Raw genomic sequence first — 57,671 nt, forward strand, 5'->3', positions numbered from 1 at the left:
ATGCCCGCCCGGTACAGTCCGCGCCAGCCCATCGCCGGGTTGGCCTCGTGCAGTTCCCAGACGGCGGACGTCTGGGTCACGGTGACGTCGTCGAGGACGCCGAGGGAGCCGATGATGACGCCTGCGAGCAGCAGTCCGCTCATGTCGATCTTCGGGTACAGGCCGTGGATCAGGCCGGTGCTGTCGTCGGTGTTGCCGGTGAGGGCGGCCCAGCCGATGAACTGCGAGCCGAGCACGCCGATCAGCATCAGCGAGGCGAGTGTGCCGAGCACCGCCACCGAGGTGCGGGCCGACAGGCCGTGGCACATGTACAGGGCGATCAGCATGATGGCGCTCGATCCGACCACGGCGACGAGCAGCGGGTTCGAGCCCTGCAGGATCGCAGGCAGGATGAACAGAGTCAGCACCAGGAAGCTGACGGCCAGCGCGACCAGTGCCATCACGCCCCGCAGCCTGCCGACCACCACGACGGCGAACGCGAAGATCCCCGCGAGCAGCGCCATCGGGAACTTCCGGTTCACGTCGGTCACCGAATACTGCAGGTCCTTCGGCGCCGAGGGTTCGTAGGCGGCCACCACCTTCTCGCCCTGGTGCAGTTGCCGGGGCTGGTCCGGCTGCACGATCTCGGTGAACGTGCGCCCCTTGTCCTTGCCGGTGTCGACCCGGACTGTCGCCTTCTTGCAGCTTCCCTTCGCCCCCTGCTCCGCCGGCGTGGTCTGGGCGGTGGAGGTGTCACCGGACGGGGCGCCACCGGAGGCGTTCACCGACGTGCAGCTCACCTCGATGACCCTGGTGACCGTGGCCTGCTGCGTCTCCCGGTCGAAGCCGACGCCACTGCGCTTGTGGGACGGGGCACCACCGGGCCAGAGCACCACCAGGCCGACGACCACCGCCACAGTGAACGGGACCAGGATCGCGGCGATGACCTTGCGCAGGTGCTTGGAGACGGGGGCGGCGGGTCCATGGCTGTGACTGTGTCCGTGCCCGTGGCCGCTCCCACGCCCGTGTCTGTGGCTGTGACCGTGTGCGTGACCGCCTGCCTGTCCGTGGTCCTCACCGTGGCCCTCAGCGCGGCTGTCGTCGCGGACGCTTTCCGGTCCGGGGGCCTGGCCGTCGCCTTGTCCCGAGCGCGGTCGGCGACGCGGCTCGGGCGGCCGATACGGGTGCTGCTGCATTCGGGTCACCGCCTGATCATTGCAACAGCGGCAGGGGGCCCACTGTTCACCGCGCCACAAATGACGCTAGCGTGGAGGCACCTTTGCACACGCGGGAGCTCGGAGCACCGGGCTGAGAGGGCGCTGACCTCCGTACGCGCAATGTTTCACGTGGAACAAGCGATGTTCCGCGCGAAATGTCGCCAGACGGAAACCGCTGCGTCGACCGCCGAACCTGTTACCGGGTAATGCCGGCGTAGGGAGTAGGTCTCATGACCAACAAGGACGCACGCACGCCTGCCTCCGTCCAGGACGAGAAGTCCCAGGAGGCCGGGAAGTCCATCGGATGGCACAAGGCGTACGTCGAGGGTTCGCGCCCCGACCTGCGCGTGCCGGTCCGTCAGGTGCACCTCACCAACGGGCAGTCGGTCACGCTGTACGACACGTCGGGCCCGTACACCGATCCGCTCGTCGACACCGACGTCCGCAGGGGCCTGCCGCCGTTGCGGGAGAACTGGATCATCGCCCGCGGTGACACCGAGGAGTACGCGGGCCGTCCCGTCCGTCCCGAGGACGACGGGATCAAGCACACCTCGCCGCGCGGTGGGTTGCGCAACCTGGACGCGGTCTTCCCCGGACGGCCGCGCCAGCCACGGCGGGGCCGGGGCGGCGAGGCGGTGACCCAGCTCGCGTACGCCCGCCGGGGCGAGATCACCCCGGAGATGGAGTACGTGGCCATCCGGGAGAACGTCTCTCCCGAAGTGGTCCGCGAGGAGATCGCGGCGGGCCGGGCGGTGCTGCCGGCCAACGTCAACCACCCGGAGATCGAGCCGATGATCATCGGCAAGCGGTTCCTGGTGAAGGTCAACGCCAACATCGGCAACTCCGCGGTGACCTCCTCCATCGAGGAGGAGGTGGAGAAGATGACCTGGGCGACCCGTTGGGGTGCTGACACGGTCATGGACCTGTCCACCGGTCGCAACATCCACACGACCCGCGAGTGGGTGCTGCGCAACTCCCCCGTCCCCATCGGCACGGTGCCGCTGTACCAGGCCCTGGAGAAGGTCGACGGCAGGGCCGAGGAACTGACCTGGGAGATCTACAAGGACACGGTCATCGAGCAGGCTGAGCAGGGCGTGGACTACATGACCGTCCACGCGGGCGTCCGGCTGCCGTACGTGCCGCTCACCGCCAACCGCAAGACTGGCATCGTCTCGCGCGGTGGCTCGATCATGGCCGCCTGGTGCCTGGCGCACCACAAGGAGTCTTTCCTGTACGAGAACTTCGAGGAGCTCTGCGAGATCCTCGCCGCCTACGACGTCACGTACTCGCTGGGCGACGGTCTCCGGCCGGGCTCGATCGCGGACGCCAACGACGAGGCACAGTTCGCGGAGTTGAAGACGCTCGGGGAACTCAACCGGATCGCCAGGCGTTTCCACGTACAGACGATGATCGAGGGCCCGGGACATGTCCCGATGCACAAGATCAAGGAGAACATCGACCTTCAGCAGGAGATCTGCGATGAAGCTCCGTTCTATACGCTCGGCCCGCTGACCACGGACATCGCCCCGGCGTACGACCACATCACCTCCGGTATCGGCGCCGCGATGATCGCCTGGTGGGGCACGGCGATGCTCTGCTACGTCACGCCCAAGGAGCACCTGGGCCTGCCCAACCGTGACGACGTCAAGACCGGCGTCATCACCTACAAGATCGCCGCGCACGCGGCCGATCTCGCCAAGGGGCACCCGGGCGCCCAGGAGTGGGACGACGCACTGTCCGACGCCCGCTTCGAGTTCCGGTGGGAGGACCAGTTCAACCTCGCCCTGGACCCGGACACGGCCAGGGAGTTCCACGACGAGACCCTGCCGGCCGAGCCTGCCAAGACCGCCCACTTCTGCTCCATGTGCGGGCCGAAGTTCTGCTCGATGAAGATCTCGCAGGACATCCGCCGTGAACACGGTGGCAGCCGGGCCGAGATCGAGGAGGGCATGGCGCAGAAGTCGAAGGAGTTCGCGGCGAGCGGGAACAGGGTGTACCTGCCGATCGCCGACTGACGGCTTCTCTCTGGGCGGTGCTCGCCCGTGGTGCGCCATGAGCACCGCCCAGGGCCGCCGGCGTTGCGGTTCGCTGCGGCGCGGCAACTGCTGAGGCTGAGCCGGTCGCCGACTGGATGGCTGAGCCGGCCGGGGCGGGGCGCACCGGCGGGCCGCCCGGTCGGGCCCATGTCGGCCGGGGCGCGGTCCATGTCCGGGCTGCCGTGGGGTCACTCGGGCTGGTGCTCCGGGCCGCCGAAGTCCGGGCTCGTGTAGTCGGGGCTGGTGAAGCTCGGCCGGCCGGACTGGGTGCCGTCGTCGGGGCTGCTGAAACCGGGGCGGTCGTACCCCAGCCGGGGCATCCGCCCGCGCGGGGCGGGCGGGGTCGTACGGCGCGCGGGGGTCGGTGCGGGCTCGGCGAGCGCCTCCGTGAGGAACGGCACGATGCCGCGCTCCAGCAGGGCGTCCCGCCAGGCCTCTCTCGCGCTGTCCAGTTCCCGGTGTGCTGCGTCCAGTGCCTGGGCCTGTGGCGAACTGCCGTTGCGCAGGGCGGTGAGGAGCAGTCCGACGGCGGCGACGAGGATCGTGGCCGCGGTCACCGCGCCGAACACCCACCCGGCGGTGAGCATGGTCTGGGCGAAGGCCTGTCCGGGGCTGAGGGTTTTCAGGATGTAGCCGACGAGCAGGAAGATCGCCGCGGCGGTTCCGGAGAGGACGGGTGCCAGTACGGCGATGACCGCGACGGCGCCCGCGCCGGTGCTCTCGGCCGCGTCGCCGAAGGTGGTGACGAGCCCCGTCGTGGCCGAACTCCGGTCCGCGGGAGCGGCGCCACCGGAGGCCGAGGGGGCCATCGCCGGCTGACGCAGTTCCTGGCGGACCTTCACATAGTGCTGGTATTCGGCCGCGGCAGCGGCCGTTATCAGTGCGGTGGCGTTGAGCGCCATGGTGCGCAGTTGTTCGGGATTGAGCCGCTGTCCGACAGCGGCCAGTTCCGGCCGCTGTGGTGCGGAGCGCAGCGCCTCATCGAGGAGCCGCTCGAATTCCTGGCGGTCCTCGTTCTGCAGGTGCTGCGGAACGCTGTTCATGTGCATCCCCCGATGCTCCGTAGGGCTTGGGGCTCGCACGCCGGCGAGCCGTCGGGCAGAAACGGAGGGGAGCCTGCTACGGATAAGCCGATGGTAGAGCCGTGACGGCACACGGTGACAGGGGGTTGCCGGAAATTGCCCTTCGGCTCGCGGGCACCCCGCCGGGGGCGGTCTGCCCGCAAAACGGTCAGGTGGCCAGGGGCAGTTGCCGGACCAGGAGCCTTCCGGCCATGGTCACCCCGCCGTCCATCGCGATGGCGAGCCCGTCGGCATAGACGTGCGGCCCCTCCACGACCGGGCCGGAGCCCTCCTCGCCGTCCTCGGAGCCGACCTCGCCGAGCAGGTAGGGGATCGGGCTGTGACCGTGAACGACGCGGGTGCCGCCGTACGTATCGAGGAGGGAGCGCACGGCGTCGGAGCCGCCCTCGTCGCGGAAGGAGAAGCGCTTGGTGAACTTGCGGAACAGATCCCAGCACTCGTCCGCGTCGTTGCGGGTGAGGGTCTCACGGACGGTGTCGTTGACCGCCTCGATGGAGTCGCCGTAGTCGAGGTAGGCGGTGGTGTCCGAGTGCACGAGCAGATAGCCGTCGACCTCCTCGACGGCGTCGAGGCGGGCCATCCACTGCAGATGGTGGTCCTGGAGGCGGTCCATGTCGGTCTTCTGACCGCCGTTGAGCAGCCAGGCGGCCTGGAAGGTGGCGGTGCCCGCACCGGAGTTGACGGGGGTGTCGCCGAACCGCTTGGCGCCGAGCAGCAGCAGCTCGTGGTTGCCCATGAGGGCCTTGCAGTAGCCGCCGGCCGCCGCGGCCTCGGCGGACAGCCGCATCACGAGGTCGATGACGCCGATGCCGTCGGGTCCGCGGTCGGTGAAGTCGCCGAGGAACCACAGCCGGGTGGTGCCGGCGCACCACTGGCCGGAGGCGTCGATCAGCCCCTGCTCCTGCAGTGCGGCCACCAGTTCGTCGAGGTACCCGTGGACGTCCCCGACGACGAACAGCGGTCCGGGCCCGGTGGCGGGCTGCGGCGCCGGGGCCGAAGGTGCCGTCTCGACGGAGACCTGGAGCGTCTCCGTCCGGTTGATGACGGGCAGGTCGCGCTGGGTGGGGGTGTAGCTCTCGGGGTACGCCTCGTCGGCGGGCGGCGCGGTGTCGCCCGGGTGGGCGGTGCGGACGTACGGACCGGTCTCGTGGACGTACGCGGGTACCCGGAAGTCGCGCAGTGTCGCCGTCCGCTCCACTTCGGGTCCCTGACCGGCCCCCTGAGTCATCAGACCCCTCCACCATCGCGCCGCATCTGCACCCCTTCGGACTGCCTGGTCGCAGCGGTCCGCGGTGTCGTGGGCCCATCATAGGAATGCGCATCGCGCCGTGTGATGACCCAGGGGTGGTGAATCGGAACAAGACTCCAGTTCACCGCGGCTTTCGCCCCGTTTGGGCAGGTGTTCGGCCGGCTCTGCACCGACCGAACACCCGGCCCGCCGGCCGCCGGCCCGCCGAGCCCCCTCCCCCGGCCGGCGCGCGCACGGGGCGAGCGCCCCGCTTTCCGGCGTTATTTCTCGTCGGGCGTCCGCGGCGGGCTGACCGTGGTGCGCGGCGAGCGCCGCTGTGAGGAGGTGCGCACGATCAGCTCGGTCGGTATCACCTGCTCGACCGGCTGGTCCGACTCCACCCCCTCGATGGCGTCGATGAGGAGCTGGACCACCGCCGTGCCGATGCGGCGGGGCTTGAGGGAGAGCGTGGTGATGGGCGGCTCGGTGCTGGCGTACACCATGGACTCGCTGCAGCACACAAGCAGCAGGTCGTCGGGGACACGGAGCCCGTAGCGACGGGCGGCGGCCAGCAGGTCGGTGCCGTTGGGGTCGAACAGGCCGTAGACCGCGTCGGGCCGGTCGGGGCGGGCGAGCAGCCGGTCGGCTGCGACGGCGCCCGCGCACGGGTCGTGCGCCGGGTAGGCCTCGTAGACCGGGTCCTGGCCGACCCGCTCGCACCAGCGCAGGTAGGCGGTGGTGGACAGGTGGGTGTACGTGTCCGTCGTCGTGCCCGTGAGCAGGCCGATGCGGCGGGCGCCGGCGTCGGCGAGGTGGTCGAGGATGCCGAGGACGGCGGCCTCGTGGTCGTTGTCGACCCAGGCGGTGACCGGCAGCGAGCCGGCCGGGCGGCCGTCGGAGACGACCGGCAGTCCCTGCCGGACGAGCTCGCTGACCACCGGGTCCTGGTCGGAGGGGTCGATGACGACCGTGCCGTCCAGGGCGACGTTGGACCACACGTCGTGGCGGGAGGTCGCGGGCAGGATCACGAGGGCGTAGCCGCGGGCGAGCGCGGCCGAGGTGGCGGCTCGTGCCATCTCGGCGAAGTACGCGAACTCCGTGAAGGTGAAAGGTTCATCCCCGTACGTCGTCACGGTCAGGCCGATCAGACCCGACTTGCCGGTACGGAGGGTGCGGGCGGCGGCGGAGGGGCGGTATCCCAGCCGGTCGGCGACCTCGCGGACGTGGCGCCGGGTGGCATCCGGGAGCCGGCCCTTGCCGTTGAGGGCGTCGGAGACGGTCGTGATGGAGACTCCGGCGGCGGCGGCCACGTCTCTGATGCCCGCCCGGCCCGGCCGGCTGCCTCGACGTGAGGTTTCCGCGCGGCTCACCTGGTGCTTCCCTGCTGCTGTCATGGCGAGCCGATAGTAGGGCTCATGTGGTGGGGTAGTGCGGACGCATATGCACGCGTTGACAGGCACGTTTCTGCATGGTCACCCGGGGTCAACTGGCTTAGAAAACAAGGTAGTTGAACGATTCTTCGGTAGGACGTGGCGTAGTGACGCGTATGAACCTGCCAACTGCCCGATGTCTCGAAGAGGTCTCAACTCACCTGCACGGGGGATGCGCGCTACGGCGTGAGCCACCGGCGCGTAGATATATGTACGGCGCGCCCCCTGGAACGTACGCCTTCGTACGGTGATGCCCCGGGATGGCGCCGGGCCGGACGCGCTTCACGTTTTGCCGGGCCGCCACCTGTACGCACCGGGGCCGAATCCTCATAAGGTGAGGAGTATTGGAAGCCGGCGGCGTCGACGGTCCGCCGGTGGTCGCGAGGAGGACTGCGGTGAGCGAGACGAGCCCCAAGCTGCGCGCCGAGCTGGAGGGTATCCCCACCTACAAACCGGGCAAGCCCGCCGCGGCCGGAGGGCCGGTCGCCTACAAGCTGTCCTCCAACGAGAACCCTTACCCCCCGCTGCCCGGCGTGATGGAGAGCGTGACGGCGGCCGCCTGCGACTTCAACCGCTACCCGGACATGGCGTGCACCGGGCTGATGGCCGAGCTGTCGGAGCGCTTCGGCGTCCCGATCTCCCACCTGGCCACCGGCACCGGCTCGGTGGGCGTCGCCCAGCAGCTCATCCAGGCCACCAGCGGTCCCGGCGACGAGGTGATCTACGCCTGGAGGTCCTTCGAGGCGTACCCGATCATCACGCAGATCAGCGGCGCGCGGTCGGTGCGGGTGCCGCTCACGCCCGGCGATGTGCACGACCTGGACGCGATGGCGGACGCGATCACCGACCGGACGCGTCTGATTTTCGTCTGCAACCCCAACAACCCGACCGGCACGGTGGTGCGGCGGGCCGAGCTGGAGCGGTTCCTCGACCGGGTGCCCGGCGATGTCCTGGTGGTGCTGGATGAGGCCTACCGCGAGTTCATCCGCGATCCTGAGGTGCCCGACGGCGTCGAGCTGTACCGGAACCGGCCCAACGTCTGCGTCCTGCGTACCTTCTCCAAGGCCTACGGGCTCGCCGGGCTGCGCGTCGGTTTCGCGATCGCCCATGAGCCGGTCGCGGCGGCGCTGCGCAAGACAGCGGTGCCCTTTGGTGTCAGCCAGCTCGCGCAGGAAGCGGCGATCGCCTCGCTGCGGGCCGAGGACGAGTTGCTCGGCCGGGTCGGTTCGCTGGTGTGCGAGCGCACGCGGGTGGTCGATGCGCTGCGCGGGCAGGGCTGGACGGTGCCGGAGACGCAGGCGAACTTCGTGTGGCTGCGGCTGGGGGAGCGCACGGTCGCGTTCGCTCAGGCCTGTGAGCAGCACGGTGTGGTGGTCCGGCCGTTCCCGGGCGAGGGTGTGCGGGTGACGGTCGGAGAGAACGAGGCGAACGACATCTTCCTGAAGGTGGCGGAGGCGTTCCGCAAGGAGCTGTAGCGCCGCGAGGGCTCTACTCGTCGATCAGTTCCACACGGATGGGGTCGCCGTCTCGTACGGTCGCCAGCACCCTGGCGTCCCCGTCCAGACTTCCCAGGATGTTGCACGGGCTCGCGAGGCGGCACTCGTCGCCTCGCGAGATCGGAGTGGGGCCGTAGGGGAGGGCGAGCGCGTCGCCGTCCGTCCAGAAGGCCACCGTGCCCGGCTCCACGACCTGCCGGGCATCCGTTTCACGTGAAACAGAGACACCTGTGTCGAAATAGACCTCCTCGCCCCATGTGCAGGCGCTGGAGGTGAGCGGCAGTGCCTTGGCGAGGGCCTGTGCGGTCGCTGTGTCTGCGTCGAAGGTCGCGGTGATGTTGCCCGCGGGCCAGGAAATACGTATCTGCATGACGCGCAATTCAACAAGATGTTGAAGTCGCTGCCAAGGTCTTGACTCCGTGGCGATAGGACCACCCCGCCCTACCGGGCCGAAAATCGGTACGTCATAATGGCTTGTGAATGTGAACGCGTTCACAAGCGCGTCCCGTTTGCCCTGTATGTGTGCAACAGACGGGGCGAATCGCCGCTGTACCACGGCGCAGTAAGGAGAGTGACGACGTGGACCTGGCTCTGGCGCCGGAGACGCTGGCGCGCTGGCAGTTCGGCATCACCACCGTCTACCACTTCCTGTTCGTCCCGCTGACCATCTCCCTGGCCGCCCTCACGGCCGGGCTGCAGACGGCCTGGGTGCGCACGGAGAAGGAGAAGTACCTCAGAGCGACGAAGTTCTGGGGCAAGCTCTTCCTGATCAACATCGCGATGGGCGTGGTCACGGGCATCGTGCAGGAGTTCCAGTTCGGCATGAACTGGTCGGACTACTCCCGCTTCGTCGGTGACATCTTCGGCGCCCCGCTCGCCTTCGAGGCGCTGATCGCGTTCTTCTTCGAGTCCACCTTCATCGGCCTGTGGATCTTCGGCTGGGACAAGCTCCCCAAGAAGATCCACCTGGCCTGCATCTGGATGGTCTCGATCGGCACGATCCTGTCGGCGTACTTCATCCTCGCGGCCAACTCCTGGATGCAGCACCCGGTTGGCTACAAGATCGACAAGGTGAAGGGGCGCGCGGAACTGACCGACTTCTGGGCCGTGCTGACCCAGAACACCGCCCTCAGTCAGGCCTTCCACACCCTCTCCGCAGCCTTCCTGACCGGCGGCGCCTTCATGGTGGGCATCGCCGCCTACCACCTGGCCCGCAAGAAGCACATCCGCGAGATGAAGACCTCGCTGCGGCTCGGACTGATCACCGTCGTCATCGCCGGTCTGCTCACCGCGATCAGCGGCGACACGCTCGGCAAGGTCATGTTCAAGCAGCAGCCGATGAAGATGGCCGCGGCCGAGGCGCTGTGGGACGGCCAGAAGCCGGCACCGTTCTCGATCTTCGCCTACGGCGATGTGGAGAAGGGCCACAACACGGTGGCCATCGAGATCCCGGGGCTGCTGTCCTTCCTCGCCGACGACTCCTTCAACTCGTACGTCCCCGGCATCAATGACATCAACAAGGCCGAGCAGCAGAAGTTCGGACCGGGCGACTACCGGCCCAACATCCCCGTCGCCTTCTGGGGCTTCCGCTGGATGATCGGCTTCGGAATGGCCTCCTTCGCCATCGGCTTGGCCGGACTGTGGCTGACCCGCAAGAAGTTCATGCTGCCGCAGCATCTGCGGGTCGGCGAGGACGAGGTGCCACATCTGGTGCTGTTCAAGAACAAGGCGCTCAGCCCGAAGCTCACGCCCTGGTACTGGCGCATCGCGACCTGGACCCTGGCCTTCCCGCTGATCGCCAACTCCTGGGGCTGGATCTTCACCGAGATGGGCCGCCAGCCGTGGGTCGTCTACGGCGTCCTGCAGACCCGGCACGCGGTCTCCCCCAGTGTCTCCCAGGGCGAGGTCCTCACCTCGATGATCGTCTTCACCACGCTGTACGCGATCCTCGCCGTGGTCGAGGTCAAGCTGCTCGCGAAGTACGTCAAGGCCGGCCCCCCGGAGCTGACCGAGGCCGACCTCAACCCGCCCACGAAGATCGGCGGCGAAACCCGTGACGCCGACAAGCCGATGGCCTTCTCGTACTAGGCCGGGGGAACAGTCATGCAACTTCACGACGTCTGGTTCGTCCTGATCGCCGTTCTGTGGACCGGCTACTTCTTCCTGGAGGGCTTCGACTTCGGGGTCGGCATCCTCACCAAGCTGCTGGCCCGCAACCGGCCGGAGCGGCGGGTGCTGATCAACACCATCGGGCCCGTCTGGGACGGAAACGAGGTGTGGCTGCTCACGGCCGGCGGTGCGACCTTCGCGGCGTTCCCCGAGTGGTACGCCACCCTCTTCTCCGGCTTCTACCTGCCGCTGCTGATCATCCTGGTGTGCCTGATCGTCCGGGGCGTCGCCTTCGAGTACCGGGCCAAGCGGCCCGAGGAGAACTGGCAGCGCAATTGGGAGACAGCGATCTTCTGGACCTCGCTGATCCCGGCGTTCCTGTGGGGCGTGGCTTTCGGGAACATCGTGCGAGGTGTGAAGATCGACCAACACTTCGAGTACGTCGGCAGCTTCGGGGATCTGCTCAATCCCTATGCCCTGCTCGGCGGTCTGGTCACGCTGACGCTGTTCACCTTCCACGGAGCGGTCTTCACCGCGCTGAAGACGGTGGGGGACATCCGGGTGCGGGCACGGAAGCTGGCTCTGTGGGTCGGTCTCGTCACGGCCGTGGTGGCGGCCGGCTTCCTCCTGTGGACGCAGGCCGACAGCGGTGACGGCAAGAGCCTGGTGGCGCTCGTCGTGGCGGTCGCCGCCTTGGTGGCCGCGTTGGTGGCCAACCAGTTGGGCCGTGAGGGATGGGCGTTCGCGCTCTCCGGCGTCACCATCGTGGCCGCCGTGGCCATGCTCTTCCTGTCGCTCTTCCCGAACGTCATGCCGTCCACGCTCAACGGGGACTGGAGCCTGACGGTCAGCAACGCCTCGTCGAGCCCCTACACCCTGAAGATCATGACGTGGCTGGCGGCCATCGCCACGCCTCTCGTGGTGCTGTACCAGGGCTGGACCTACTGGGTCTTCCGCAAGCGGATCGGCACGCAGCACCTCGCTCCCGATGCTGCGGCCGGCGCCGCACACTGAGTCCGGCGAGGGTGTGTTTCACGTGAAACACACCCTCTGGACCGAAGGGCACGTTTCACGTGAAACCAATCGATCCGCGTCTGCTGCGCTATGCCCGCGCCACACGCGTCTTCCTCGTGGCGGTCGTCGCTCTGGGAGCCGTTGGTGCGGGGCTGGTCGTCGCCCAGGCGATGCTCATCGCCGAGGTCGTCGTCGGTGCGTTCCAGCACGGGCAGTCCGTCGCTGAACTGCGCACTCCCCTGCTGCTGTTGGCCGCCGTGGCCGTGGGCCGGTCGGTTGTCGCGTGGCTCACCGAACTCGCCGCCCATCGGGCGAGTGCGGCGGTGAAGTCCGAACTGCGGGGGCGTCTCCTCGACCGGGCGGCGGCGCTGGGCCCGGGATGGCTGGCCGGGCAGCGCACCGGTTCACTGGTGACCTTGGCCACGCGTGGCGTCGACGCCCTTGACGACTACTTCTCGCGCTATCTGCCGCAGCTGGGGCTCGCGGTGGTCGTGCCGGTGGCTGTGCTGGCGCGGATCGTCACCGAGGACTGGGTGTCGGCGGCGATCATCGTCGGCACTCTGCCCCTCATTCCGCTCTTCATGATGGTGATCGGCTGGGCCACGCAGTCCCGGATGGACCGTCAGTGGAGGCTCCTCTCCCGGTTGTCGGGGCATTTCCTCGACGTGGTCGCCGGCCTGCCCACGCTGAAGGTGTTCGGTCGGGCAAAGGCACAGGCCGAGTCCATCCGCCGGATCACCGGCGAGTACCGGCAGGCCACCCTGCGCACCCTGCGAATCGCCTTCCTCTCCTCCTTCGCGCTGGAGTTGCTCGCCACGCTGTCGGTCGCCCTGGTCGCGGTGACGATCGGCATGCGGCTCGTGCACGGTGACATGGATCTGTACATCGGCCTGGTGATCCTCGTGCTGGCGCCCGAGGCGTACCTTCCGTTGCGGCAGGTCGGCGCGCAGTACCACGCGGCGGCGGAGGGGCTGGCCGCCGCGGAGGAGATCTTCAGCGTGCTGCAGACGCCGGTTCCGGCGTCCGGAACCGGTGCGGTGCCATCGGGCGCGGTTGCCTTCGAGGGGGTCACTGTTCGCTATCCCGGTCGGTCGGCGGACGCGGTGACGAGCGTGTCGTTCAGCGTCGAGCCCGGTGAGACGGTCGCGCTGGTGGGGCCGAGTGGGGTGGGCAAGTCGACGCTGCTCAATGTGCTGCTCGGGTTCGTCTCGCCCAGCGAGGGGCGGGTCCGGGCCGGGGGAGCCGATCTCGCGGAACTCGACCTGGAGGAGTGGCGGTCGCGGATCGCGTGGGTGCCGCAGCGGCCGCATCTGTACGCCGGGACCGTCGCGGAGAACGTGCGGCTGGCGCGGCCCGAGGCGGATGACGGTGCCGTACGGCGGGCGCTGCGGGACGCGGGTGCGCTGGAGTTCGTGGACGCGTTGCCCGAGGGGGCGGAGACCGTGCTCGGGGAGGACGGGGCCGGGCTGTCGGCGGGGCAGCGGCAGCGACTGGCTCTTGCCCGCGCCTTTCTCGCCGACCGGCCCGTGCTGTTGTTGGACGAACCGACAGCCTCGCTGGACGGGGGGACGGAGGCGGAGGTCGTCACGGCGGTAAGGAAGCTTGCGGTGGGTCGTACGGTGCTGTTGGTGGTGCACCGGCCGGCCTTGCTGGAGGTTGCGGATCGGGTGGTGCGGCTGGAGAACGGCGGGTTGTCGAGCGCCGAGCCGTTGAGCGCCGCGTTGCCGAGTGCCCGGAGCTGCGGCGGGCCTGCCAGGGAGCTCCGCCCCCTGGACCCCCGTCCTCACCCACCGGCCACCCGACTCGGTGGGCTGGACGATGGGCCGCAGGCCGGTCGCCTCGGTGGGCTGGACGGTGGTCCGCAGGGCTCCGGGTCCGGTCGGCTGGATGGTGGCTCGCAGGGCTCGGGGACCGGTGGTCTGCATGGTGGGCCGGAGCGGGCTCGGCCGGGGCAGGCGGAGATCGGCTCGTCGGCGTCTTTGCGCGGGCAGTGGGAAAGTGGCTCGGTCGTGCGGGCTTCGGCGCGGCCTCGGCGTGTGCTTGCGCGGGTTCGTGCACTGGCCGGGCCGCGGCGGGGGCGTCTGGTGTCGGCGTTGGTGCTCGGGGGTCTCGCGCTCGGTAGCGCCGTTGGGCTGATGGCGACCTCGGGATGGCTCATCTCGCGGGCGTCGCAGCAGCCTCCGGTGCTGTATCTGATGGTGGCCGTGACGGCCACGCGGGCGTTCGGCATCGGGCGGGCCGCGTTCCGGTACGCCGAGCGGCTGGTGTCGCACGACGCGGTGCTGCGGATGCTGGCCGACACCCGGGTCGCGGTCTACCGGCGACTGGAGCGACTCGCGCCGGCGGTGCTGCGGACCGCCCGGCGCGGCGATCTGCTGACCCGGCTCGTGGCGGACGTGGACGAGCTCCAGGACTACTGGCTGCGCTGGCTGCTGCCCGCGTCGGTCGCCGTCGCCGTCTCCGCCGCGACCGTCGGCTTCACGGCATGGCTGCTTCCCGAGGCCGGCGCTGTCCTCGCCGCGGGTCTCGTGGCGGCCGGCGTCGGCGTCCCGCTCGTCACCGCGACCGTGGCCCGGCGGACCGAGCGACGGCTGGCCCCGGCTCGGGGCGCCCTTGCCACCCGGGTCACCGACCTGCTCACCGGCACCGCGGAGCTGACCGTCGCCGGCGCGCTGCCCGCCCGTACGGACGCGGCCCGGCGAGCCGACGGCGCCCTCACCCGGATCGCCTCGCGTGCCGCCGCCGTGACCGCGCTCGGCGACGGGCTCACCGCGCTGATCTCCGGCCTGACCGTCACGGCGGCCGCGTTCTGCGGCGCCCAGGCGGTGGCCGCGGGCCGGCTCGGCGGCGTGGCGCTGGCCGTGGTCGTCCTCACTCCCCTGGCCGCCTTCGAGGCCGTACTGGGGCTGCCGCTCGCCGTGCGCCACCGGCAGCGGGTGCGGCGGAGCGCCGAGCGCGTCCACGAGGTGCTGGACGCTCCGGAGCCCGTCCGCGAACCCGAGCGGCCCCGGCAGGCGCCCGCCACGCCGTTCCCGGTGGTGGTCAAGGGGCTGGCCGCGCGGTACGACGGGCAGCGGCGTGAGGCGCTGGCCGGCTTCGATCTCACCCTGGAGGAGGGGCGACGCATCGCGGTGGTCGGGGCGTCCGGTGCCGGCAAGACGACTCTCGCCCAGGTACTGCTGCGCTTCCTCGACCCGCAGGAGGGTTCGTACACGCTCGCCGGTGTGGACGCGTATGCGCTGGCCGGTGACGACGTACGGCGTTTCGTCGGGCTGTGTGCCCAGGACGCGCACCTCTTCGACAGCTCGGTGCGCGAGAACCTGCTGCTGGCCAGGAAGGACGCCACCGAGGCCGATCTGCGCAGGGTGCTGGACCGGGCCCGCCTGCTGGACTGGGTGGACGGGCTGCCCGACGGCCTGGACACACTGGTCGGCGAGCACGGGGCCCGGCTGTCCGGCGGTCAGCGGCAGCGGCTGGCGCTGGCCCGCGCCCTGCTGGCCGACTTCCCCGTCCTGGTGCTCGACGAGCCTGCCGAGCATCTGGACCTGCCGACGGCCGACGCGCTGACCGCCGATCTGCTGGCCGCCACTCAGGGCCGTACAACGCTGCTGATCACGCACCGGCTGGCGGGACTGGAGGCGGTGGACGAGGTGATCGTGCTCGACGCGGGCCAGGTGGTGCAGCGGGGAAGCTACGCGGAGCTTCTCGCGGTGGACGGGCCGCTGCGGGCGCTCGCGCGGCGGGAGGCTGAGGTGGATTCGCTGGCCGGAGCGCGGTGACCGTCACTCCGGTCACCGGCTTCCACCAGGCCCAGGGGTGTTTCGGAAGCGATCGGCGAGCAGTTGCTCGATCACGACCGCGACGCCGTCCTCGTTGTTGGCGACCGTACGGCCCGACGCGGCGGCGACGACGTCCGGGTGGGCGTTGCCCATCGCGTACGACTGGCCGGCCCAGGTCAGCATCTCGACGTCGTTGGGCATGTCGCCGAACGCGACGACCTCCTCGTGCGAGATACCGCGCTCGGCGCAGCAGAGGGCGAGCGTGCTGGCCTTGGAGACGTCCGGGCCGCTCAGTTCCAGCAGGGCGCTGGGGCTGGAGCGGGTGACGTTGGCGCGGTCGCCGATCGCGAGCCGGGCGAGGGTGAGGAAGGCGTCCGGGTCGAGGTCGGGGTGGTAGGCCAGGATCTTGAGCACGGGCTGGTCGGCGTCCGGGCCGTGGGGGGCGAGGAGGCGCTCGGCGGGCAGGAGGTTGTCCGGTATCTCCATGTGCAGCTTGGGATAGTCCGGCTCCTGGTGGAAGCCGTACGTCTGCTCCACCGCGTACACCGTGCCGGGTGCCGCCTTGCGCAGCAGCCGTACGGCGTCCAGGGCGTTCTCGCGGGCCAGTTCGCGGACCTTCACGAAGCGGTGGGCGCCGGGGCCGCCGTGCAGGTCGACCACGGCGGCGCCGTTGCCGCAGATCGCCAGGCCGTGACCGTGGACGTGGTCGCTGACGACGTCCATCCAGCGGGCCGGACGGCCGGTGACGAAGAAGACCTCGATGCCCGCATCCTCGGCGGCGGCCAGCGCGGCCACGGTGCGCGGGGAGACCGACTTGTCGTCGCGCAGCAGGGTGCCGTCGAGGTCGGTGGCGATCAACCGCGGCCGTACGGCGGCGGACGGGGTCCCGGGCTGTCTGGTCGCTGAGGTCACCGGGTCATTCTCGCGCATATGCCAGCACGACCGTGCGGAACTCCGCACAGATGAGACACAGATGACGCCCGGCTCGCGCCACGGTGCCGGTCAGTCCAGCTGGGCGGCGGCCTCCATGGCGATCTGCTCGAAGACCTTCTCGTCCGTGGCGAAGTCGGAGTCCGGGATGGGCCAGTGGATCACGATCTCGGTGAAGCCCAGTTCCCGGTGCCGGCCTGCGAAGTCCACGAAGGCGTCCAGGGACTGAAGCGGCCGAGCGCGGTCCGGGGTGAAGCCCGTGAGCAGGATCTTGTCCAGGCCGGCCATGTCCCGCCCGGCGTCCGCGCAGGCCTCGGACAGCTTGGCGATCTGCCCGCGCAGGGCCTCGACGGACTGCTCCGGGGTGCCGTTCTCGTACAGCTTCGGGTCGCCGGTGGTCACCCACGCCTGGCCGTGCCGCGCGGCGAGCCTGAGGCCGCGCGGTCCGGTGGCCGCCACCGCGAACGGCAGCCGGGGCCGCTGCACGCAGCCCGGGATGTTGCGGGCCTCGTGCGCCGAGTAGAAGCGGCCCTCGTGCGTCACCGCGTCCTCGGTGAGGAGCCGGTCCAGCAGCGGTACGAACTCGGCGAACCGGTCGGCGCGCTCGCGCGGGCTCCACGGCTCCTGGCCCAGCGCGGTCGCGTCGAAGCCGGTGCCGCCGGCGCCGACGCCGAGGGTGATCCGGCCGCCGGAGATGTCGTCGAGGGAGATCAGCTCCTTGGCGAGGGTGACCGGGTGCCGGAAGTTCGGCGAGGTCACGAGCGTGCCGAGGCGCAGACGCTCGGTGGCGGCAGCGGCGGCGGTCAGCGTCGGGACCGCGCCGAACCACGGGCCGTCACGGAAGCTGCGCCAGGACAGGTGGTCGTAGGTGTACGCCGTGTGGAAGCCGAGCTGCTCGGCCCGCACCCAGGCCGAACGGCCGCCCTCGCTCCAGCGGCGGTACGGCAGGATCACGGTGCTCAGACGCAGACTCATGCGTCCGAGGGTAAGCGGACCGACTGACAGGGGACCAAACGGTCACCGAACGGGGTTGCTCCGCCACGGCCTGAACAGGATCAGCGCTTCGTGGTCGGCCGGGCAGCCGGGCAACGCCGGGATTCGCACCTTCAGTGCGGGTCCGGAAACCGCAGGTAGCGCGGGGGGACGGTCTTCGTCAGCCAGACGCCGTTGGCGCTCATGTGGAAGACGTGGCCGTCGCGGTGCATGGCTCCGGCGTCGACGGTGAGCACCACGGGACGGCCGCGCCGCGCGCCGACCCGGGTGGCGGTCTCGCGGTCGGCGGAGAGGTGGACGTCGTGCCGACGCATGGGCCTGAGGCCGTCCGCCCGGATCGCGTCGAGGTTGCGGGCCACGGTGCCGTGGTAGAGGTACGGCGGCGGGGTCGCCGGCGGCAGGCCGAGCTCGACCTCGATGCTGTGGCCCTGGCTGGCGCGGATGCGGCTGCCTTCGATCGCGAAGCGATGTTTGTCGTTGGCGGCCACCACGTGGTCCAGTTCCTCGCGTGTGAACGGGAAGCCGTGGGCGGCGGCCGCGGCGATCAGCGTGTCGATCTCGACCCAGCCGCCCTGATCGAGGGTGAGCCCGATGCGCTCCGGTTGGTGGCGCAGGTGTTTCGAGAGGTACTTCGACACCTTCACGGTGCGTCTTTCGTCCATGTGTCCAGGGTGCGGGAGAGACATGGATCACGCAGGTTATTTTCGTTCCCAGGTTTGGTCCACAAGCAAGTGGTGTTATCCACAGGGGAATTGACGAGTCTGTGGACAAGTAGTCTGTGGATCAGGGGGTTCGTGAAGCTCCTTGAGCCGACCGGCTCCTGAGGTCAGAGGATCCAACGCGGGTGTTCCGCACCTGCGTTCGGCTGCCAGTGCGATGAACTCGGAAACGTACTGTCGCCCAACAAGCCTTCACACAGCCCGGATCGGCCCAGCGGGAGAGGCGACGAAACCAAGTGTGCGAGGACTCTTGCGCAGGCTTCTCCACATCCAGGTGGGTGCGTAGAAGCAGCCACAACTCCCCACGGAGCGCGGGGAACTGCGCGGCCACCCACACAACGCACCCACACCCGGCGGCGGCCTCCCCCGCCACGGCGCGACCCCAGGTCCTCACACCTTCGGCTCCACCCGGGCCAGCCCCCTCAACGCCCCTGGAACAAAACGCGACAGGAGATGCGCCCCTCGCGCCTCCGGTGTCACCGGCACCACCGCCCTGTTGCGGGCCACGGCGTCCAGGATCGCCTCGGCTACCTTCTCCGGTGGGTAGTTGCGCAGGCCGTACAGGCGGGCCGAGCTCTTCTGGCGGCGGCGTTCCTCCGCCTCGTCCACACCGGCGAAGCGGGCCGTGGAGGTGATGTTCGTGTTGACGATGCCGGGACAGATGGCGCTCACCCCGATGCCCTGTCCGGCGAGTTCGGCGCGCAGGCACTCCGAGAGCATCAGCACCGCGGCCTTGGAGGTGCTGTAGGCGGGCAGGGCCCGGGAGGGCTGGAAGGCCGCCGCGGAGGCGGTGTTGACGATGTGGCCGCCCTGGCCGCGCTCGGCCATCCGCGCGCCGAAGAGCCGGCAACCGTGGATCACCCCCCAGAGATTGACGTCCAGGACCTTGCGCCAGTCCTCGGAGGTGGTGGCGAAGAAGGAGCCCGACAGCCCGATGCCCGCATTGTTGACCAGCACGTCCAGCACGCCGTACTCGCGGTGCACCTTCTCCGCGAGCTTCTCCATCGCCTGCTCGTCGGAGACGTCGGCCGTCTCCGCCCAGGCCTCGGGCGCGCCGATCAGCCGGGACAGCTCGGCGGTGCGGGCGGCGGCCTCGGCGTCGCGGTCGACGGCCACCACGCGCGCGCCGGCCTCCGCGAACGCGAACGCCGTGGCCCGGCCGATGCCGCTGCCGGCTCCGGTGATCAGGACCAACTGGCCGCCGAACCGGTCGGCGTGGCGGCCGGTGGCCTTCGGTTCGGGGCGGCCGCCGTCCACGGACATGATGAATTCCTCGATCCAGGAAGAGAGTTGATCAGGGCGGGTGCGCGGGACCCAGTGCTTGGCCGGGAGCGTGCGGCGGGTCAGCTGGGGCACCCACCGCTCCAGGTCGTCGTACAGACGCTCCGAGAGGAACGCGTCGCCCTGGGGCGTGATGAGTTGCACGGGCGCGTGCGCGTACGCGTCCGGGCGCGGCCTGAGCAGCCGGGCGCGGACGTTGTCCCGGTAGAGCCAGGCGCCGTGTGCCGCGTCGGAGGGCAGGGACGAGGTCGGGTAGTCGCCCCCCGGGACCTTCTCCACCCGCTGGAGGATCTTGGGCCAGCGTTTGCCGAGCGGTCCGCGCCAGGCCAGCTCCGGCAGGGCCGGTGTGTGCAGCAGGTACACGTACCAGGACTTGGCACCCTGGCCGAGGAGTTGGCCCACCCGGCGGGGCGTGGGACGCCGCACGCGCGCGTTGATCCAGTGTCCGAAGTGGTCCAGGGACGGGCCGGAGATCGAGGTGAAGGAGGCGATACGGCCCTCGGTGCGGCCGACCGTGGCGAACTCCCAGGACTGCACCGAGCCCCAGTCGTGCCCGACCAGGTGGACCGGCCGGCCCGGGCTGACCGCGTCCACGACGGCCAGGAAGTCGTCGGTGAGCTTGGGCAGCGTGAAGCCGCCGCGCAGCGGCCTGGGCGCCGTCGAACGGCCGTGGCCCCGGACGTCGTACAGGACCACGTGGAAGCGGTCGGCCAGGCGGACGGCGACCTCGGACCAGACCTCCTTGCTGTCCGGGTAGCCGTGCACCAGCACCACCGTGGGGTGCTCCGGATCGCCCAGCTCGGCCACGCACAGCTCGATCCCGCCGGTCGCCACCCGGCGCTCCCGCGCACCTTTCAGCGTCACGTCCGCCGTCGCTCCTCCCGACACGCCCGCCGTCACTTCTCCTCCGCCCAGCGCCGCACGTGCGGCAGATCGTCGTCCAGCCAGAACGCGCTCTGCTCGGGGTCCTTCGAGTCGGTGACCACCAGGATCTCCTCGAACTTCGCGCCCGTACCCCGGAAGCCGAGGTGCGGTTCGACCGCCCACAGGCCCGGCTGCGGCGGATGGTCGGAGAAGCGGTACGGCGACCACAGCGGGGACCAGCCCTCGCGGTGGCCGTGCAGCGCGTCGGCGGCCAGGCCCTTCAGGGACTGTGTACCGAAGCCGAACAGACGGGGGGAGAAGCGGCGCTGCTTCACGCGGTCCACCTTGTGGGCGATCACGCCGAAGGGGTACGCGCGATGCCGGTTGGCATAGCCCTGGCGGACCATGAGCCGGTCCACGTCCTCGTAGATCTCGCGCAGCGGGCGCCGCTCGCGCACCTCGCGCAGGATCAGCTCGCGGTGCGCCTCCAGGTCGGCCATCAGCCGGTCCTGGACCGGGTTGACGCCGAGCGAGCCCGAGTAGCCGATGTCCGCCGTGTATCCCTCGTAGACCGGGGCCATGTCCAGGATGAACGGCATCCCCGGCTCCAGGGCGCGGTCGGTGGGGAAGAACTGCAGGGGTATGCGGAAGTTCACGAACGCGGTGCGGTCGCCGAACCAGGCGAAGGGCAGGTGGAACCAGTCCCGCACCCCGCGCTCGCGCAGCCACTCCCGCTGCATGCGCGCCGCCCCGCGCTCGGTCACGCCCGGCTCCAGCCGCGCCGCGATCGCTTCCGCGCATTCGTAGGCGAGGCGCTGCACCCGCCTGAACCCCCGTAGCTGCACCGAGAGTTCGCTGCTCACTGCCGTCGTCATGCCGCCCCGTCCCGTCGCCGCGCCGACTCGTCCCGTCGATGCGCCGACTCGTCTGTGGACCGCTGTACTCGTCCGTAACTTGACACTGGTGAATGTGGCAGTTGTTAGAGGCGGCGTCAATAGGAGGGGTGACGGGCTGTGGAGAACCCGGGGTAACCCTGAGGCACGGCATCCCCTAGGGCCCCGTAATACCTGGGTCTGACGCGAAGACGGCTCTGAGGTCTGACGACCGGCGTGGCCTGAATCACTACCGTCGTAGGCGTGACTGTGATCGCGACCGAAAGCCTGAGCAAGCGGTTCCCCCGGGTGACCGCGCTCGACCGGCTGTCCGTGGACATCGGGCCCGGTGTGACCGGACTCGTCGGAGCCAACGGCGCCGGCAAGTCCACCCTGATCAAGATCCTGCTGGGTCTGTCCCCCGCCACGGAGGGCCGCGCCGAGGTGCTCGGCCTCGACGTCGCCACCAAGGGCGGCGCCATCCGCGAGCGCGTCGGCTACATGCCGGAACACGACTGCCTGCCACCGGACGTCTCGGCCACCGAGTTCGTCGTCCACATGGCGCGCATGTCCGGCCTGCCGCCCACCGCCGCGCGTGAGCGCACCGCGGACACCCTGCGCCACGTGGGTCTGTACGAGGAGCGCTACCGCCCCATCGGTGGCTACTCGACGGGCATGAAGCAGCGGGTCAAGCTGGCCCAGGCGCTGGTGCACGACCCGAAGCTGGTGTTCCTGGACGAGCCGACCAACGGCCTCGACCCGGTCGGCCGGGACGAGATGCTCGCACTGATCCGCCGCATCCACACCGAGTTCGGCATCTCGGTCCTGGTCACCTCCCACCTCCTCGGCGAACTGGAGCGCACCTGCGACCACGTCGTCGTCATCGACGGCGGCAAGCTCCTGCGCTCCAGCTCCACCACCGACTTCACCCAGACCACGACCACGCTCGCGATCGAGGTCACCGACAGCGACACCCACCCCGACGGCACCCGCGCGGTCCGCGACGCGCTCCACGCGCGCGGGGTGGAGACCGAGAACGAGGGCGCCGGACTCCCCGGCGCCGGACACATCCTGCTGCTGACCGCCCAGGGCGAGGAGACCTACGACGTGGTCCGGGACGTCGTCGCCGACCTCGGCCTCGGCCTGGTGCGCATGGAGCAGCGCCGGCACCACATCTCCGAGGTGTTCACCAGCAGCGCCGAGCACAGCGGCGACGAGCAGCGGAAGGAGGCCGTCCGCCATGGCGGTTGAGCGCCCTTTGCAGCCCCTGACCTCCCCCGCGGGCGACCAGACCCGCATCCACGACATCGGCTACCGCGGCTACGACGGCCCGCGCCTCGGCCGCGCCTACGCCCGCCGCTCGCTGTACTCGCAGTCCCTGCGCGGCGCCTACGGCCTCGGCCGCTCGGCCAAGTCCAAGGTGCTGCCGATGCTGCTCTTCGCGGTGATGTGCGTGCCCGCGGCCATCATGGTGGCCGTCGCGGTCGCCACCAAGGCGCACGAACTGCCGGTGGCCTACACCCGCTACGCGATCATGCTGCAGGCCGTGATCAGCCTGTACGTCGCCGCGCAGGCACCCCAGGCCGTGTCGCGTGACCTGCGTTTCAAGACCGTACCGCTGTACTTCTCGCGGCCCATCGAGACCGCCGACTACGTACGCGCCAAGTTCGCCTCGCTCGCCTCGGCGATCTTCATCCTGACCGCCGCTCCCCTGCTCGTGATGTACGTGGGCGCGCTGCTGTCCAAACTGGGTTTCGCCCACCAGACGAAGGAATTCGCCGAGGGACTGGTCTCCGTGGCCCTGCTCTCCCTGCTCTTCGCCGGCATCGGCCTGGTCATCGCCGCCGTCACCCCGCGCCGCGGCTTCGGTATCGCCGCCGTGATCGCGGTGATGGTCATCTCCTACGGAGCGGTCAGCACGCTCCAGGCCATCGCCAATGTGCAGAACCACACCTCCGCCATCCCCTGGATCGGCCTGTTCTCGCCCATCACGCTCATCGACGGCGTCCAGTCGGCCTTCCTGGGCGCGACCGCCCGCAACCCCGGAGCGGTCGACCCGTCGGCCGGTCAGGGCGTGGTCTACGTCCTGGTCGTGCTCGCCCTCATCGCCGGCAGCTACGGCCTGCTGATGCGCCGCTACAAGAAGGTGGGACTGTGACCACGCTCAGCATCGACCACGTCTCGCGTTGGTTCGGCAACGTGGTCGCCGTCAACGACATCACCATGACCATCGGCCCCGGCGTCACCGGCCTGCTCGGACCCAACGGCGCCGGAAAGTCCACACTGATCAACATGATGGCCGGCTTCCTCGCCCCCTCCACCGGCACGGTCACCCTCGACGGGCAGCCGGTGTGGCGCAACGAGCAGATCTACCGGCACATCGGCATCGTCCCCGAACGGGAGGCGATGTACGACTTCCTCACCGGCCGCGAGTTCGTCGTCGCCAACGCCGAGCTGCACGGTCTCGGCGAGAAAGCGGCCCAACGGGCGCTCGCCACGGTCGAGATGGAGTACGCGCAGGACCGGAAGATCTCCACGTACTCCAAGGGCATGCGGCAGCGCGTGAAGATGGCCAGCGCCCTGGTCCACGACCCGTCGCTGCTGCTGCTGGACGAGCCGTTCAACGGCATGGACCCGCGCCAGCGCATGCAACTGATGGACCTGCTGCGGAAGATGGGCGACGAGGGCCGCACGGTGCTGTTCTCCTCGCACATCCTCGAAGAGGTCGAACAGCTCGCCCGGCACATCGAGGTCGTCGTCGCGGGGAGGCACGCGGCCAGCGGCGACTTCCGCAAGATCCGCCGGCTGATGACCGACCGTCCGCACCGCTATCTGGTCCGCTCCAGCGACGACCGCGCCCTCGCGGCCGCGCTGATCGCCGACCCCTCGACGTCCGGCATCGAGGTCGACCTGACCGAGGGCGCGCTGCGCATCCAGGCCGTCGACTTCGGCCGCTTCACCGCCCTGCTGCCGCGGGTCGCCCGCGACCACGGCATCCGGCTGCTCACGGTCTCGCCGTCCGACGAGTCCCTGGAGTCCGTCTTCTCGTATCTGGTCGCGGCGTAGGAGGCCGAAGATGTACGACCCCACCGTCGCCCGGCTCACCTACCGGGCCCTGCTCGGCCGCCGCCGGGCCCTCATCCTCGGCGCACTGCCGCTGCTGCTGATCGTGATCTCCGTGGCCGTGCGCGGCCTGACCGGAGCCGACGACCAGACGGCCTCCGACGTGCTCGGCGGTTTCGCGATCGCCACGATGGTGCCGATCATCGGCGTCATCGCGGGCACGGGCGCGATCGGACCGGAGATAGACGACGGCTCCGTCGTCTATCTCCTGTCCAAGCCACTGAAGCGCCCGGCGATCATCTTCACCAAGCTGATCGTCGCCATCGCCGTGACCATGGTCTTCTCGGCCGTGCCGACCCTGATCGCGGGCCTGATCCTCAACGGCAACGGCCAGCAGGTCGCCGTCGCCTACATGATCGCCGCGCTGGTGTCCTCCATCGCCTACTCGGCGCTGTTCCTGCTGCTCGGCACGGTCTCCCGGCACGCGGTGGTCTTCGGGCTCGTCTACGCGCTGGTCTGGGAGGCGCTGTTCGGCTCACTGGTGCCCGGTGCGCGCACCCTCAGCGTCCAGCAGTGGTCGCTGGCCGTCGCCCACAAGGTCGTCGGCGGTGACCTGGTGACCTCGGACGTGAGCCTGCCCACGGCCACCGTGCTGCTGGTGGCGGTGACCGTGCTGGCCACCTGGTACGCCGGGCAGAAGCTGCGGACGCTGAAGCTGGCGGGCGAGGAGTAGGCACGACGGGGCTCCGGCCAGGCACAGCGGGGGCCCGCCCGGCTCCGGCGGCCTTGACGGCGACTTCACCTCGGTCCGGGCAGACTGGACAAAACCGGATGTACGGCTAGGAGGCCGGTGATGGCAGAGGAGACGCCGAGCGGCGACGGGCAGGGGCGGCCCGAGGGGTCCGGGGCTGACGTCTGGGACGGCCTGGTCCTGGACGAGGACTTCATACGGGGTGCCGAGACCTCCGAGCCGTCCGCCCGGGCCCGCATGCTCGCCGCCCGCTGGCGCGCCGAGGCCCCCGAGCCGCAGCCCTGGCGCTCGGACGAGCCGCCGGCGGGCTGGTTCTTCGGCAAGGCGCGCAGACGCAGGTGGCGTCGGCGGTAGCCGCGCGTCTTTTATTCGGTGGCAGCCAACTCGGCGGTGGGGCACAGTGGTTGTGCCCCATCCGCCGGGATCCTCCCGGCGTCGTGTACCGGGAGTGGAGGTGGGCGATGTCCATGCACGGCAGTACGCCCAGCTCCCGACAGGGCAGCCCGAGGCCGGCTCCGGAGTAGTCGCTACCCCTCCGTGGAGCCACGGGAGCTGCCCGGGGCGGCCGCTTCGAGCACGCGATGTCGCTCTCGCGTGGGCCGCCCACCCGGAGGATTGGCCGAGTGGTAAGGCACCGGTTTGCTAAACCGTGGTCGGGCCTGGAAAGCCCGCGCACGTTCGATCCGTGCATCCTCCGCGAGACGTTGTCACTGGGACGCCGCCCGGCCTGCCCGGGTCCGCGCCGCGGTTCCCGGCGGGAACCAGCTGCTAGGCCAGCAGTCGCTCCAGCACCACCGCTATGCCGTCCTCCTCGTTGGAGGAGGTCACCTCGTCGGCCACCGCGCGGAGTTCCTCGTGGGCGTTGGCCATGGCCACGCCGCGGGACGCCCAGGCGAACATCGGGATGTCGTTGGGCATGTCGCCGAAGGCGATCGTGTCCGCGGCCTTCAGGCCGAGGCGGCGGGCCGCCAGGGAGAGGCCCGTGGCCTTGGACAGACCCAGCGGTAGCAGCTCCACAATGCCCTCGCCCGCCATGGCCACGGTGACGAAACCGCCGGCGGCCTGCCGGGCGGCCTCCGCCAGCTCGTCGTCGCCCATCGTCGGATGCTGTATGTAGATCTTGTTGAGCGGAGCCGTCCAGAGGTCGGACGCGTCCGTGAAGGGGGTCGCCGGGAGCTTGCCGGTGACCGCGTAGCCCGGGCCGACCAGCACCTCGCCGTCGAGGCCGTCCCGGCTGGCCGCGAGGTACAGCGGCCCCACCTCGGCCTCGATCTTGGCCAGGGCCACACCCGCCAGCTGCCGGTCCAGGGTGACCGAGGTCAGCAGGCGGTGCGCCCCGGCGTCGTAGACCTGCGCGCCCTGGCCGCAGACGGCGAGGCCCCGGTAGCCGAGGTCGTCCAGGATGTGCCGGGTCCAGGGGACCGCGCGGCCGGTGACGACGATGTGGGCCGCGCCCGCCGCGGTGGCCGCGGCGAGCGCGTCTCGGGTGCGTTGCGAGACCGACTCGTCGGAGCGCAGGAGCGTTCCGTCGAGGTCGGTCGCGATCAGCCGGTAGGGCAAGCCGGTCACTTGGCGACCGGCTCCAGGACCTCCCGGCCGCCCAGGTACGGACGCAGCACTTCGGGGACGCGGACGGAGCCGTCGGCCTGCTGGTGGTTCTCCAGGATCGCCACGATCGTGCGCGGTACGGCGCACAGTGTGCCGTTGAGCGTGGCGAGCGGCTTGACCTGCTTGCCGTCGCGGACGCGGATCGACAGGCGGCGGGACTGGAACTCGGTGCAGTCCGAGGTCGAGGTCAGCTCGCGGTACTTGCCCTGGGTCGGGATCCACGCCTCGCAGTCGAACTTGCGGGCGGCCGAGGCACCGAGGTCACCGGAGGCGACGTCGATCACGCGGAAGGGCAGCTCCAGCGAGGTCAGCCACTGCTTCTCCCACTCCAGCAGCCGCTGGTGCTCGGCCTGGGAGTCCTCGGGGGCGACGTACGAGAACATCTCGACCTTGTCGAACTGGTGCACACGGAAGATGCCCCGCGTGTCCTTGCCGTGCGAGCCGGCCTCGCGGCGGAAGCAGGGCGAGAAGCCCGCGTACCGCAGGGGCAGCTTGTCGGCGTCGAGGATCTCGTCCATGTGGTACGCGGCCAGCGGGACCTCGGAGGTGCCGACCAGGTACAGGTCGTCCTTGTCGAGGTGGTAGACGTCCTGGGCCGCCTGGCCGAGGAAGCCGGTGCCCGCCATGGACTGCGGGCGCACCAGCGCAGGGGTGAGCATCGGCGTGAAGCCGGCCGCGGCGGCCTGCGCCATCGCCGCGTTCACCAGCGCCAGCTCCAGCAGGGCGCCGACACCGGTGAGGAAGTAGAAGCGGGAGCCGGAGACCTTGGCGCCGCGCTCGACGTCGATCGCGCCGAGCAGCTGGCCGAGCTCCAGGTGGTCCTTGGGCTCGAAGCCCTCGGCGCCGAAGTCGCGGATCGTGCCGTGCGTCTCCAGCGTGACGAAGTCCTCCTCGCCGCCGACGGGCACGTCGGGGTGGACGAGGTTGCCGAGCTGGACCAGCAGCTCCTGGGTCTCGGCGTCGGCCGCGTCGCGCTCGGCGTCGGCGGCCTTGACGTCGGCGGCGAGCTGGCTCGCCCGCTTCAGCAGCTCGGCCTTCTCGTCGCCGGTGGCCTTGGGGATGAGCTTGCCGAGCTGCTTCTGCTCGGCGCGCAGCTCGTCGAAGCGGACGCCGGAGGACCTGCGCCGCTCGTCGGCAGACAGGAGGGAGTCGACGAGCGCGACGTCCTCTCCACGGGCGCGCTGGGACGCGCGCACACGGTCGGGGTCCTCACGGAGCAGGCGAAGGTCAATCACGAGGCCAAGGCTACCGGTGCGGGCTTGCCACTCACGACTCCCTATTCCACGGACTCCGGATTCACCACTTTTGTCGCTTACGTTCCGTTATGCGGTAATTGCAGAACGTGTCGGAAGATATCGGAACGCGTCACAAAGCGTCGGAATGCGTCGTGACGCGTCGGAACAAGCCGTCAAGGACGAGTGTCTCACTCCCTGGGACGGGGCAGTGTTCCGGCGCCGGGTTGACCGGATTTCCTTGTGGAGAACGGCACTTCGCGGGCCCGCTGTCCACAGCCGTCCACACCCTCCCAAGAGTTATCCACAGCCTGTGTGGAAGATCTGTGGACTTCGGAATTGATCACTCCGGATCATCGTGACGGACTCAAGAATTCCCAGGACAAACCCATGTCACACCCACTTTTGAGTGGAAAGGGGTCGCTCCAAAAGATGAATCAACGGAAACGAGTGGACGAAGGGTGAGGTGCAGGATGGTGGCCGCATCAGGGGCGCAAGCGGAGATTTGTCGACCGGCTCACACACCCTTGTCGACTTGTCCCCAGGTCGAGAAGCTGACCTGTGGATAACTTCTGTGGATAACGAAGATATGCAGGTAGTACTGGCCGGAAGCAGCCTACGGCCGCCTCAGAACCGGCCGTCCTGGCAGCGCGCCACCCAGTCCGCCGCGACCATGAACTCCTCGTCCGACGTCCCCGGCCGGGTCCCCGGAGCCTTGTCCGGCCCGATGTCCGCACGCGGATAGGAGCCGAGGAAACGCACCTGCAGACAGATCCGCTTCAGACCCATCAGCGCCTCCGCCATCCGCCGGTCGGAGATATGGCCCTCGGCGTCGATGCAGAAGCAGTAGTTGCCGATGCCGGCGCCGGTCGGCCTGGACTGCAGCAACATGAGGTTGATGCCGCGCGAGGCGAACTCGCCGAGCAGGTCCCGCAGCGCGCCGGGGTGGTCGTCGCGCTGCCACAGCACCACCGAGGTCTTGTCGGCGCCGGTCGGCGCGGCGGGCCGGGCCGGGCGGCCGACCAGCACGAACCGGGTCTGCGCGTTCTCCGCGTCGTGGATGCCGGTCTCCAGGGCCTCGAGGCCGTACCGGGCGGCGGCGAACTCGCCCGCGAAGGCGGCGTCGTAGCGGCCCTCCTGGACCAGGCGGGCCGCGTCCGCGTTGGAGGCGGCCGACTCCCAGTGCGCGTCCGGGAGGTGCCCCCGCATCCAGTTGCGCACCTGCGGCTGGGCCGCCGGATGGGCGGAGACCGTCTTGATGTCCGTGAGCTTCGTGCCGGGCCGGACCAGCAGCGCGAAGGTGATCGACAGCAGCACCTCGCGGTAGATCGTCAGCGGTTCGCCCGCGACCAGCTCGTCCAGGGTGGTGGTGATGCCGCCCTCGACGGAGTTCTCGATCGGCACGAACGCGGCCTCGGCCTCGCCGGCCCGCACCGCGTCCAGCGCGGACTGCACCGACACATAGGGGACGAGCTCCCGGGTGGCCGCTTCCGGGAGGGTCCGCAGGGCGACTTCGGTGAAGGTGCCCTCGGGGCCGAGATATGCATAGCTCGCTGGCATGTCCTCACCCTAATGGCGCCACGGCGAGCCGTCCCCTCTGTCTCACGACAGCCACTCGACCGGGTGGTTTGACGCCGGAAAGCCCAGCAGAACCCGTAAACCCCGTAACCCCGGCGGACTCCGGGCTAGCCCTCCAGCAGCCGTTGCCCCACGTACTCGCCCGTCGCCGCCCCGCCCGGCACCGCGAACAGGCCGCTCGCCTCGTGCCGGATGTACTGCGACAGCGCGTCGCCCCGGTCGAGCTTGCGCTGCACCGGGACGAAGCCGCGCAGCGGGTCGGCCTGCCAGCAGACGAAGAGCAGACCGGCGTCGGGCGTGCTGTCCGTGTCGAAGCCGTCGTGGTAGGAGAAGGGGCGCCGCAGCATGGCCGCGCCGCCGTTCCTGTCGGGCCGGGTGATCCGGGCGTGGGCGTTGAGGGGGACGACGTACTCGCCCTTGGCGTCGGCCTTCTCCAGGTCCATCGGGGTCGTCTCGTCGCCCCCGGACAGCGGCGCTCCGTCGGACTTCCGGCGGCCGATGACCGCCTCCTGGGCCGGCACCGACAGCTTCTCCCAGTCGTCGAGGAGCATGCGGATGCGGCGTACGACGGCGTAGGAGCCGTTCGCCATCCAGGCCGGCTCGCCCGGGGAGGGCACGAAGATCCGCCGGTCGAAGTCGGGGTCGGCCGGCCTGGGATTGCGGGTGCCGTCCAGCTGGCCCATGAGGTTGCGGGCGGTCATGGGGTGCGCGGTGGCGCCCGGGGTGCGGTTGAAGCCGTTCATCTGCCAGCGCAGCCGGGCCGCGCCGCCCGCGTCCTTCTGGATCGCGCGCAGGGCGTGGAAGGCGACCAGGGCGTCGTTCGCACCGATCTGCACCCACAGGTCGCCGTCGCTGCGCGCCTTGTCGAGATGGTCGGAGGAGAAGTCCGGCAGCGGGTCCAGCGCGCTCGGCCGCTGCTGCTCCAGACCGGTCCTGCCGAAGAAGGAGTGGCCGAAGCCGAAGGTGATCGTCAGCGAGGAGGGACCGGCGTCGCGGGCCACATCGGTGTCGTCGTGCGGCGCCGCCTCGCCCGCCATCAGCCGCTCGGCGGTCGTGGACCAGCGGCGCAGCAGGGCCGTGGCCTCCTTGCGTCCGGCGCCCGCGACCAGGTCGAAGGCGGCGAGGTGGCCGCGCGCCTGGAGGCCCTCGGTGATGCCGGGCTGATGTTTCCCGTGAAACATCGCCCGATCGGAGCCCACCGAGCTCAGCGGGGTGGCCGGGGCGGGCGCGGCGGCATAGCCCACGGCCCCGCCGGCCGCGCCGAGAACGAGCCCGGTGGCGCCCGCGGTGCCGAGCAGGGCGCGCCGGGAGAGGCCCGCGCCGTTGCCGTAAGTGGCCTCCGGCGCGGGGGACTCGGGCGTACGGGCCTGGGGGACGGACTGGTCGGGCATGGTGTCGTTCAGCCGATCTGCGCGTTCTTGGAGACGGTCACCTGGTCGATGTCGGAGGTCCGCACGGTGACGGCGATCTTCCAGTCGCCGGCCATGGGGATCTGCACTCCGCTCGCCGACCAGTGGCCGGTGGTGATGCGGTCGGGGGTCACCGGGAGCGGGCCGATCTTCTTGGCCTCGAGGGTGAAGGCCACCTTCACCTCGGGGATGTCGAAGGCCCGGCCGCCCGGCCGCTGGACGTACACATGCATCTCGTTGCCACCCACACGCGCGGGGTCGAGGTCGATGCTGACGACGCCCTTGCCGTCGGTGCCGCCGGTGTCGAAGGGCATGTCCAGGGTCAGCGCGCCGTTGGAGGGCGCCGTGGCCGAGGCGGAGGAGGACGAGGAGGCCGCCTTGGCGTCCAGTTCGGTGCGGCCCGGCTCGGTCTGGGTCAGCCAGGTGGTCACGGCGAGCAGCACGACCGCGACACCGGCTTCGGCGAGCACCGTACGGCGCAGCCCGAAGCGGTTCGCGTCGCCGTCCCGCAGCCGCTTCTGCCGGGCGACGTCCATCGCGGCCCGCTGCCGGGCGAGCTGGGCGGCACGCTGGGAGTCACCGGAGCCGGTGTTCTTTCCGGCCGCCTTCGCCGCGGTGACGCGCTCCTTATCGGCCTCCCCGCTCTCGGCCTCCCCGTCGGCGTCGGCCATGGCGGCGTTGTCGGCGAGCCGCCCCGTCCACCGTCGTGAGATCGAGGCGATGCCGACCAACAGCGCCACCAGCCCGATCTTGACCAGCAGCAACTGCCCGTAGCGGGTGTCGGTGAACGCCGACCAGGCGCCCAGCTGCCGCCAGGACTGGTAGATACCGGTGGCGACGAGCACGACGACGGAGCCGAAGGCCAACCGTGAGAAGCGCCGGACGGCGGCGGACTCCACCGGTGTCTCGGCGGGCGCCCGGTACAGGGCGACCAGCAGGGCGGTGAGCCCGCCCAGCCAGGTGGCGACGGCGAGCAGGTGGACGACGTCGACGGGCATGGCGATGCCCGGCTGGAGCCCGACCGAGGCGTGCTCGGCCATGGCCCAGCTGCTCGCGAGGCCCGCCGCGACGACCACGCCGCCGATGGCGAGCCCGAAGGTGAGATCGCGCTTCTCCTGGCCCTCGCCGCGCTTGGTGTAGGCACCGAAGAGGACGGCGATGAACAGCGCGGCGGCGGCGAGCAGCAGCAGCCGGGAGACCAGCGTCGCGCCGGTCTTGGTCTGCAGCACCTGGCCCAGCAGTCCGAGGTCGAAGACGTCGGCGAGCTTCCCGGAGGTGGTGTACGAGCCGCGCAGGAGCAGCAGCCACAGGGTGGCCGCTGTCAGCGTGAGCCAGCCGCCGACCACCAGCCGCTGCAGGGCCCGTACGCCCGCGCCGCGCTGCCAGCAGGCGAGCACGAAGGCCGCGCCGCCGGCGAGCACGATGAACCCGGCGTACGACGCGTACCGCCCGATCGCGTAGAGCCCGCCCACGGCTCCGCCGCCCGCGACCGGCCCGGTGCCGGAGACCACGGTCTGCGAGGGCGCCCCGATGGAGAAGGTGTAGGCGCCGGAGACGGGGTGGCTGTCGGCCGAGACGACCTGGTAGGTCACCGTGTAGGTGCCGTTGCCCAGACCGCTCCTGAGCTTCACGGCGTACGTCGTCCCGCTCAGGTTGGCCGGTGTGCCGGTCTGGACCGGCTTGCCCCGGGGGTCGAGGACGCGCAGGGAGTCGTCGTTCATCGCCACCTTCTCGGAGAAGGTGAGCGCCACCTGGGCGGGTGCCTGCTTGACCACCACCCCCTGTGCAGGGTCGCTGCCGGTCAGGGCCGCGTGCGCGGAGGCCGGTCCGGCACCCGCGAGCAGTGCGCCCATGACGGCGAGGAGCAGCAGCACCAGGGTGCGCAGGCTGCCCCGGTGTCCCGTGGGGGTGATGGTCCGCGTCACGGTGTCGGTCCCTCCCTCAGTGGCCGGTCGACGGGTTGTACGTGGCGGACTTCACCGGCATCTCGACGGTGAGGGGCCCGGACTTGGTGAAGGTGAGCTTCACGGTGACCGTCTGGCCCTGCTTCGGCTTGCGCTTCAGCTTCTCGAACATCAGATGGTTGCCGCCGCTTTTGAACACGAGTTGACCGTGGGCGGGTATGGCGAAGGAGCTCTGCTCCCGCATGGCGCCGCCCATGGTGCTGTGCATGGTGATCTGGCCGGCGACGTCACTGGTCACCGAGGTCAGCTCGTCCCCGGCGCCGCCCTTGTTGGTGATCGTCAGAAAGCCGGCGGCCATGTCGGCGGAGACCGGCTGCGGTATGTAGGGCCCGCTCACCGACAGTTCGGCCTTCGACGACCCGGACCCCGACCCGGAGCCGGAGTCCGAGCCGGAGCCGGAGTGCGAGCCCGAGCAGCCCGCGAGGGCCAGGGCGCCGGCGAGCGCGGCGGCCGTGGTGAGGAGGGCAGAGCGGCGCCTCACGGATTCGCCCCCTTGACGAGCTTGGGCAGGTCCTTGGTGTAGTCGTCGACCGTGGCGTCCTCGCCGTAGAGGACGTAACCGCCGTTCGTCTTCGGGGAGAAGGCGATGACCTGGGTGCCGTGGACGGAGACGAGCTTGCCGTTCTTGTCCTTCGTCGTCGGCTCCACGGAGATGCCGACGGAGCGGGCGCCGGCCTGGATGGTGGCGAAGTCCCCGGTCAGGCCGATGAACTGCGGGTCGATGCCCTTGAGCCACTTGCCCAGCTCGGCCGGGGTGTCGCGGCCGGGGTCGGTGGTGACGAACACGACCCGCAGGTCGTTCTGCTCGGCCTGGGGCAGCGCCTTCTTGGCGACGGCGATGTTGCTCATCGTCGTCGGGCAGATGTCGGGGCAGTGGGTGTAGCCGAAGTACAGCAGGGTCGGCCGGCCCTTGGTCTCCTGGCGGAGGTCGTACTTCTTGCCGTGCGTGTCGGTGAGGACCAGGTCCGGCTTTTCGAAGGGCTGGTCGAGGACCGTGGCGGGCCTGGCCGAGCCGGACTCCTCCGAGACCACGGAGACCGGCGACTTGTCGTCGTTCCCGCTGCCGCAGGCGGAGAGGGTCAGGGTGGCGGCGGCGAGCAGCGCGGCCGCGGCGAACGTCTTCTTGCGCATAGAGAAATGTCCCAGATGTGAGTAATCCGGCGCGCACCGGGGGTCGTACGACGGCCAGGACAGCGTCGCACGCGCCGTACGCCCCCCGGTGCGCGGTCCGGTCCGGTCTAGGCGGTCCGGCGGCGGCCGGCGAGGACGCCGTAGGCGACGCCCGCGACGCCGACGACGATGCCGACCACGGCGAGCACGCGCGCGGTGGTGTCGGTGTCATGGGAGTCGGTGGCGGCGGCCGCGTTCGCGGTCCTGTCGGAGGCGCCCGCGGCGCTCGCCGTGCCGTGGTGGTCGTCGGTCGCGGCGGACAGCTCGAGCACCGGCGCCGGGTTCTCCGGCTCGTCCTGCCCGGCCTGCGGCACCTCGATCCAGCGCACGACCTCCTTGTTGGAGTACGTCTGGATCGCCTTGAAGACGAGGTGGTCGGTGTTCTCGGGCAGGGCGCCGAGGGAGAGCGGGAACTTCTGGAAGTAGCCGGGCTGGATGCCCTTGCCGTCGGCGGCGGTCCAGGTGACCTTGGTGACGGCCTCGTCGATCTTCTCGCCGTGCATGGTCAGCGGCTTGTCCAGCTTGGACTTGGTGACCTGCACGTTCCAGCCGGCGACGGGCTCGGGCATGACCGAGGCGAGCGGGTGGTCGGCCGGGAAGCTGACCTCGATCCTGGTGGTCGAGGCGTTGTCGCGCTCGTTGGGGACCTTGAAGTCGACGACCGCGTATCCGCCCTTGGCCGCGGCGCCCTCCGGCTGCACGGAGACGTGTGCGAAGGCGGGGACGGACAGCGCCAGTACGGCCGTGCCCGCGACGCCGGCGGCGGCAAGGGCACGGGAAGCGATACGAGAAGCCTGCATGGCAGGAGCACTCCACTCTGAGAGTTCTGGTGACGACGAGAGGTACGCGTGCGCGTGGCCGTGCCCTTGGGTGGGCTCACGGTGCGCACGCGCGCGTGCCGCGCGACGGCGGCAGTCCTCTCCCCGCGTCGGTGGAGTGGTGCGCGCGTCGCGTCAGGCGGCGAGACGGAAGCCGGCGGCGGGCGGGCCGCGCCGGATCACCGTGTGCTGGAGTGCGGTGGTGTGCGGGCCGGGCGCCTCGTCCCGGGCGGTACGACGGCCGCGCGGGAGGAGCCGCGGGGCGGGCAGCAGCCCGGCGCACAGGGCGCGCGCCAGCGCGAGGGCAGCGCGCAGGGACCGTACGAGCGCCCCCTCGGTGACTCCGTGCGCCGACAGTTCGATCAGACGCAGCAGCGCCAGGTCGCCGCGGCGCAGCAGCCAGCCCGCGGCGACGGCCGCGAGGACGTGGCCGAGCAGCATCGGCAGCGAGGGCAGCAGCGCGGCGGAGGGGCCGGTGGCGTCGTACGCGTGGTGCATGCCGCCCACGACCGCCACGGGGCGGCCCGAGCGGTCGACGAGGTGCGCGGCGAGCAGCAGATGGAAGGCGCGCCCCGGGGTCAGGGCGGTCGGGCTCGCCCCGCACAGCAGCCGCGCGGCCTGCTCGACCAGCGCGGTGTCGCTGAGCGAGGAGACCGCCGAGCCGGTGGAGTTCATCGACCCCGTCGCCATCCCCCCGGCGGCCATGGCGGTCCCGTGCTGGCCCAGCCCGAACAGCGTGTGCAGCGCGGTCTGGCCGAGCGCGAGGAGCGCGGCGATGCCCGGCAGCGAGCGGGTCCGCCCGGCGAGCGGCACCACGAGCAGCAGACAGCCGAGGAAGCCCGCGCCCAGCGTCCACAGGGGCACGCCCGCGCAGGAGGCGAGGGTGTGCCCGCACGCGGCCAGCGCGACGCAGACCGCGGCGAACACCGCGGCCCGCAGGATCCGGAGCCCGGCTCCGGGATGCGCCGTGCGCGGGTGGGGGGCAGTCATGGCGGCCTCATCATCGCACTGCGCCGACGGGCCTCCTGCGGCAGGGCCGGGAGAACGCCCCTCATACACCGATTCCTCCCCGAGCGCATCGGCTGTATGGGCGGAGTCACGTCAACTGTGTGCTTACGGCCCTCTACGGGCGGCAATACGTATCGGTATGTCGTTCCGCGGCCAGGAGGCTGGAGCATGAGCATCTGGTGGTCACTCCATCTGCGCCGCGAGGCAGCGAGCGTGCCGCTCGCCCGGCGGCTGTTGATCGGCACCATGGAGACGGCGGGCGTCGACCCCGAGATCTCCTACGACCTGTCCGTCGCCCTGACCGAGGCCTGCGCGAACGCCGTCGAGCACGGCGGGAACACGCCGCACGGCGGCTCCTCGGAGGCGTACCGGGTGACCGCGTATCTCGACGGCGAGAAGTGCCGTATCGAAGTGGCCGATTCCGGGCCGGGGTTCGCCCGTACCCAGGAGCTGCGGCCCGCCCGCGCGGACGCCGAGCACGGCCGCGGGCTCTGTCTCATCCGGGAACTCGCCGACCACGTCCACATCGGCGCCAAGCCCGGCCGGGGCGGCACGGTGGTCAGCTTCGACAAGATCCTCAAATGGACGAAGGATCCCTCACTGCTGACGGCATAGTGAGGGCATGGAGATCGAGAGCGGCGACATAGCGACCGGGGTGACGCTGCGGCTTCTGGCCCGGGCCGACGCGGGCGCGCTGAGCGCGGCCTACGTGGACAATCGTGAGCACCTGCGGCCGTGGGAGCCGCGCCGGCCGGAGTCCTTCTTCACCGAGGCGGGACAGCGGGAGCGGATCGACGGGCTGCTGGGGCTGTACTCCGGCGGTGCCGCGGTGCCGCTGGTGTTCCAGGCGGCGGACGGGCGGATCGTCGGGACCATCACCCTGACCGGGATCGTCCGGGGGCCTTTCTGCAGTGCCTCCCTCGGCTACTGGGTGGCCGCCGACCAGCAGAAACGCGGCCTGGCCACGGCCGCGGTGGAGCGGGTCTGCCGGATCGCGCGGGACACGGTGGGGCTGCACCGGATCGAGGCCTCCACGCTGGTCGGCAACACCGGATCGCAGCGGGTGCTCGCGAAGTGCCGCTTCGAACCGATCGGCATGGCCCCGGACTACCTGCACATCGACGGGGAGTGGCGGGACTGCCGGCTGTTCCAGCGGATCCTGCACGACCGCGATCCCGCCTTGTGACGAGCCCCTCGCAGCCTCTCTCAGGCGTCCAGCACCTTCGCCAGCACCTCCAGCGCCTCCGGATACACCCGCTCGCGGGGCGTGCCGTAGCCGACGACCAGGCCCTGCGGGCGGTGTCCGTCAGGTGTGTGCCAGTGGTCGCCGAGGGCGCCCAGGGCGAGGCCCTCCGCCTCCGCGCGGGCCAGCACCTCCGCCTCGTCGGGCACGTCGATCAGCGCGTGCAGCCCCGCCGCGATGCCGTGCACGCTGCGGCCCGCCCCCAGCCGGTCCAGCAAACGGTCCCGGCGGCGCCGGTAGCGCAGCCGGCACGCGCGCACGTGCCGGTCGTAGGCGTGGCTGTCGATCAGTTCGGCGAGGGCCAGCTGGCCGATGGTCTCGGTGTGGTGGTCGCTGTGCAGCTTGGCGTCGGCGACCGCGTCGACCAGGGGCGGCGGCAGCACCATCCAGCCGAGCCGGAGCGCGGGGCCGAGCGTCTTGGAGGCGGTGCCGAGGTACACGACCTGGCCCGGTGCCATGCCCTGCAACGCGCCCACCGGCTGGCGGTCGTAGCGGAACTCGCCGTCGTAGTCGTCCTCGACGATCAGTCCGCCACGCGCGCGTGCCCAGTCGGCGAGCGCCCGCCGCCGCTCCGGGCGCAGGGTCACCCCCGTCGGGTACTGGTGCGCCGGCGTGACCACCACGGCGGCGGCCTCGCCCAGCTCCTCGGGACGGACGCCGCGCGCGTCGACCGGCGCCGGCAGGACCGTTCCGCCATTGCGCCGCACGACCTCCCGGTGGAACGGCAGCCCCGGGTCCTCCATGGCCACGGCGGCGCCGTCCAGCACGCGCGTGAGCAGCGCGAGGCCCTGGACGTACCCGGAGGTGATGACGATCCGCTCCGGCGGCGCCAGCACCCCGCGCGCCCGGCCCAGATAGCCGGACAGCGCCGTGCGCAGCTCGATCCGGCCGCGCGGGTCGCCGTAGTCGTACGCCAGGGAGGGCGCTGTCGCTATGGCCCGGCGCAGCGCGCGCAGCCAGGCCGCCGCCGGGAACGCGCCGACGTCCGGACTGCCGGGGCGCAGATCGAAACGCGGGGCACGCGTGCGTGCCGCCGTGCCGGGTTCCGCCGAGGCGACGGGCGGCAGCTCGGCGACCCGGGTGCCCGAGCCCTGGCGTGCCGTCAGATATCCCTCGGCGACGAGCTGGTCGTAGGCGGCCTTGGCGGTGCCGCGCGAGATACCGAGGTCGGTGGCGAGCCGCCGGGTGGCCGGCAGCCGGGTCCCGGGCACGAGGCGGCCGTCCCGTACGGCGTCCCTCAGCGCCCGCTCCAGGCCGATGCGGCGTCCGTCCGCCGAGTCCGGCTCCAGGTGCAGATCCACACCGACACCGGACCAGAAGTCGTCCACGAGAACCTTCCCCCCAGGCACGCGAATGGCCGGGCACCTTCCCGGTACCCGGCCATTGAAACCCAGATCAGCCCTTCAGCGCGGCCATCCACGCCTCGACCTCGTCGCTGCGGCGCGGCAGGCCCGCCGAGAGGTTCCTGTTTCCGTCCTCGGTGACGAGGATGTCGTCCTCGATCCGGACGCCGATGCCCCGGTACTCCTCCGGCACGGTCAGGTCGTCGGCCTGGAAGTACAGTCCCGGCTCGACGGTCAGCACCATGCCGGGCTCCAGGACACCCTCCACGTACGTCTCGGTCCGCGCGGCGGCGCAGTCGTGGACGTCCATGCCGAGCATGTGGCCGGTGCCGTGCAGGGTCCAGCGGCGCTGCAGGCCCAGCTCCAGGACGCGCTCCACCGGACCCTCGACCAGACCCCACTCGACGAGCCTCTCGGCGAGCACGCGCTGGGCGGCGTCGTGGAAGTCGCGGTACTTGGCGCCCGGCTTCACGGCCGCGATGCCGGCCTCCTGGGCCTCGTACACGGCGTCGTAGATCTTCTTCTGGATCTCGCTGTACGTGCCGTTGACCGGCAGCGTGCGGGTGACGTCGGCGGTGTAGAGGGTGTGGGTCTCCACGCCCGCGTCCAGCAGGAGCAGGTCGCCGGAGCGGACCGGGCCGTCGTTGCGGACCCAGTGCAGGGTGCAGGCGTGCGGGCCGGCCGCGCAGATGGAGCCGTAGCCGACGTCGTTGCCCTCCACGCGCGCGCGGAGGAAGAACGTGCCCTCGATGTAGCGCTCACTCGTGGCCTCGGCCCTGTCGAGCACCTTCACGACGTCCTCGAAGCCGCGGACCGTGGAGTCGACGGCCTTCTGCAGCTCGCCGATCTCGAACGCGTCCTTGACCAGCCGGGCCTCGGAGAGGAAGACGCGCAGCTCCTCGTCGCGCTCGGCGGTGACCTTGTCGGTCAGCGCGGCCTCGATGCCGGCGTCGTAGCCGCGCACCACGCGCACCGGGCCGGTGGCCTCGCGCAGCGTGCCGGCCAGCTCGCGCACGTCGGCGGCCGGGATGCCGTACAGCGCCTCGGACTCGGCGAGGGAGTGGCGGCGGCCTACCCACAGCTCGCCCTGGCCGGAGAGCCAGAACTCGCCGTTCTCGCGGTCCGAGCGGGGCAGGAGGTAGATCGTTTCCTCGTGGCCGTCGTCCTTGGGCTCCAGGACCAGGACACCGTCCTCGGTCTGGTTGCCGGTGAGGTACGCGTACTCGACGGAGGAGCGGAAGGGGTACTCGGTGTCGTTCGAGCGGGTCTTCAGGTTGCCCGCCGGGATGACCAGGCGCTCGCCCGGGAAGCGTGCGGAGAGCGCGGCGCGGCGGCGCGCGGTCTCGGCGGCCTGCGGGACCGGCCGCAGATCACGCAGCTCCGTGTCGGCCCAGCCGGACTTCATGTTCTCGGCCAGCTCGTCGGAGACGCCCGGGTACAGGCCGTTCTTCCGCTGCTTGATGGGCTCCTCGGACGCGGTCTCCGGGCCCTCTGCGGTAGCAGAGTCGGGCACAGCCGGGTTGAGCTCGTCGGACACGTGATCCTCCTCGATACGCCATGTGATCTCCCCCGGGGCCCGCGCGCTCCTGCTTGTGGCCGAGCGGGGGCCTCCATCATCGTACGGTCGTACCGTGGGCGGACCGGGGTCGGATGACCTGTTATGCCCGGTCATGCCGGTCCCTGGGTGCGTGGCTCAGTCGAAGCGGGCCGCCAGCAGCACCACGTCCTCCTCGCTGTCGGCCTCGTCCAGACCGTCCGGCAGGACGGTGCGCAGGACGTGGTCGGCGATGGCGCCGGGGTCGTGGCGCAGCGTGCGCGGGATGCTCGCGGCGGCCGTGTGCAGGCGGGCGAAGGCACGGTCCGTCGGGTCGCCGGTGCGGTGCAGCAGCCCGTCGGTGTAGAGCAGGACCGTCTCCCCGGCCTCGGCCTGGAACTCGACGCTGGGCGCCTCCCAGCAGGCGAGCATGCCGAGCGGCGCGGAGACGGAGGTCTCGGCGAACTCGGTGCGCCGATCGCCGATCAGCAGCGGCGGGCTGTGTCCGGCGCCGGCCAGGGTGATCTTGCGCAGGGCGGGCTCGCAGTAGGCGAACAGCGCGGTGGCCGAGCGGGCGGGTTCGGTCAGCCGCAGCAGCAGCTCCAGGTCGGACAGGACGGCGACCGGGTCCTCGCCCTCCATCACGGCGTACGCGCGCAGGCTGGCGCGCAGCCGGCCCATCGCGGCCACGGCGCTCGGGCCGGAGCCGGTGACCGAGCCGACGGACAGGCCGAGCGCGGCGTCCGGCAGCGGCAGCGCGTCGTACCAGTCGCCGCCGCCGCGCGGGCCCGTGCGGTGCCGGGCGGCGAGCTGCACGCCGGGCACGCGGGGCAGCCGGGTGGGCAGCAGTTCCTCGGTGATGGTCGCCACGCGCGCGCGGGTGCGTTCCACCTCCAGCAGGCGGGCGAGGTGCTCGGTGGCGTGCCGGACGTAGAGGCCGACGAGATGGCGCTGCCGCTCGTGGGGTTCGGCCGGTTCGTCGTAGAGCCATACGGCGGCGCCGAGGCGGCCGGCGGAGTCGGTGGCGAGGGGCAGGGCGTAGCTGGCGGCGTAGCCGAGGCGGACGGCCACCTCCCGGTGCCGGGGGTCGAGGCCGTCCTCGGCGAGCAGGTCGGGATGGACGGCCTCGGTGGCCGTGCCGGTGTCGTACGGCAGCGCGCCGCGCGGCACGGTCTCGATGTGGCCGAGGTCGGCCCGGCCTAGTCCGAGGCCGAGGGTGGTGCGGGGGCCGAGCCCGTCGCCGGGTTCCAGGGCGACCAGGCCGCGGCGGGCGCCGACGAGGGCGGCTCCGGCGCGCAGGAGTTCGTGGAGGGCCGCGTCCAGCGCGTTCGTGCGGGACAGGCGCTCGGTGAGTTCGTGGAGGGTCGTGAGGTCCGAGACCCAGCCGGCCAGCCGGTCCTGGAGGAGGGCGCCGGGCGCGGGGGTGTTCGGGGCGGGGACGGGAGCGGTGTCCGGGGAGGGACCTGCGCCGGCGGCGGGGGGAGTGGGCGCAGTGTGTGCGGGCGTCGGAACCGCTGCATCGATTCCAGCCACTTTCGGAGGGTGCGGGGCGTTCATGGCGTCCGGCCTTCAGACCGGTGCGTATTGCTGAAAAGCATCGCAAACCCCCATGTCATTCTGCGCCGCTAGCAGTGTCTCCACATGTACACGCACTCGTGAGGGGATGTCCAGCATTGTCCTGCGGGGATTCCTGGTGTCCATGAGTCGGACGAGGTTTCCCTCGAACCCCTTGCCTTACTGCCAAGTTGGCTGAAAACTGCACCTGGTATCGGTCCATTGCGGTCGACTGGCCTTGCTCCACGGAGCGTCACAGCGGTCGTGATGGGTACGTACTCGGTGAAGGCCAGGGGTGGTTGGGGACCACCCGGAACCTGGCGACGGACCCGGGCGTCATAGCCACCGACGGCCGAGCCCCATCCTCCCTGGCGGAGGCGGAGAGAAACACGCGCGACGGCAAAACGCCATACTTCGCCACCCCCGCGCCGCAGCCCTGCCTGTGAAAGACGCACTATGGACGCGGACGCGGCCCACGCTCGACCCCCTGGGGTTCCCCCTGCCGTGCGCAGGGGTGTGATGCGCCAACAGGTACGCACAGTGAAGTGATCGACACATGTTGTGATGTGGACCACGGTGTTGCCAGCGGTGCAACGGAAAGGAACGAGCGCTCATGCGCGAGATCCTCGGAAGGCGACGCAGGCTCCTGTCCAGGCGGAACGACGGGAAGCCCGGGCGGAACGACGGCAAGGCCGAGCTGATCGGCGCGGCCCTGACCTTTGCGACAGCATGGCAGTGGCCGGTACTCCCGGGCGTGGCCCCCGACCCGCAGGGCCGGGCCCGCTGCGCCTGCCCCGACCCGGAGTGCACGGTGCCCGGTGCGCACCCCTTCGACCCCGGTCTGCTCGCCGCCACGACCGACGCCCGCATGGTGCGCTGGTGGTGGACCAACCGGCCGAGCGCGCCGGTCATCCTGGCCACCGGGGGCAAGGCGCCCTGCGCGGTCAGCCTGCCGGCGCTCGCCGCCTCCCGCGCCCTCGCCCTGCTCGACCGGCGGGGCATGCGCCTCGGCCCGGTGATCGCCTCCCCGACCCGCTGGGCGCTGCTGGTGAAGCCGTACTCCATGGAGCAGTTGGGCGAACTGCTCTACGCCAAGGACTTCGTCCCCGGCTCCCTGCGCTTCCACGGCGAGGGCGGTTACCTCGCCCTGCCCCCGTCCGAGACCGGCCGGGGCGCCGTCCGCTGGGAGCGCGCCCCGCTGCCCGGCTCGGCCTCGCCCTGGGTGCCCGACGTGGAGGCCGTGGTGGACGCCGTGGTCGACGCCCTCACTCGTACGGGTGTGAGCGCGCCCGAGTTGTAGGGGTGTCGGGCGTGGGCGGGGCCGCGAACCGCGCCGGCTCGTTATGTTCCGCACATGCTGCGAATGTCTGGGGGACATGGCCGTCGGTTCTCCGAGGGGCCATCTGGGCGGCACGGCCGCCGATCAGTGCGAGGCGCGGCGCGGCCGCAGAGGGTGGAAGCGACTGCGGCGAGCGCGCCGGACTCCCGGAAGCTGCGACTGCTCGCGCTCCTGGGCGCCGTGACGGCCGCGGTCGTGCTGCCGCTCGCCGTGGCGTCCGCCGTGCAGGTGGGCGGGGCGGCCGGGCACGCGGGGCCCGGGAAGGGTCGGGAGACCGTGCCGGCCGCTGGGCGTGCGGGCGCTTCGGGGCGCGCCTTCCAGCACGCTTCGGGACGTGCCTCCGAGAGCGACGAGGCCGCCGGGAGGGGGCCGGGCTCCAAGCGTGACGACGCCGGTTCCGGGCCGGAGGACGCCAAGCTGCCCTCGCTCGACCGGTCCCCCCGGCTGCTCGGGCTGGGCCTGGGCACCGCCATGCGGTGCGGCCCCCAGCTCACCTCCCCCGACGGCATCGAGGCGCAGACCTGCGTCCTGTCCGAGGACACCGACACCTGGGCCCGCACCTACTACCGCAACTCCACCGGCAAGTCGCTGGATGCCGTGCTCAGCCTGATGGGTCCGGGCGGCCGCAGTCTGGAGACGCACTGCGTCACGGGCGGCGACGACGAGCCCGCCACCTGCGAGACGCCCCGTGAACGCAGCCGGGGCGGCATGGACGCCTACACGGCCGTCACCGAGTTCGCCACGCGGGGAGCCAACGGCAGGCTGCTGCTGCGCTCGGGCAGCGACTCGCCGGACACCGACGGCAACACCCGTATCGGTAACAAGAGTTAACGGCGTTTGACGCTCCGCGACGCGCTGTCCACGTCGTGGCGGGCATGGAAAGACCCGGTTGCTGGCGACGGGGGATGCACCAGCAACCGGGCTACTGGAACGGTAACAAGAGATCGGCGGTTCGCAAATTCCGGCTGGGGCATTCGGCCACCGATTTCCCTGTCACCAGGGGGAGTTGTGACAGGAGTCACCCGCTTCGCCGGCCGTGCGCGCGCCTGACCGACCGTTCAGTGGACAGACGCGCGCGGCGGCGTCAGCTGAGCGTGACCTGCCGGTTGGTCAGTCCGCCACGCGCCCGGCGCTCGTCCGGGGTGAGCGGCTCGGTGGCGGCCAGGGCGGCGGCGAGGCGCTCGGCGAACTCGGCGGCCGGCTTCTCCACGTCGTCCGCCGTGACCCCGCTCGGCAGGTCCCAGACCGGCACGGTGAGGCCGTGAGCACGGAAGGAGCCCACGAGCCGGGTGCCCTCGCCCAGGTGGGAACGGCCCGCGGCGTGCAGCCGCGCGAGAGCGTCCAGAAGCTGCTCCTCCGGGTGCGGCATCACCCAGCGCAGGTGGTTCTTCTCCGGGGTCTCGCACCAGTACGCGGCGTCCACACCGCTCAGCCGCGCCGTCGGGATGGCGGCGGCGTTGGCCCGCTCCAGGGAGGCGGTCACCTCGGGCGTGGCGTTCTCCGCGTCCGGCACCCAGAACTCGAAGCCGCTGTGCACGACCGGCTCGAACGGTGCCTGGAGGTCGAGCACGTCCTGCAGCCGCGGACCGCCGGCCGGGGCGCGACGGCCCTGCACCGGGGTGCCGGGCTCGGCCCGCAGGGCGCGCTGAAGGGTGTCGGCGAGGTCGCGGCTGAGGTCACCGGACGCCGTGTCGTTCTGCAGGCCGAGCAGGACCGAGCCGTCGTCGCGGCGCAGCGCGGGCCAGGCCATCGGCAGCACCGTGGCCAGCGTGACCGACGGGACGCCCTCGGGCAGGCCGTCCTTGAGGGTCAGCTCGACCGTCGCGGCGGGCACCAGCTCGCGCAGCGCCACCCAGTCGCACTCGCCGGGCAGCCCCTCGAACGGGCGGTGCACCAGCTCGGTCGCGGCGTGTGCCGCGGCCCGGCCGTGGCACGCCTTGTAGCGCCGGCCGCTGCCGCAGGGGCAGGGCTCGCGGGCGCCGACAACCGGGACCTCCGCATCGCTGAGCTGCGGCCGCTCGGCCTTCGTCTGGGGTCGCTTCTTGGCCATCGTGCGTGTCTCCCGGTTACGGCTCTTCTCGTACGGGCGCGAGCCTAGCCGTTCAGGCCATGACCGGCTGGAACCTGTGGACAACGCACGCCCGCACGACGCCAACGGTGTGAACCTGTGGACAACTTCGGGCGCCCCGCGGCTCGGTCATGCTCCTGCCGACGGGGGTGCCGACCGCCGGTTCGGCCCTTGACCGCGGGCCGGCCTCTGACCGCGGGCCGGCCTTTGACCGCGGGCCGGCCTTTGACCGCAGAGCAGTTCATGGCCTTCGGTGCAGTCCTCGACCGCTCGGTGTAGCCCTCGAACGCCGGTGCTGGCCCGTGCCCGTCGGGCGCGGGCTGGGTTCGTCCCCCGGTGCGGATCGTTGGTCTGCGTCTGCGTCTGCAGCTGCGGTCCTCGGTCTTCGTCCATGGGCGCGGCTCCTCTGGCTTCGCCCGCCGAGCGCGCCTCTCGGTCTCCGCCCGCCGGTTGGGTCCTCGAGCTCCATCCGCAGGCCGAGGGCCTCGACCGCTTCTACCGACCCGGGTTTTCCACGGCGTGGCTCAGGTCCTCGACTGCGCCCGCCGTCGGCCCAGCCCCTCGACCGTGTCCGTCGGTGCGGCCCTCTTGCTGCATCCGCCGGTCCAGGTCCTGGGGCTCCATCACCGGCCCAGGTCCTGGGCCGTGCCCCAGTTCAGCCCACCTCCGCGTCCGTGCCCTCAGTCCAGGTCGTCGACCAGGGCCCCTCAGCTCAGGTCGTAGACCAGGCCCCTCAGTCCAGGTCGTCGAACGCGTCCGCGAAGTCCAGGCCGGGCATGGCCGGGAGTGCGGGGGAGGTGACGCGCGTAGCGAAACCGTCCCGGCGGCACCCGACATCGGGATCGTGGACGGCTTCGTGGACCACCACCCAGACCGTCACCTCGCCGTGGACGTCGTCGCGGACGCCCCAGTCGTCGGCGAGCGCCGTGATGATGTTCAGCCCGCGACCGCCGTGCGCGGTCACCGACGGGGTGGCCGGCACCGGACGGGTCGGTCCGCCGCCGTCCGTCACCTCGACGATGAGCCGGCCCCGCGCGTCGAGCCGCCACGCGGCGCGCACATCGCCGTCGCCGGCCAGCGCGTCGCCCAGCGGCCGCCCGTGTTTGCAGGCATTGCTCAACAGTTCGGAAAGGATCAGTACGGCATCGTCGATGACCGATTCGGACACGCCCCCGCTGCGCAACTGCGAACGCATCCGGTGCCTCGCCTTCCCCACGCCCGCAGGGCCATGGGGTACGGCCATGCTCGACGACGTGGGCACCTCCTGTGCCACCACCAACGCCACCCCCGAGACCTCCTTTGCCCCACGCCACGGTGTGGATGCCCCATTGGCCTGTACCGGAAACCGGCCAATCCTCTTCCGGTGACGCATTCGCAACGAACCTGCACGGAGCGAACGCGCCGGAGCACTCCCTGTGACCAAGGTCTATTCCTCGGCCGCCGTATGGCTGGACTTCAGTGGCTGGATTTCAGTGGTGTGGCCGAGAGTGGAGGATTCCGGTAGCCGCACAGCGGGGTCAAGGGGGCGGACCGGGCTACTTACCGGCCTCTTGAGGTCACACGCGCCCCAGCTGACGCAGGACCGCGTGCGGGCGGTTGGTGATGATGGCGTCGATGCCCAGCTCCACGCAGAGATCGACGTCCTCGGGCTCGTTCACGGTCCACACGTGCACCTGGTGGCCGGCGCGTTGCAGCCGCTCCACATAGGCGGGGTTGCTGCGCACGATGCGGATCGAGGGTCCCGCGATCCGCACGCCCGCGGGCAGCCGTCCGTCGCGCAGCCGGGGCGTGAGGAACTGCACCAGGTAGACCGTCGGCAGCGTCGGCGCGGCGGCACGCACGCGGTGCAGCGAACGCGCCGAGAAGCTCATGATCCGGACCTGGGACTCGGCCGCCGAGGCCGGCGCGTCCAGGCCGAACCGCTTCAGCAGCGTCAGCAGCCGCTCCTCGACCTGCCCGGCCCAGCGCGTGGGGTGCTTGGTCTCGATCGCGAGCTCCACCCGCCGCCCGGCATCCGCGACCAGCTCCAGCAGCCGCTCCAGGGTGAGCACGGAGGTCTCCTCGCGGTCCTCCGGCCGGTGCTCCCAGTCGGGCTCCTCGTCCCGTCCGCGCCAGGCCTCGCGGGTCTTCCAGGAGCCGAAGTCGAGCGCGGCGAGATCGGCAAGCTCCAGTGCGGAGACGGCACCGCGGCCGTTGGAGGTACGGTTCACGCGCCGGTCGTGGACACAGACCAGATGGCCGTCGGCGGTCAGTCGTACGTCGCACTCGAGGGCGTCCGCGCCGTCCTCGATCGCCTTCTTGTAGGCGGCCAGGGTGTGCTCGGGCGCGTCTTCGGAGGCGCCCCGGTGGGCGACGACCTGGACGGAGCGCTGTAGTGCGTGGGTCACCGCGTCATGGTGCCACCGTCGGGGGGTGCGCGGGGCGGCCGGGGTGTACCTGGTGCCCGTTTATGTAACTTTTGCCAGTAAGGCCCAATGTAAGGACTGGCCATGGACCCACAGCCACCGCTTATGGTGCTCTGACGGCTCGTGGGAAAAGCTGACTGCATACAAACGGCACAGTGAAGACCGACACCAACGCCATGCACAGCTGCCGAGCGTGACCGAGTGCGACCGAGAACAACAGCCGTGGACCGAGGAGAAGAGCTGTGAGCACCGAGAACGAGGGCAACGAGGTACCCCAGGCCCCGTCCGCACCTCCCGTGCCGGTGGCCTCTCCCACCCCTTCCCCGCAGGGCACCGCCCCTGAGGGCACCGAGCCGACGGCTCCCCTCCCGCCCGTCCCCCAGGACGCTCCGGCCGCGCCCGAACCCCAGCCGGGCCGGCCCGCCACCGCGCACGCATCCGGCCCCTCCGCCTCGGGTCCGGCCCCCGACGGTTCCTGGCCGCCTCCGCCGCCGGCCGACCCGCCCTACGGAGAGGGTGCGTCCCACGGTGACGGCGCCTTCTACGGCGACGGCGGTGCCGGTGCCGCCGGCGGCTTCGGTGCGGGTGGTGCGGCTGGTCCGGGTGGTCCGGGTGGCCCCGGCGGCTGGGGAGCGTCGTACCAGCAGCCCGCCCCCGAGCCGCGCAACGGACGCGGCGGTCTCGTCGCCGCGGTCCTGGTGGCCGCGCTGGTCGCGGGTGGCCTGGGCGGCGGTCTGGGCTACACCCTGGCCAAGAACAACGACAGCAGCGGCTCCACCACCGTCTCCGCCTCCGACGGCAGCGCCGCGCAGGTCAAGCGCGCGCCCGGCACGATCGCCAACGTGGCCGCCAGGGCGCTGCCCAGCACGGTCACCATCGAGGCCGAGAGCACCAACGGCCAGGGCGGCACGGGCACCGGCTTCGTCTTCGACAAGCAGGGGCACATCGTCACCAACAACCACGTGGTGGCGGACGCGCTCGACGGCGGCAAGCTGACCGCCACGTTCCCGAACGGCAGGAAGTACGACGCCGTGGTCGTGGGCCACGCCCAGGGCTACGACGTGGCGGTCATCAAGCTCAAGAACCCCCCGTCCGACCTCAATCCCCTCCCCCTCGGAGACTCCGACAAGGTGGCCGTCGGCGACGAGACGATCGCCATCGGCGCCCCCTTCGGCCTGTCCAACACGGTGACGACCGGCATCATCAGCGCCAAGAACCGCCCGGTGGCCTCCAGCGACGGCAGCTCCGGCAGCAAGGCGTCGTACATGAGCGCCCTGCAGACCGACGCCTCGATCAACCCGGGCAACTCCGGCGGTCCGCTGCTGGACGCCTCCGGCGCGGTCATCGGCATCAACTCGGCGATCCAGTCGAGCAGCAGCGGCGGTTTCGGCTCCGGCCAGTCCGGCTCGATCGGCCTGGGCTTCGCCATCCCGATCGACCAGGCCAAGTACGTCGCCCAGCAGCTGATCGGGACCGGCAAGCCGGTGTACGCCAAGATCGGCGCGTCCGTGTCCCTGGAGGACTCCACCGACGGCGCGAAGATCACCGACCAGGGCGCGGCCGGTTCCGCCCCGGTCGAGTCGGGCGGCCCGGCCGACAAGGCGGGCCTCAAGCCGGGTGACGTCATCACCAAGCTGGACGACATGGTGATCGACAGCGGCCCGACCCTGATCGGCGAGATCTGGACCCACAAGCCCGGCGACAAGGTCACGATCACCTACAAGCGCGGCGGCCAGGAGCACACGGTCGACCTGACTCTGGGCTCCCGGGTGGGCGACAACTGACCCTGCGGGTCACGCGCGCGTGGGCCGCGCCTCGCAGGAGCTTCTCTGAAGGAGCTTCTCTGAGGGGGCGCCTGTCGCGCGGCACAACCGGCCCACCACGGCTCGGTCCGGGCCGGTAATGTGTACCCGCGCTGCCGGACTCCGGCAGCGCGGGGAGGCGTGCCCGAGCGGCCGAAGGGAACGGTCTTGAAAACCGTCGTGGCAGCGATGTCACCGTGGGTTCAAATCCCACCGCCTCCGCACAGGCCGTAGCCGGTGCAGGTCATGACCGGTGCAGTCGGAAGGGGTGCCTCTCGCCGAGAGGCACCCCTTCCGTGTTCAGCCCGCCACGCTCGTCATGGAGCCCGCCATGGTGGTCAGGGCCGGTGCCCCGTCATCCGTGCCGCCGAGGCGATCGTCGCGCGGGCCTCGCGTTCGGACAGGCCGGTGCCCAGGGCGGCCTCGGTCAGGGGGTCGGCCAGGGCGGGGCCGATGCCGTTCTCGTAGGCGCGGCAGGCCGCCCAGAAGAGGCGGGTGTTGCGCTGGCCCTCGTGTGCGGAGAGGACGAACTGGACCAGGCCGCGGCCGTGGTCACCGGCAGCCGGAGGGCTCGGGTGGGGATGCGGGGGCCGGGGTGGCGGCACCAGCAGGCGCAGCAGGGACGGCGGACAGGCGGCGGGGGCCAGGTGCGCCGTGCCGGGGGCGGTCGTGTACACGCCGTGGTCGGTGCGGGAGCCGGGGCCGACCAGGTAGCCGCCGGCGCCCCGGATGTCGATGCCGGGGGCGAGACGCCCGGCGGAGTTCGGTACGACGACGTCCGGCGGGCCGGTGAGCCACAGGTGGCGCCCGCCGCTCGGGGTGCGCACGACGACCGTCTCCGGAATGGTGAACAGATGGCGCAGCGCAAGTTCGCGCAGCGCGGTCGAGGAGTTCGTGTCGGACTTGGTGTCCAGGTCGACGCCGATCAGGTGGTACGGCGGCAGTCCGCAGGCGATGCCGTAGCCGGTCGCCCAGGGCGCCGCGGCGAACAGCTCGCGGATGCGGACGGGGTCGGTGGAGGCGTCGTACACCCCGTGGCCGAAGCGGCCGCACTCGCCGTGACAGGGAGGTCCGGCCGGGTCGGGGTCGTCGCGGTGGGGGGAGCGCAGGGCCGGGAGCTTCGTCCGGGACAGGGGCATGACGGCCAGGCCGCGTTCGGCGGCTGACAGGGCGTGTGCGAGGGCCAGCGTCGTGGCCTGCCGGTCGGTGTAGGCCATGCCTCCATGCTCGTACGTACGTTCGAAAAAGGGAAGAGGGGGCGGCGGTGACGCGCCGGGGCCGGGGAAATTGGCCGAATGCGTGAAGGAACGATTCACCCCTTGTACCGCTTGGTAGGCGAAAGCGCCGACTGGCCCCTCCTGGTGGGGTACGGCACGAAAGATGGCGATAAGGGTTTATCGACATGTCATCACGCTTGCGTGCGAATCGGGCCTTCCGTGGTGGTTCGCCGGGGATTCGGTGGGCAACTCTGGTCTCGCGACGTCGTCCACCACTGTCGGAGCGGTCGGCCAACTGCCCTGACACAAGCCGAACTTCACGTACTTCCGGCCCTAGGGCCGCACAGTTCTCGGTTCTGGAGGAACAACATGGCAAGCATCCGTACAGCCCGCGTTCTCGTCGCCGTCGCCGCGCTCCCGCTCGCAGCCGCCCTCTTCGGCGGCGTCGCGGCCGCCGACAACGGCGCCTTCGCGGACAACGGATCGAGCGCCAACACCGGTGTGGCGGGCATCATCGGCAGCGGAGTCGGCCACGACAACAACGGCAACTCGTCGACCACGCAGCAGAACGCGGTCGGCAACGGTGCCTCGAACCAGAGCAGCACCGCCCAGGTCAACGGCTCTGCCTGGACGGCCGTCCAGCAGGGCAACGAGAACGTGGCCATCCACTTCACCGACCTGTGGTGACCCGCGGGCGAGGCCCCTCCCGGTGAGGGCCCTCGTGGGGTGTGCTTCGGGGTCGTAACACGTTTGCGCGGCGGTACTTCGGTGCCGCCGCGCAGGCGTTTTCCCGCGCCCTGCGCCGTTCCGTTCCGGAAGGCGACGACCTTGACACCCGTCCCTATCTGACGGACAGTCAGAAACTGTCCTGTCAGGTACGCGAGGCCGGGAGGGCCCGCCGTGCACCTCGCCCCCACCGAGCGGCAGCAACGCCTGCGCGCCGAACTCCGCGCCTACTTCCGCACCGTGCTCCCGGACCCGCGCGAGCGTCGCGAACCGGCCGCCACCCGCGCCCTGTTGCGCCGCATCGGAGCCGACGGCTGGCTGGGCCTCGGCTGGCCGGTCGAGTACGGCGGCCAGGGCCGGGGCGCGGAGGAGCAGTTCGTCTTCTTCGACGAGGCGTACCGGGCCGGCGCCCCGGTCTCCATGGTCACGCTCAACACCGTGGGCCCCACCCTCATGAAGTACGGCAGTCAGCGGCAGAAGGCCTACTTCCTGCCCCGCATCCTCGGCGGGGAGGCCGTCTTCGCGATCGGCTACACGGAGCCGTCCGCCGGCACCGACCTGGCCTCGCTGCGCACCCGTGCCGTGCGCGAGGGTAAGGGCTGGCGGATCGACGGGCAGAAGGTCTTCACCTCGGGCGCCCAGCACGCCGACTGGATCTGGCTCGCCTGCCGCACCGACCCGGAGGCGCCCAGGCACCGGGGCATCTCCGTCCTCCTCGTCCCGACCGACGCGCCGGGGTTCTCCTGGACGCCGATCGAGACGGTGGGCGGGCAGACGACGACGGCCACGTACTACGACGGCGTCCGCGTCCCGGCCGACAGCCTGGTCGGCACCGAGAACGAGGGCTGGTCGCTGATCACCGGCCAGCTCAACCACGAGCGGGTCGCGCTCGCCGCCCTCGGCATGCAGGCGGAGGACTTCCTCGCCGCCGCGCTCACCGCCGCCCGTACACCCGATCCGGTGACGGCAAGGCGCCGGATCGACGAGCCGTGGATACGTTTTCGGGCGGCCGAAGCGCATGCCCGGCTGGCGGCATCGCGCCTGCTCAGCTGGCGTTTGGTGGCGGACGTGGGGGCGGGGCGAGTGGCCCCCGGGGACGCCAGCGGGGTGAAGTTCGCGGGAACTGAATCGGCTGTCGCGACGTATCGCATGTGTCAGGAGATCGCCGGGGAGGCGGGCCTGGTCCGCTCCGGTTCGCCGGGTGCGTTCGGGGACGGCGAACTGGAGCGGCTGAACAGGGCGGCGCAGATCAACACGTTCGGGGGCGGGGTGAGCGAGGTGCAGCGGGAGATCGTCGCGACGACGCGACTCGGGATGACGAGGGGGCGGCGATGAGCGCGGCAGAGGTGGTCCCCGACCCGCTGGGCGCGCGCCTCAAGGCGTACGAGGGGCGGCCGGCCGCCGTCGCCGGGGTGGGCAGGGACCCGGTGAACGCTCCGATGATCCGGCACTGGTGCGAGGCCATGGGCGACGCCAACCCGGCCTACTCGGGCCCGGACGCCATCGCCCCGCCCACCATGCTCCAGGCCTGGACGATGGGCGGCCTGTCCGGACACCAGGGCCGCACGGGCGCCTACGACGAGCTGCTGTCCCTCCTCGATACCTCGGGCTGTACGGCCGTGGTGGCCACCGACTGCGAGCAGGAGTATCTGCGGCCCCTGCGCCCGGGTGACCAGGTCGCGTTCGACTCGGTGATCGAGTCGGTCTCCGGCCGCAAGACGACGAAGCTGGGCACCGGGTACTTCGTCACGACCCGCACGGACGTCCGGGTCGACGGCGACCTCGTGGGCACCCACCGCTTCCGCATCCTCAAGTACGCCCCGGCCCGCCGGAAACCCCCGGCCCCGCGCCCCCGCCCGGCGGTGGGCCGGGACAACGCCGGGTTCTGGCAGGGCGTGGCCGAGCGCAGACTCCTCATCCAGCGCTGCACGGGCTGCGGCACCCTGCGCCACCCCTGGCTGCCGGGCTGCAACGCGTGCGGCTGCCTGGACTGGGACACGGTCGAGTCGACCGGCGAGGGGACGGTCTACTCGTACGTGGTGATGCACCACCCGCCGTTCCCGGCCTTCGACCCTCCCTACGCGGTCGGCCTGATCGAACTCGCCGAGGGGGTGCGGATGGTGAGCAATGTGACCGGGGTGCCGTACGACAAGGTGCGCATCGGGTTGCCCGTCCAGGTGGAGTTCCGCACCTACGAGGACGCGGAGGGCGCGCAGGTCCTCCCGGTCTTCCGGGCCGTCGACGGCCACGGCGAGGGCGGGGCCTGACATGGACTTCACGCCCACCGAGGCCCAGGCCGAGGCCCGTGACCTGGCCGCGCGGATCTTCGGCGACCTCGCCACCCACGAGCGCCTGGCGGCCGCCGGCACCGGCAGCGACCCCGCGCTGTGGAAGTCCCTCTGCGCGGCCGGCCTGGTCGGTGCCGTGGCGGACCTGGGCCTGCTGGGCCTGGTCCTGCTCCTGGAGGAACAGGGGCGTACGACGGCCCAGGTGCCCTATGCGGCGAGCTGCGTGTACGGCGTCCTGGCGGTCGCGGCCCACGGCAGCCCCGAGCAACGGGACCGTCTCCTCCCCGCCCTGGAGGACGGATCGGCGGTGGTGACCGGGGCGTTCCCGGCCCAGGACGCCGTACGAGCCCCGGCGCCGGGGGAGCTGACCGGCACCGTCCCCGTCGTGCCCTGGCTCCGGGACGCCACCCATGTCCTGGTCGCCGACACCGGCCGCCGGCTGTGGCTGGCGCCGCTCGGCCAGGGCGCCGGCATCACCCCGGTCGAACTGACGGCTCCCTGGTCGGCGGCCCGGCTCACCCTCGACCGGGCACCGGCCGAACCGCTGGGCGGCCCGGGCGCCTACGCCGACGTCCTCGCCACTGCCCGCACGGCCTTCGCCGGACTCCAGGCCGGGGTGTGCGCGGGCTCCCTGGCCCGGGCCGTGGCGCATGTCGCGGGCAGGGAGCAGTTCGGGCGCCCGCTCGCCACCCGCCAGGCCGTCCAACTCCGCGCCGCCGACGCCCACATGGACACCGAGGCGATACGGGTGACCGCCTATGAGGCCGCCTGGAGGCGGGACGCGGGACTGCCGTACGCCACCCATGCGCTGACCGCCGCCTGGTGGGCGTCCGAGGCGGGGCACAGGGTGGTGCACACCGGCCAGCATCTGCACGGCGGTGCGGGAGCCGATCTCGGCCACCCGGTGCACCGCCACTTCCTGTGGGGCCGGCAACTGGACGCGTATCTGGGCTGCGGGGCCGAAGTGCTGCAGGAACTGGGGGAGTTGATCGCGCATGGGGAGTGAGTCGTGAACACGGCGCCGACGACGGCACTGACGGCGGGCGCCGCACTGCCCCCGCTGGAGATCCCGGTCACGCGGACGCTGATCGTGGCCGGGGCGATCGCGTCGCGGGACTACCAGGACGTGCACCACGACGCCGAGTCGGCCAGGCAGAAGGGCTCCCCGGACGTCTTCATGAACATCCTGACGACGAACGGACTGGTCGGCAGATACATCACGGACCACTTCGGCCCGACGGCGATGCTCCGCAAGGTCGCCATCAGGCTCGGGGCGCCCAACTATCCGGGAGACACGATGGTGCTGACGGGCACGATCGAGGCGGTCGACGGCGACACCGCCACCGTACGGGTCGTCGGCGCCAACGCCCTCGGCAGACATGTGACAGGCACGGTCACCGTCACGGTCCCGGACGCCGGGGGCCGCTCATGAGTCCCCGGGCGCGCGAGACCCTGGCCGGGCGCGCCGCGATCGCCGGGATCGGGGCCACCGAGTTCTCCAAGGACTCCGGGCGCAGCGAACTGCGGCTGGCCGTGGAGGCGGTGCGGGCCGCGCTGGACGACGCGGGGCTGGCGCCGGCGGACGTGGACGGGATGGTGACGTTCACGATGGACACCAACCCGGAGATCACGGTGGCCCAGGCTTGCGGGATGGGCGAGCTGTCCTTCTTCTCCCGGGTGCACTACGGCGGCGGTGCGGCCTGCGCGACCGTGCTCCAGGCCGCGCTCGCGGTGGCGACGGGCGTGGCGGAGGTCGTGGTCTGCTACCGCGCCTTCAACGAACGCTCGGGCCGGAGGTTCGGCGCCGGCGTGCAGCACCGGGAGCCGTCGGCGGAGGGCGTGGCGCTCGGCTGGGTGCTGCCGTTCGGGCTGCTCACACCGGCCTCGTGGGTGGCGATGGCGGCCCAGCGGTATCTGCACGCGTACGGGCTGACGCCGGAGGTGTTCGGGCATGTGGCCGTGCTGGACCGCAAGTACGCGGCGACGAACCCGGCGGCGTACTTCCACGGCCGCCCGATCACGCTCGCCGAACACGCGGCGTCCCGCTGGATCGTGGAGCCGCTGCGGCTGCTGGACTGCTGCCAGGAGACCGACGGCGGGCAGGCGCTCGTCGTCACCTCGGTGGAGCGGGCCCGGGACCTGCGGCATCCCCCGGCCGTGATCGCGGCGGCCGCCCAGGGCGCCGGCCGGGCGCAGGAGCAGATGACCAGCTTCTACCGGGACGATCTGACCGGCCTGCCGGAGATGGGCGCGGTGGCCCGCCGGCTGTGGCGGTCGTCCGGACTCGGCCCGGCCGACATCGACGTGGGGATTCTCTACGACCACTTCACACCGTTCGTGCTGATGCAGCTGGAGGAGTTCGGGTTCTGCGGAAAGGGGGAGGCGGCGGACTTCGTGGCCGAGGAGCGGCTGCCGCTCAACACACACGGGGGTCAGCTCGGTGAGGCCTATCTGCACGGGATGAACGGCATGGCGGAGGCGGTGCGCCAGCTGCGGGGCACGGCGGTGAACCAGATACCGGGCGCGAGGCGGACCCTGGTGACGGCCGGCACCGGGGTGCCGACCTCGGGGCTGGTCCTGACGGCTGACGGCTGACGGCTGACCGGCGGGCCGCCTCCCCGCTCCCGGCGCCCGGGCGTGCGGCCGGGCCCGCCCCGGCCTCAGGGTCGGACCAGTGGGCGGAGCCAGGCCGGACCGGGGCGGAGTCAGGGTCGTACCCGCAGACGGGGTGGATCCGCCGTCCACCTTCAGGAGGTGGAGCTGCCCCCACCCCTACAACCTGAGGGGGACGCCGCTTCGGGACCTGCGGGCGATCCGCCGCCGGGGGTCCGCTCCTAGCGTGGAGCCATGACCACACCCGTGTGCACCAGCGCCTCGGCCGTTGCCGCACCAAGGCGGCAGAGCCTCCCGCACCCCCGGCTCCGGCCGAGCGGCGAGGCTCCGACCTACCCGACGTTCGCGTCGTACGTGCGGGCTCGTCAGCCGGTTCTGCTGCGCACCGCGCGCTCGCTCACCGCGAACATCTGCGACGCGGAGGACCTGCTGCAGACGGCGCTCGCCAAGACCTACGTGGCCTGGGAGCGGATCGAGGACCAGCGGGCGCTCGACGGCTATGTGCGCCGCGCGCTGCTGAACACCCGGACCTCGCAGTGGCGCAAGCGCAGGGTGGACGAGTTCACCTGCGACGAGCTGCCCGAGCCGGAGCCCGTGCCGGGCGACGACGACCCGGCCGAGCGGCAGGCGCTGCACGACGCCATGTGGCGGGCGATCATGAAGCTGCCGGCGCGGCAGCGGGCGATGGTCGTCCTGCGCTACTACGAGGACCTCAGCGAGGCCCAGACCGCCGAGGTGCTCGGGGTGTCGGTGGGCACGGTGAAGTCGGCGGTGTCGCGTGCGCTGGCCAAGCTGCGCGAGGATCCTGAGCTGGGACTGGTCCGCTAGCCGGGGACTCTCCCCGAGTTCTCCCGGGTTTCCTCCCCGAGTTTCCTGTCCGGGATTTCTCCCGAGTGACACACCCCCTAGTGACATACCGCGCGGTATGTGAGCAGAATCAGCGCAACCTCTACCACCGCGTAGGCAATGTCGCCCCGGGAGGACTCCGTGCTGAGCACCATGCAGGACGTACCGCTGACCGTCACCCGCATCCTGACGCACGGGACGCTGGTGCACGGACGGTCACAGATCATCACCTGGACCGGGGAAACCGAGCCGCAGCGGCGCAGTTTCGCCGAGGCCGGAGTGCGCGCGGTGCAGCTGGCGAACGCCCTGCGCGACGAACTCGGCGTCCGGGGCGACGACCGGGTCGCCACCCTGATGTGGAACAACGCCGAGCACGTCGAGGCCTACTTCGCGATCCCGTCCATGGGCGCGGTGCTGCACACGCTCAATCTGCGGCTGCCCGCCGAGCAGTTGGTGTGGATCGTCAACCACGCGGCCGACAAGGTCGTCATCGTCAACGGCTCCCTGATCCCGCTGCTCGCCCCGCTGCTGCCCAAGCTGCCCACGGTCGAGCACATCGTCGTCTCCGGCCCCGGCGACCGCTCCCCCCTCCAGGGCGCGCACGCCCGGATCCACGAGTACGAGGAGCTGATCGCGGACCGGCCGACCACCTTCGACTGGCCGGAGCTGGACGAACGCCAGGCCGCCGCCATGTGCTACACCTCCGGCACCACCGGCGACCCCAAGGGCGTGGTGTACAGCCACCGTTCGATCTACCTGCACTCCATGCAGGTCAACATGACCCAGTCGATGGGCCTGACCGACCAGGACACCTCGCTGGTCGTCGTTCCCCAGTTCCACGTCAACGCCTGGGGCCTGCCGCACGCCACCTTCATGACCGGCGTCAACATGCTGATGCCGGACCGCTTCCTCCAGCCGGCGCCGCTCGCCGAGATGATCGAACGCGAGAGGCCGACCCACGCCGCGGCCGTCCCGACCATCTGGCAGGGCCTGCTCGCCGAGCTGACCGGCCGGCCCCGCGACGTCTCCTCCCTCACCCAGGTCACCATCGGCGGCTCCGCCT

Annotated in this window: 49 protein-coding genes and 2 tRNA genes (1 of these 51 running past the window's edge); 25 read left to right on the forward strand and 26 right to left on the reverse strand. The window is 71.2% G+C overall.

What is annotated here, in order from left to right; all coding sequences use genetic code 11:
- A partial coding sequence (locus ACWDEN_RS31340; RefSeq protein ID WP_450861269.1) for a YibE/F family protein occupies nt 1-1,175 on the reverse strand: 1,175 nt, incomplete at its 3' end.
- A gap of 251 nt (nt 1,176-1,426) precedes the next feature.
- Between ACWDEN_RS31340 and thiC the strand changes: the two genes are divergently transcribed.
- Nucleotides 1,427-3,211 carry a phosphomethylpyrimidine synthase ThiC gene (thiC, locus tag ACWDEN_RS31345; RefSeq protein WP_351600959.1) on the forward strand — a complete coding sequence of 595 codons (1,785 nt, stop codon included), beginning with the start codon at nt 1,427-1,429 and terminating at the stop codon, nt 3,209-3,211.
- Nucleotides 3,212-3,420: 209 nt separating this feature from the next.
- Here the strand turns inward: thiC and ACWDEN_RS31350 are convergent, their stop codons facing one another.
- From ACWDEN_RS31350 to ACWDEN_RS31360, 3 genes are all read right to left on the reverse strand, one after another.
- Nucleotides 3,421-4,281 (reverse strand): hypothetical protein, encoded by an 861-nt coding sequence (locus ACWDEN_RS31350; RefSeq protein WP_450861195.1) that lies wholly within the window; start codon nt 4,279-4,281, stop codon nt 3,421-3,423.
- A gap of 181 nt (nt 4,282-4,462) precedes the next feature.
- Nucleotides 4,463-5,542 carry a metallophosphoesterase gene (locus ACWDEN_RS31355; RefSeq protein ID WP_450861196.1) on the reverse strand — a complete coding sequence of 360 codons (1,080 nt, stop codon included), beginning with the start codon at nt 5,540-5,542 and terminating at the stop codon, nt 4,463-4,465.
- Nucleotides 5,543-5,823: 281 nt separating this feature from the next.
- Nucleotides 5,824-6,936 carry a LacI family DNA-binding transcriptional regulator gene (locus ACWDEN_RS31360; RefSeq protein WP_351600950.1) on the reverse strand — a complete coding sequence of 371 codons (1,113 nt, stop codon included), beginning with the start codon at nt 6,934-6,936 and terminating at the stop codon, nt 5,824-5,826.
- A gap of 431 nt (nt 6,937-7,367) precedes the next feature.
- On the opposite strand from ACWDEN_RS31360, the gene hisC reads away from it, so the two are divergent.
- Nucleotides 7,368-8,447 carry a histidinol-phosphate transaminase gene (gene hisC / locus ACWDEN_RS31365; protein WP_351600946.1) on the forward strand — a complete coding sequence of 360 codons (1,080 nt, stop codon included), beginning with the start codon at nt 7,368-7,370 and terminating at the stop codon, nt 8,445-8,447.
- 13 nt (nt 8,448-8,460) lie between these two features.
- Here the strand turns inward: hisC and ACWDEN_RS31370 are convergent, their stop codons facing one another.
- Nucleotides 8,461-8,838 (reverse strand): cyclophilin-like fold protein, encoded by a 378-nt coding sequence (locus ACWDEN_RS31370; RefSeq protein ID WP_450861199.1) that lies wholly within the window; start codon nt 8,836-8,838, stop codon nt 8,461-8,463.
- A 209-nt stretch (nt 8,839-9,047) separates the two neighbouring features.
- Here ACWDEN_RS31370 and ACWDEN_RS31375 point away from each other — a divergent pair, with 209 nt between their 5' ends.
- Genes ACWDEN_RS31375 through cydD form a run of 3 tightly spaced genes read left to right on the forward strand, consistent with a single transcriptional unit; the run spans nt 9,048 to nt 15,370 of the window.
- Nucleotides 9,048-10,556: a cytochrome ubiquinol oxidase subunit I gene (locus ACWDEN_RS31375; RefSeq protein ID WP_351600940.1), complete on the forward strand. Its 1,509-nt coding sequence runs from the start codon at nt 9,048-9,050 to the stop codon at nt 10,554-10,556.
- A 15-nt stretch (nt 10,557-10,571) separates the two neighbouring features.
- Entirely contained in the window at nt 10,572-11,591 is a 1,020-nt protein-coding gene (cydB, locus tag ACWDEN_RS31380) for a cytochrome d ubiquinol oxidase subunit II (RefSeq protein WP_351600937.1), read from the forward strand.
- 59 nt (nt 11,592-11,650) lie between these two features.
- Nucleotides 11,651-15,370 (forward strand): thiol reductant ABC exporter subunit CydD, encoded by a 3,720-nt coding sequence (cydD, locus tag ACWDEN_RS31385; protein ID WP_450861201.1) that lies wholly within the window; start codon nt 11,651-11,653, stop codon nt 15,368-15,370.
- 12 nt (nt 15,371-15,382) lie between these two features.
- Here cydD and ACWDEN_RS31390 read toward each other — a convergent pair whose 3' ends face one another.
- From ACWDEN_RS31390 to ACWDEN_RS31410, 5 genes are all read right to left on the reverse strand, one after another.
- Complete coding sequence (locus ACWDEN_RS31390) at nt 15,383-16,300, reverse strand: HAD-IIB family hydrolase (RefSeq protein ID WP_450861203.1); 918 nt, start codon at nt 16,298-16,300, stop codon at nt 15,383-15,385.
- Nucleotides 16,301-16,372: 72 nt separating this feature from the next.
- Nucleotides 16,373-17,275 (reverse strand): LLM class flavin-dependent oxidoreductase, encoded by a 903-nt coding sequence (locus ACWDEN_RS31395; RefSeq protein WP_351600928.1) that lies wholly within the window; start codon nt 17,273-17,275, stop codon nt 16,373-16,375.
- A 131-nt stretch (nt 17,276-17,406) separates the two neighbouring features.
- Entirely contained in the window at nt 17,407-17,955 is a 549-nt protein-coding gene (locus ACWDEN_RS31400) for an RNA 2'-phosphotransferase (RefSeq protein ID WP_450861205.1), read from the reverse strand.
- A 447-nt stretch (nt 17,956-18,402) separates the two neighbouring features.
- Nucleotides 18,403-20,157 carry an SDR family oxidoreductase gene (locus ACWDEN_RS31405; protein WP_450861207.1) on the reverse strand — a complete coding sequence of 585 codons (1,755 nt, stop codon included), beginning with the start codon at nt 20,155-20,157 and terminating at the stop codon, nt 18,403-18,405.
- A 32-nt stretch (nt 20,158-20,189) separates the two neighbouring features.
- Nucleotides 20,190-21,032, reverse strand: coding sequence for a M24 family metallopeptidase (locus ACWDEN_RS31410; RefSeq protein WP_450861209.1), 843 nt, complete (start codon nt 21,030-21,032; stop codon nt 20,190-20,192).
- Nucleotides 21,033-21,299: 267 nt separating this feature from the next.
- Between ACWDEN_RS31410 and ACWDEN_RS31415 the strand changes: the two genes are divergently transcribed.
- From ACWDEN_RS31415 to ACWDEN_RS31440, 6 genes are all read left to right on the forward strand, one after another.
- A complete protein-coding gene (locus tag ACWDEN_RS31415) occupies nt 21,300-22,280 on the forward strand; it encodes an ABC transporter ATP-binding protein (protein WP_351601208.1) in 981 nt (326 codons plus the stop codon).
- Nucleotides 22,270-23,187, forward strand: coding sequence for an ABC transporter permease subunit (locus ACWDEN_RS31420; protein WP_351600916.1), 918 nt, complete (start codon nt 22,270-22,272; stop codon nt 23,185-23,187). The genes ACWDEN_RS31415 and ACWDEN_RS31420 overlap by 11 nt, the downstream gene beginning before the upstream one ends.
- Nucleotides 23,184-24,095: an ABC transporter ATP-binding protein gene (locus ACWDEN_RS31425; protein WP_351600913.1), complete on the forward strand. Its 912-nt coding sequence runs from the start codon at nt 23,184-23,186 to the stop codon at nt 24,093-24,095. Before ACWDEN_RS31420 ends, ACWDEN_RS31425 begins: the two co-directional genes overlap by 4 nt.
- 10 nt (nt 24,096-24,105) lie before the next feature.
- Entirely contained in the window at nt 24,106-24,825 is a 720-nt protein-coding gene (locus tag ACWDEN_RS31430) for an ABC transporter permease (protein ID WP_351600910.1), read from the forward strand.
- A 120-nt stretch (nt 24,826-24,945) separates the two neighbouring features.
- Entirely contained in the window at nt 24,946-25,197 is a 252-nt protein-coding gene (locus ACWDEN_RS31435; protein ID WP_450861211.1) for an SGM_3592 family protein, read from the forward strand.
- Nucleotides 25,198-25,452: 255 nt separating this feature from the next.
- Nucleotides 25,453-25,540, forward strand: a tRNA-Ser gene (locus ACWDEN_RS31440).
- A 71-nt stretch (nt 25,541-25,611) separates the two neighbouring features.
- Here the strand turns inward: ACWDEN_RS31440 and ACWDEN_RS31445 are convergent.
- The 9 genes from ACWDEN_RS31445 to ACWDEN_RS31485 form a co-directional block, all read right to left on the reverse strand.
- Entirely contained in the window at nt 25,612-26,412 is an 801-nt protein-coding gene (locus ACWDEN_RS31445) for an HAD family hydrolase (protein WP_351600906.1), read from the reverse strand.
- The gene (gene serS / locus ACWDEN_RS31450) at nt 26,409-27,686 is read right to left on the reverse strand and encodes a serine--tRNA ligase (protein WP_351600904.1); all 1,278 of its coding nucleotides are present in this window, start codon (nt 27,684-27,686) and stop codon (nt 26,409-26,411) included. The genes ACWDEN_RS31445 and serS overlap by 4 nt, the downstream gene beginning before the upstream one ends.
- A 624-nt stretch (nt 27,687-28,310) precedes the next feature.
- Nucleotides 28,311-29,243 carry a prephenate dehydratase gene (gene pheA, locus ACWDEN_RS31455; protein WP_351600901.1) on the reverse strand — a complete coding sequence of 311 codons (933 nt, stop codon included), beginning with the start codon at nt 29,241-29,243 and terminating at the stop codon, nt 28,311-28,313.
- A gap of 125 nt (nt 29,244-29,368) precedes the next feature.
- Nucleotides 29,369-30,652: an iron uptake transporter deferrochelatase/peroxidase subunit gene (efeB, locus tag ACWDEN_RS31460; protein WP_450861214.1), complete on the reverse strand. Its 1,284-nt coding sequence runs from the start codon at nt 30,650-30,652 to the stop codon at nt 29,369-29,371.
- Between the two features lie 8 nt (nt 30,653-30,660).
- Nucleotides 30,661-32,595 carry a copper resistance CopC/CopD family protein gene (locus ACWDEN_RS31465; RefSeq protein WP_450861216.1) on the reverse strand — a complete coding sequence of 645 codons (1,935 nt, stop codon included), beginning with the start codon at nt 32,593-32,595 and terminating at the stop codon, nt 30,661-30,663.
- Between the two features lie 16 nt (nt 32,596-32,611).
- Nucleotides 32,612-33,115, reverse strand: coding sequence for a copper chaperone PCu(A)C (locus ACWDEN_RS31470; RefSeq protein ID WP_450861218.1), 504 nt, complete (start codon nt 33,113-33,115; stop codon nt 32,612-32,614).
- The gene (locus tag ACWDEN_RS31475) at nt 33,112-33,765 is read right to left on the reverse strand and encodes an SCO family protein (RefSeq protein ID WP_450861220.1); all 654 of its coding nucleotides are present in this window, start codon (nt 33,763-33,765) and stop codon (nt 33,112-33,114) included. The genes ACWDEN_RS31470 and ACWDEN_RS31475 overlap by 4 nt, the downstream gene beginning before the upstream one ends.
- Before the next feature lie 107 nt (nt 33,766-33,872).
- Nucleotides 33,873-34,604, reverse strand: a complete 732-nt coding sequence (locus ACWDEN_RS31480; RefSeq protein WP_450861222.1) for a YcnI family copper-binding membrane protein — start codon at nt 34,602-34,604, stop codon at nt 33,873-33,875.
- Between the two features lie 153 nt (nt 34,605-34,757).
- On the reverse strand, nt 34,758-35,612 hold the full coding sequence (locus tag ACWDEN_RS31485; RefSeq protein ID WP_450861223.1) for a hypothetical protein: 855 nt from the start codon (nt 35,610-35,612) through the stop codon (nt 34,758-34,760).
- 186 nt (nt 35,613-35,798) lie between these two features.
- Here ACWDEN_RS31485 and ACWDEN_RS31490 point away from each other — a divergent pair, with 186 nt between their 5' ends.
- Nucleotides 35,799-36,245 carry an ATP-binding protein gene (locus ACWDEN_RS31490; RefSeq protein WP_351600882.1) on the forward strand — a complete coding sequence of 149 codons (447 nt, stop codon included), beginning with the start codon at nt 35,799-35,801 and terminating at the stop codon, nt 36,243-36,245.
- Nucleotides 36,246-36,252: 7 nt separating this feature from the next.
- Complete coding sequence (locus tag ACWDEN_RS31495; protein WP_351600880.1) at nt 36,253-36,816, forward strand: GNAT family N-acetyltransferase; 564 nt, start codon at nt 36,253-36,255, stop codon at nt 36,814-36,816.
- Nucleotides 36,817-36,836: 20 nt separating this feature from the next.
- On the opposite strand, the gene pdxR is transcribed toward ACWDEN_RS31495, so the two are convergent.
- The 3 genes from pdxR to ACWDEN_RS31510 all read right to left on the reverse strand — a co-directional run bounded on the left by pdxR (nt 36,837) and on the right by ACWDEN_RS31510 (nt 41,307).
- Entirely contained in the window at nt 36,837-38,201 is a 1,365-nt protein-coding gene (gene pdxR, locus ACWDEN_RS31500; RefSeq protein WP_351600877.1) for a MocR-like pyridoxine biosynthesis transcription factor PdxR, read from the reverse strand.
- Between the two features lie 67 nt (nt 38,202-38,268).
- Complete coding sequence (locus ACWDEN_RS31505; RefSeq protein ID WP_351600874.1) at nt 38,269-39,753, reverse strand: aminopeptidase P family protein; 1,485 nt, start codon at nt 39,751-39,753, stop codon at nt 38,269-38,271.
- 156 nt (nt 39,754-39,909) lie between these two features.
- Nucleotides 39,910-41,307, reverse strand: coding sequence for a PP2C family protein-serine/threonine phosphatase (locus tag ACWDEN_RS31510; protein ID WP_351600871.1), 1,398 nt, complete (start codon nt 41,305-41,307; stop codon nt 39,910-39,912).
- A gap of 610 nt (nt 41,308-41,917) precedes the next feature.
- Between ACWDEN_RS31510 and ACWDEN_RS31515 the strand changes: the two genes are divergently transcribed.
- Entirely contained in the window at nt 41,918-42,604 is a 687-nt protein-coding gene (locus ACWDEN_RS31515) for a bifunctional DNA primase/polymerase (RefSeq protein ID WP_351600868.1), read from the forward strand.
- Nucleotides 42,605-42,757: 153 nt separating this feature from the next.
- Nucleotides 42,758-43,474 (forward strand): hypothetical protein, encoded by a 717-nt coding sequence (locus ACWDEN_RS31520; protein WP_351600865.1) that lies wholly within the window; start codon nt 42,758-42,760, stop codon nt 43,472-43,474.
- A 253-nt stretch (nt 43,475-43,727) separates the two neighbouring features.
- Here the strand turns inward: ACWDEN_RS31520 and ACWDEN_RS31525 are convergent, their stop codons facing one another.
- The 3 genes from ACWDEN_RS31525 to ACWDEN_RS31535 form a co-directional block, all read right to left on the reverse strand.
- Nucleotides 43,728-44,693 carry a DUF5926 family protein gene (locus ACWDEN_RS31525; protein ID WP_351600862.1) on the reverse strand — a complete coding sequence of 322 codons (966 nt, stop codon included), beginning with the start codon at nt 44,691-44,693 and terminating at the stop codon, nt 43,728-43,730.
- Nucleotides 44,694-45,444: 751 nt separating this feature from the next.
- Entirely contained in the window at nt 45,445-46,083 is a 639-nt protein-coding gene (locus tag ACWDEN_RS31530; RefSeq protein ID WP_351600859.1) for an ATP-binding protein, read from the reverse strand.
- Nucleotides 46,084-46,267: 184 nt separating this feature from the next.
- On the reverse strand, nt 46,268-47,098 hold the full coding sequence (locus ACWDEN_RS31535; RefSeq protein WP_351600856.1) for a glycerophosphodiester phosphodiesterase: 831 nt from the start codon (nt 47,096-47,098) through the stop codon (nt 46,268-46,270).
- 260 nt (nt 47,099-47,358) lie between these two features.
- Between ACWDEN_RS31535 and ACWDEN_RS31540 the strand changes: the two genes are divergently transcribed.
- Nucleotides 47,359-48,900, forward strand: coding sequence for a S1C family serine protease (locus ACWDEN_RS31540; RefSeq protein WP_351600853.1), 1,542 nt, complete (start codon nt 47,359-47,361; stop codon nt 48,898-48,900).
- 153 nt (nt 48,901-49,053) lie between these two features.
- A tRNA-Ser gene (locus tag ACWDEN_RS31545) sits at nt 49,054-49,140 on the forward strand.
- 116 nt (nt 49,141-49,256) lie between these two features.
- Here ACWDEN_RS31545 and ACWDEN_RS31550 read toward each other — a convergent pair.
- Nucleotides 49,257-50,135: a bifunctional DNA primase/polymerase gene (locus tag ACWDEN_RS31550; RefSeq protein ID WP_450861228.1), complete on the reverse strand. Its 879-nt coding sequence runs from the start codon at nt 50,133-50,135 to the stop codon at nt 49,257-49,259.
- A gap of 369 nt (nt 50,136-50,504) precedes the next feature.
- Between ACWDEN_RS31550 and ACWDEN_RS31555 the strand changes: the two genes are divergently transcribed.
- The 8 genes from ACWDEN_RS31555 to ACWDEN_RS31590 form a co-directional block, all read left to right on the forward strand.
- Nucleotides 50,505-50,822, forward strand: coding sequence for a hypothetical protein (locus tag ACWDEN_RS31555; RefSeq protein WP_450861230.1), 318 nt, complete (start codon nt 50,505-50,507; stop codon nt 50,820-50,822).
- Between the two features lie 213 nt (nt 50,823-51,035).
- Nucleotides 51,036-52,196: an acyl-CoA dehydrogenase family protein gene (locus ACWDEN_RS31560; protein ID WP_450861231.1), complete on the forward strand. Its 1,161-nt coding sequence runs from the start codon at nt 51,036-51,038 to the stop codon at nt 52,194-52,196.
- Nucleotides 52,193-53,128 carry a bifunctional MaoC family dehydratase N-terminal/OB-fold nucleic acid binding domain-containing protein gene (locus tag ACWDEN_RS31565; protein WP_450861233.1) on the forward strand — a complete coding sequence of 312 codons (936 nt, stop codon included), beginning with the start codon at nt 52,193-52,195 and terminating at the stop codon, nt 53,126-53,128. Before ACWDEN_RS31560 ends, ACWDEN_RS31565 begins: the two co-directional genes overlap by 4 nt.
- A gap of 1 nt (nt 53,129) precedes the next feature.
- A complete protein-coding gene (locus ACWDEN_RS31570; protein WP_450861235.1) occupies nt 53,130-54,155 on the forward strand; it encodes an acyl-CoA dehydrogenase family protein in 1,026 nt (341 codons plus the stop codon).
- Between the two features lie 27 nt (nt 54,156-54,182).
- Nucleotides 54,183-54,581 carry a MaoC family dehydratase gene (locus ACWDEN_RS31575; protein ID WP_351601202.1) on the forward strand — a complete coding sequence of 133 codons (399 nt, stop codon included), beginning with the start codon at nt 54,183-54,185 and terminating at the stop codon, nt 54,579-54,581.
- A complete protein-coding gene (locus ACWDEN_RS31580; RefSeq protein WP_351600836.1) occupies nt 54,578-55,744 on the forward strand; it encodes a lipid-transfer protein in 1,167 nt (388 codons plus the stop codon). Before ACWDEN_RS31575 ends, ACWDEN_RS31580 begins: the two co-directional genes overlap by 4 nt.
- Nucleotides 55,745-55,996: 252 nt before the next feature.
- Nucleotides 55,997-56,590, forward strand: coding sequence for a SigE family RNA polymerase sigma factor (locus ACWDEN_RS31585; RefSeq protein ID WP_351600832.1), 594 nt, complete (start codon nt 55,997-55,999; stop codon nt 56,588-56,590).
- A gap of 138 nt (nt 56,591-56,728) precedes the next feature.
- Nucleotides 56,729-57,671 carry the 5' portion of a long-chain fatty acid--CoA ligase gene (locus tag ACWDEN_RS31590; RefSeq protein WP_351600829.1) on the forward strand. Its footprint extends 737 nt past the window's final position, so only the first 943 of its 1,680 coding nucleotides appear in the window; its start codon is at nt 56,729-56,731; the stop codon falls past the right edge of the window.

It is taken from the genome of Streptomyces sp. NPDC001153 (assembly GCF_053598315.1).

Coding starts and splice junctions, on each gene's coding strand:
- thiC (WP_351600959.1), top strand. CDS start 1,427: ATGACCAACAAGGACGCACGCACGCCTGCCTCCGTCCAGGACGAGAAG.
- ACWDEN_RS31350 (WP_450861195.1), bottom strand. CDS start 4,281: ATGCACATGAACAGCGTTCCGCAGCACCTGCAGAACGAGGACCGCCAG.
- ACWDEN_RS31355 (WP_450861196.1), bottom strand. CDS start 5,542: ATGACTCAGGGGGCCGGTCAGGGACCCGAAGTGGAGCGGACGGCGACA.
- ACWDEN_RS31360 (WP_351600950.1), bottom strand. CDS start 6,936: ATGACAGCAGCAGGGAAGCACCAGGTGAGCCGCGCGGAAACCTCACGT.
- ACWDEN_RS31370 (WP_450861199.1), bottom strand. CDS start 8,838: ATGCAGATACGTATTTCCTGGCCCGCGGGCAACATCACCGCGACCTTC.
- cydB (WP_351600937.1), top strand. CDS start 10,572: ATGCAACTTCACGACGTCTGGTTCGTCCTGATCGCCGTTCTGTGGACC.
- ACWDEN_RS31390 (WP_450861203.1), bottom strand. CDS start 16,300: ATGCGCGAGAATGACCCGGTGACCTCAGCGACCAGACAGCCCGGGACC.
- ACWDEN_RS31395 (WP_351600928.1), bottom strand. CDS start 17,275: ATGAGTCTGCGTCTGAGCACCGTGATCCTGCCGTACCGCCGCTGGAGC.
- ACWDEN_RS31400 (WP_450861205.1), bottom strand. CDS start 17,955: ATGGACGAAAGACGCACCGTGAAGGTGTCGAAGTACCTCTCGAAACAC.
- ACWDEN_RS31410 (WP_450861209.1), bottom strand. CDS start 21,032: ATGACGACGGCAGTGAGCAGCGAACTCTCGGTGCAGCTACGGGGGTTC.
- ACWDEN_RS31420 (WP_351600916.1), top strand. CDS start 22,270: ATGGCGGTTGAGCGCCCTTTGCAGCCCCTGACCTCCCCCGCGGGCGAC.
- ACWDEN_RS31430 (WP_351600910.1), top strand. CDS start 24,106: ATGTACGACCCCACCGTCGCCCGGCTCACCTACCGGGCCCTGCTCGGC.
- ACWDEN_RS31435 (WP_450861211.1), top strand. CDS start 24,946: ATGGCAGAGGAGACGCCGAGCGGCGACGGGCAGGGGCGGCCCGAGGGG.
- pheA (WP_351600901.1), bottom strand. CDS start 29,243: ATGCCAGCGAGCTATGCATATCTCGGCCCCGAGGGCACCTTCACCGAA.
- efeB (WP_450861214.1), bottom strand. CDS start 30,652: ATGCCCGACCAGTCCGTCCCCCAGGCCCGTACGCCCGAGTCCCCCGCG.
- ACWDEN_RS31475 (WP_450861220.1), bottom strand. CDS start 33,765: ATGCGCAAGAAGACGTTCGCCGCGGCCGCGCTGCTCGCCGCCGCCACC.
- ACWDEN_RS31480 (WP_450861222.1), bottom strand. CDS start 34,604: ATGCAGGCTTCTCGTATCGCTTCCCGTGCCCTTGCCGCCGCCGGCGTC.
- ACWDEN_RS31485 (WP_450861223.1), bottom strand. CDS start 35,612: ATGACTGCCCCCCACCCGCGCACGGCGCATCCCGGAGCCGGGCTCCGG.
- ACWDEN_RS31490 (WP_351600882.1), top strand. CDS start 35,799: ATGAGCATCTGGTGGTCACTCCATCTGCGCCGCGAGGCAGCGAGCGTG.
- ACWDEN_RS31495 (WP_351600880.1), top strand. CDS start 36,253: ATGGAGATCGAGAGCGGCGACATAGCGACCGGGGTGACGCTGCGGCTT.
- ACWDEN_RS31510 (WP_351600871.1), bottom strand. CDS start 41,307: ATGAACGCCCCGCACCCTCCGAAAGTGGCTGGAATCGATGCAGCGGTT.
- ACWDEN_RS31515 (WP_351600868.1), top strand. CDS start 41,918: ATGCGCGAGATCCTCGGAAGGCGACGCAGGCTCCTGTCCAGGCGGAAC.
- ACWDEN_RS31525 (WP_351600862.1), bottom strand. CDS start 44,693: ATGGCCAAGAAGCGACCCCAGACGAAGGCCGAGCGGCCGCAGCTCAGC.
- ACWDEN_RS31530 (WP_351600859.1), bottom strand. CDS start 46,083: ATGCGTCACCGGAAGAGGATTGGCCGGTTTCCGGTACAGGCCAATGGG.
- ACWDEN_RS31550 (WP_450861228.1), bottom strand. CDS start 50,135: ATGGCCTACACCGACCGGCAGGCCACGACGCTGGCCCTCGCACACGCC.
- ACWDEN_RS31555 (WP_450861230.1), top strand. CDS start 50,505: ATGGCAAGCATCCGTACAGCCCGCGTTCTCGTCGCCGTCGCCGCGCTC.
- ACWDEN_RS31565 (WP_450861233.1), top strand. CDS start 52,193: ATGAGCGCGGCAGAGGTGGTCCCCGACCCGCTGGGCGCGCGCCTCAAG.
- ACWDEN_RS31570 (WP_450861235.1), top strand. CDS start 53,130: ATGGACTTCACGCCCACCGAGGCCCAGGCCGAGGCCCGTGACCTGGCC.
- ACWDEN_RS31580 (WP_351600836.1), top strand. CDS start 54,578: ATGAGTCCCCGGGCGCGCGAGACCCTGGCCGGGCGCGCCGCGATCGCC.
- ACWDEN_RS31585 (WP_351600832.1), top strand. CDS start 55,997: ATGACCACACCCGTGTGCACCAGCGCCTCGGCCGTTGCCGCACCAAGG.